Below are 56,223 nucleotides of genomic sequence, written 5' to 3' on the forward strand. Positions count from 1 at the left end.
GCCCGCACGTCGCGGCCGAATGTGAATCGTCGTCGGTGAAACCCCCGCGGGGCCGACGAGGACTCACACTCGCGCAGCGCATCGGCGGATCAGCCCAGGAAGGTGTTCCGGCGGTTGGCCAGCAGCTGATACAGGGTGTGCTGAATGGTCTCGCGGACCTGGTCGGTCAGTTCGAAGGTGACCATCGGATCGTCGGCGGCCGTCTCGTCGTAGCCCTCGGTGGAGATCGGTTCCCCGAACTTGATGTGCCATTTGGACGGCAGCGGCACCAGCCCGAGCGGCCCGGCCAGCGGGAACAGCGGGGTCACCGGGAAGTACGGCAGGCCCAGCACCCGCGCCAGCAGCTTGATGTCGCCGATCTTGGGATAGATCTCCTCGGATCCCACGATCGAGCACGGCACGATCGGCGCCCTGGCCCGCAGCGCGGCCGAGACGAACCCGCCGCGGCCGAACCGCTGCAGCTTGTAGCGGTCCTTGAACGGCTTGCCGAGGCCCTTGAAGCCCTCGGGGAACACCGCGGTGAGCTCACCCGCGGCGAGTAACCGGTGCGCGTCGGAGGTGCACGCGACGGTGTGCCCGGCCTTGCGGGCGGCCTGCCCGACGACGGGCATGTCGAACACCAGGTCGGCGGCCAGCATGCGCAGCACCCGCTGACGCGGATGGTGATCGTGCACGGCGACCGCGGCCATCAGCCCGTCGAACGGCAGCACGCCGGCGTGGTTGGCCACCACCAGCGCGGCTCCGTCGAGGGGGAGGTTCTCGATACCGCTGACCTCGACCCGGAACCAGGAGTTGAAGAGCCCGCGCAGCATGGGCAGCACGACGGCGTCGTTGAGGTGTGCGTCGAACCCGAACTCGTCGACGGTGTAGTCACCGGTCATCCGTTTGGTGACGAACTCGGCGATACCCGAGATGGCCCTGGCCAACTCGTTGGGCGTGTCCTCGGCAGCCGTCTCGGCGGCACCGTTGCGGTGTTGATCGATCTCGCGGACGACGGCGGCCATCTGCTCGGCGGAGGCGCGACCGTCGGGATCGGCGAGCAGAGACGGGTGCCTGCGCGCGCTGTCGGCCCGCTGCGAGGCCCGCCGCTGCGCCGAGGAACGGCCCGAATTGGAGTGCAGCGGAATCACTTTCGCTCTGGGTTCACCCGCCACGCGTCACCCTCTCCCCCGCCCGAATCACCTGGTCGACTAGCCTCCGACGCGTTGCGCCAGCGTCACGGCACGGCTCTCCACTGAGCGTACCCATTTCGGGTCGATGATCGGAGTCAGACCACGTCCCCGCACGTAATCGTCAAAAGCCTCCGCTGTCGTCCACTTAGGGTTATACCCTAGGACGTTACGCATGCGCGCGGTGTCCATCACCCGGCCGTAGCTCAGATAGTTCAGCTGCTCGCGATCGAGTTCGGTGTAACTCGTTGCGCGCCTCAAGGAATCGACGGCGGCCAGCGCCGAACGTGGCACCGGCAGCGCGACCCGTCCGGATCGGCGGATCGCCTGACTCATCATGATGATGCCCGCGGCTCCGACATTGAAGGTGCCCGCGCGACCGGCGACCGTGGCACGCTCCAGCGCACCGAGCGCATCCTGTTCGTGCAGCAGCTGCAGACGCGCATCGCGCCCCAGCACCGAGGGCACCACCGGACCGGCCAAGTACCGCGACAGCGCGGTGTCCATCGCGGGGCCGATCATGTTGGCCAGCCGCAGGATCGTCACCGCGATATCGGGACGACGGCGGGCCAAACCGCGGACGTAGCCCTCGATATCGATGCTGTCGCGGGCGAAACCGTCCGCGGGCGGCCGCCGAGCCCCGCCGTCCTCGGTGAACATCACCGGGTCGCGTGAGCTCGCCCCGTACACCTCGGAGGTGGACTTGAGAATGACCCTGCGCACCGACGGCGCCTTCTGGCATGCCGCGAAGAGCTGGATGGCCCCCATCACGTTGAGCTCTTTGAGGGTCGCCCGCCCGCCCGCCCGCGGCGCATACGACGCCGCCGCCGCGTGCACGACGGTGTCGACGTCACCGTTTCGGATGACCTTGGCGATGAACGGGTTGCGGATGTCGGCGCGCACGAATTCCGCGCGCCCCATCCTGCGTAGGAGATCCTTGCTCGGCGCGATGGCGTCGACCGCGATGACGTGGTCGATCGCCGGGTTCTGCACCAGCCGAGCGGTCAGGTAGCCGCCGAGGAACCGGCAGGCGCCGGTGACCAGCACCACTTTCGGATCGGTCGCCTGCTGCTCCATCGGGCCAGCCTATCGGCCGAAGCCGAAAAGCTACTTACCGAGTTTTCTGCGCTGAACCCGAGTGCGACGAAGCAGCTTCCGGTGCTTCTTCTTCGACATGCGCTTGCGCCGCTTCTTGATAACTGAACCCATGAACTCCGCTACCTACCAATGAGTGAACTGACCGCGTCACCTTACCTGGGTGGCCCGGCCAAGTGGAAAACGCGTGCTAGCCGGCGTCGAAGTACGAGGTCTCCAACAGATCGTGGACCGCCTTGGCATGCACCCGGAACGACCGCCCGACGCGTACCGCCGGCAGTTCGCCGTTGTGCACCAGCCGGTAGACGGTCATCTTGCTCACCCGCATCAGGCTTGCCACTTCCGCGACGGTGAGAAATTGAGCCTTCGGCTGGCCGTCGCCGGCGGAATCCCGCGCCGATGGCCCGTTCAATGACGTCATCGCAACCCAATCCATAAGGCACGGCCGTTCCAGCGGCTTCCCCACCGCTGGCACGTACGCGTGCATACACGAGGAGAATAGCGTGGCCACTGGGGTTATTGCGACGGGTGTTGGCTAATCAGTCCGAAATTGGTGAACTACTCGGATGTAATTCCGAGCTGCTCAGAGCGCCTTTTTGCCGCCGCGATGGCATCGGAGACGGCACTGCGGAGCCCGCCTCGCTCCAGTTCCCGCAGACCAGCCGCGGTGGTGCCGCCCGGAGACGTCACGATGGCCCGCAGCGCGGTCGCCGAGGTGTCCATGACACCGGCCTGCGCGCTGTCCCGGCGATCCAGCAGCATGGCCGCCGATCCGGCCATGGTGTGCACCACGAGTTCGGTGGCGACCTCCCGGCTCAGCCCGGCGTCCACGCCGGCGTCGACCAGGGCCTCGACCATCAGGAAGAAGTAGGCGGGTCCCGAACCCGACACCGCGGTCACCGCGTCCAGCTGCGATTCGGCCACCGTCAGCACATCGCCGACGGTGTCGAAGATCGCCGAGACCTCCTTGAGCTGATCGGGCGTCGCGAACCGGCCGGCGGCCACCGCGCTGACACCGCCACCGACCACCATCGGGGCGTTCGGCATCACCCGGATGACCGGGGTGCCCGCGGGCAGTTTGGCCTCGAAGAACGCCGTGTTCACACCCGCGGCGACGCTGACGAAGACCTGCTCCTCGCTCTCGCCCTCGGCGCGGGCGACCGTCTCGGCGATCTGACCGGTCACCGACTCCACATCGGCCGGTTTGACGGCGATGATGATGTAGGTGGCGCTGTCGGCGGCATCGGCCACCGAGGTCACCCGCACCGAGTAGGTGTCCGCCAGCTGCTTGGCCCGGTCCGGATGCTTCTCGGCGACAACGAGGTCCTTGACCTGACGGCCCGCCCTCAACAACCCCGAGAGCAGTGCTTCGCCGATACTTCCGCCGCCGATGATCGCAATTCTTGCCACGGGTGCAGTTTCCCACGGCGGGTGCCAGGGCGAGCGAAGCGACGGGGGGAAAACGTCAGGGCGAGCGCAGCGAGGGGGAAAGTTCGCGTCTACGTCGACGGCACCAGCGCGAGCTGACGGGTCTGCACCACGATGCGGCCAGCCGAGTCCACCACGACATGGTCTTCGTCGAACCACTCCTGACCGATCTGGGTGGTCGTGCACAGCACCCGCAGCCAGCCGTCGGCCGGGCGGGCCCGCAGGAAGGCCGTCAGCTGGACGGTGGGGGCCCAGCCGAACCGGTTGACGCCGAACGTCACCGGAGCCGACACATCGCCACACAGCAGGGCGAAAAGCACATCGGGAGCTTCCCCACGGGGCCGCACCCAGTACTCGATGACCGGTGGTCCGCCGTCCGAGCGCGGCGCCATGGTCGTCAACGACGGCCGGATATCGCAGCCGTGGGCCAGGTGCACGACGTCGGCCATCCGATGCCCGGGACCGATCGGCTCCAGCCCGGGCGGCGGTTCGGGCGTCATCAGCGGCACGACGGGGTTCGTCGACAGCAGCGGCGGCAGATCGTGCTCGGGGACACCGAGGGTGATCGCCGCGCGGACCGCCACCCGGTCGCCCTGCATCAGTTCGACGTCGACCAGGCTGATCCGGCGGCCACGCTTGCGCACGGTCGTGATGACCCGCAGTGCGCCGGGATCCGGTGCCCACAGAAAGTTCCCGGACACCGCAATGGGCTCGTCCCCGGTGCCGAGTTCGGTGCGCGCCGCGTTCGCACACAGCGCCAGCATCGCCCCGCCGTGCACCTTGGGCCCGATGGTCCAGTGCTCATTGAGCGCACCCTCGTACACGCCGTCACCGGCCGACCCCAGGCGCATGGCATCGCTGAACAACACGCTCATCGCAGCAGGTGCTCCCGGGCGAACTGCAGGGACTCGGTCAACAGGGCCTCCCGTTCGGCGGCGTTACGGGCTCCCGAGGTGGTGACCTCGAGAATGACGTGGCCGGTGAAATCACTGGCGGCCAACTGACGGCACACCTCGGCGGCGGGCTGGGTGCCCCGGCCCGGCACCAGATGCTCGTCGGTGGACGCCCCGCTCCCGTCGCACAGGTGCAGATGAACCAGGCCCTGCCCCATCCGTCGCGCCATCTCCAGTGCGTCGGTGCCCGCCGTGGCGCTGTGCGACAGGTCCAGGGTGTAGTGCGCATGCCCGCCGTCGAGCGGGTCGAAGGACGGCGCGAACGCCGAGATGCCCGGGCCGGGACTACCGCCGCGTTTGCGCATCCGCTCGATCGAGGGCTGTCCGGTGCCCCAGAACCTGTCTGCCCGGAACGGGAACATGTTCTCCACCGCGACCAGGACATCGCTACCGGCCTCCAGGTCGGCGACCTGCTCGCTGAACCCCTCTGCGTAGCGACGCTGCCAGCGGAACGGCGGATGTACCACCACGGTCTGGGCGCCCAGCTGCTCGGCGGCCCGCACGCTGCGTTCCAGCTTGGCGATCGGGTTCGCGCCCCAGACCCGTTGTGAGATCAGCAGGCAGGGCGCATGCACCGAGAGCACCGGGATGCCGTACGTCTGCGACAGGGCTTCGACGGCCTCGATGTCCTGGCTGACCGGTTCGGCCCAGACCATCAGCTCGACACCGTCGTAGCCCAGGCGGGCGGCGTAGTCGAAGGCGGCCTCGGTCCGCAGCGGGTACACCGAGGCCGTCGACAGACCGACCTTGATCGCGGGGCGCACTTAGGTGGACTGCAGCAGGGCCAGCGGCCCGAGCGTCACCATGGCACCCACCGCCACCGCGATCAGCGTGCTGGCGATGTCCTCGGTCTTGCGCACCACCCGCACACCCACCACCAGGCCCAGGATCACCAGCACCGAGAGCGCCAACGCCACGATGTTGTTCCACTTCCAGAGCTGGTCGAAGGCGATGAACAGGCCGGCACCGAGCGCGACCGCGAGCACACTCTGCACCACGATCCACACGCCCCGCATGAAGGGCGACGGGGCGTCGGGTTCGGTCAGGTCCAGCGCGGCCAGCGGCTCGTCGACATCGATGGACACCTTCTGGGTGTCCGCGAGGTCGTCGTCGTTGAGGAATTTGTCGTCGAGGTCGATGTCCTCGGGGCCGGGGGTGCGGCCACGCCGGGCCACATCGTCGGCGACGGAGTCCCCGCCGAACAGGGTGTCGGCCGGCGATCTCAGGTACGACGGGCGCCTCTTGACGCTGCCGTCGTCGTCGACCGGATCGCCGTCATGGGCATCGTCGTCGTGCAACGGGTCGAAGGACATCCCCTCGGCGCCACCGGCCGGGACATGCGGGGCGTGCTTCTTCAAGGTGTGCGCGTGGCGGCGCGGGGCGAAGACCAGTGGCTCGGGCTCCGCATCGCGCTGCTGCAGGTGCTCGACGTAATCGGTTTCGGCGGCGTCGGGCTCGGCCTCGGCGTCGGGCTCTGCCTCCGGTTCCGGTTCCGGTTCCGGTTCCGGTTCCGGTTCCGGTTCCGGTTCCGGTTCCGGTTCCGGTTCCGGTTCGACCTCGGCCTGCACCGGGGTGTCCTCGACAACGGGGGTGTCCTCGGCCGTGGGTGCGTCCTCGACGACCGGGGAATCCTCGGCCGTGGGTGCGTCCTCGAGGGCGATGATCGGGATCTCGCCGGTCAACTCGGCGACGGTGACCGCATCGGCATTGCCGCGGCGGCGCCGGCGGCGGCCGCCGGGCGCCGGGGATCCGATCGATCCGTTCTTGGCGAGCAGTTCCGCCACCGATATCGGGCGGGTGGACGTGGTATCGCTCGGTTCTGTCATCGTGTGTTGCCCTTGGGAGTGGCTGGGGTGGTCTCGACCAGGGCGGTTCCGTCCGCTTCACTGTCGAGTTTCCGCAGAATCAGTCCCTCCCGCAATGCCCAGGGACAGATCTGTACCGTTTCGACACCCAGCGCCCGCATGCTCGCCTCAGCTACCAATGCGCCCGCCACGATCTGTGGCGCCCGTTCGGCACTCACCCCTTCCAGCTCTGCTCTGTCGGCCGTAGTCATCCTAGAGATGAACGCGATGAGCTGCCGTAGGCCGGCTGCGGTGAGCGTCCGCTTGACCCTCGGGCCTGCGCCCGAGGGCGCCGCACCGGTGAGGCGGGCCAGCGAACGGAACGTCTTCGAGGTGGCGACCGCCAGGTCCGGTGTGCCCGCGGCCTGCATCACCGCGCCCGCCTCGGACAACTCGGTGGACAGCCAGTCCCGCAGCATCGCCACCCGGCGGCGACCCGGCGGATCCTCGGACAACCATTCCCTGGTCATCCGGCCGGCGCCCAGCGGCAGCGACATCGCGACCTCGGGCTCCTCGTCGACACCGCTGGAGAGCTCCAGTGAACCGCCGCCGATATCGATGTTGATGATGCGCCCGGCACTCCAGCCGTACCAGCGGCGCACCGCGAGGAAGGTGAGCCGGGATTCGTCGACACCGCTGAGGACCCGCAACGAAACCCCGGTCTCGGCCTTCACCCTGGCCAGCACCGCCTCGGAGTTCTTGGCATCGCGCACCGCAGAGGTCGCGAAGGCCATCATCTCCGCGCACCCCGAACTGGTCGCGATCTTGGCGAATTCGTCGACGGTGGCGACCAGCGCGTCCGAACCCTTGCGGGTCAGCTTTCCGCTCGAGTCGATGGCCTCGGCCAAGCGCAGCGCGGCCTTGGTGGAACTCATCGGGGTCGGATGGCCGCCCCGGCGCGCATCGACAACCAACAGATGCACCGTATTGCTGCCCACATCCAGCACGCCCAATCGCACGCGACCCACGTTAGTGGGTTTACCGTGGACAACTGTGGGGACATCACATGTCGGCGGTATCGGTGGCGAGGTCGAGTTGGACTTCGCCCGGGAGTGGGTGGAGTTCTACGACCCCGAGGATCCCAAGCATCTGATCAAGGCCGATATGACGTGGCTGCTGTCCAGATGGACCTGTGTGTTCGGCACGCCCGCATGCCAGGGCACCGTCGAAGGACGCCCCGATGACGGCTGCTGCTCGCACGGTGCGTTCCTGTCCGACGACGACGATCGGGCCCTACTCGACGACGCCGTCAAGACACTGACCGACGAGGACTGGCAGTTCCGGTCCAAGGGTCTGGGCCGCAAGGGCTATCTGGAAGAGGACGAGTACGACGGCAAGCCGAATCTGCGCACCCGCAAGTACAAGGGTGCCTGCATCTTCCAGAACCGGCCCGGATTCCCCGGCGGTATCGGATGCGCACTGCACTCCAAGGCGCTCAAGCTCGGGGTCGAACCGCTGACCATGAAACCCGAGGTCTGCTGGCAGCTGCCGATCCGCCGGACCCAGGACTGGGTGACCCGGCCGGACGGTTCCGATGTGCTCCAGACCGTGATCACCGAGTACGACCGGCGCGGCTGGGGCGAGGGCGGCCTCGACCTGCACTGGTACTGCACCGGTGACCCCGCCGCCCATGTGGGCGAACGGCCGGTCTGGGAGTCCTACCGGCCCGAGCTCACCGCGCTGCTCGGCGAGAAGGCCTACGCCGAGCTGGCGGCCATGTGTAAACGCCGCGGCCAACTCGGCCTGATCGCCGTGCACCCGGCCACCCGCGCCGCGGAGTAGCCGCCCACAACCGGGGGTGCGGGGCGAGACCGTACGAGTCGCGTCAACACCGCCTGCTACCGAAATCCAGATCACTCATGACGGCACAAATTGTTGTCCCACAACAGGATTCACTATCTGTCGGGACTCAGCCCTCGAGCTTGTAGCCCAGCCCGCGCACCGTCACCAGGTGCACCGGACTGGCCGGATCGGCTTCGATCTTCGAACGCAGCCGCTTGACGTGCACATCGAGGGTCTTGGTATCCCCCACATAATCCGCGCCCCACACCCGGTCGATCAGCTGACCGCGGGTCAGCACCCGGCCGCTGTTGCGCATCAGGTACTCCAGTAGGTCGAACTCCTTGAGCGGCAGGGTGATCGCCTCGCCGTTGACGCTCACCACATGCCGTTCGACATCCATCCGCACCGGGCCGGCCTCCAGCACACCGTCCGCGACACCGGCGTCTTCGCTGTCGGCGCCGCGCCGCAACACCGCGCGGATCCGGGCGATCAGCTCACGCGCCGAATACGGCTTGGTCACATAGTCGTCGGCGCCGAGCTCCAGCCCGACGACCTTGTCGATCTCGCTGTCGCGGGCGGTCACCATGATGACCGGCACACTCGACCGTGACCGCAGCTGCTTGCAGACATCGGTACCGCTCATCCCGGGCAACATCAGGTCCAGCAGCACGATATCGGCACCGGCCCGCTCGAATTCGGCCAGCGCGGACGGGCCGTCCCCGACAACCGTGGCCTCGAACCCCTCCTTACGCAGCAGGAACGCCAGCGGGTCGGCCAGGGACTCCTCGTCCTCAACGATCAGCACACTCGTCATGGGTGACACGGTCCTCTCTCAATCATCATCACCCGATCGGTCGTCGGGAATGGCCGGTATGGCGAGGGTGAACGTCGAGCCGGTACCCGGCTGACTCCACAACCGGATGGATCCGTTGTGATTGGCGGCCACGTGCTTGACGATGGCCAGGCCGAGCCCGGTACCGCCGGTGGCACGCGAACGGGCCTTGTCGACCCGGAAGAACCGCTCGAACACCCGCTCCTGATCCGCCCGGGCGATGCCGATACCGCGGTCGGTCACCGCGATCTCGATATCGTTGCCGCGCCGGCGCCTGCTGATCGACACCGCCGACCCGTCCGGCGAGTACGCGATGGCGTTGGACACCAGGTTCGCGATGGCGGTCACGAGCAGCCGCTCGTCGCCGAGCACCCGGTAGCCGGTCGGGGCATCGGTGGTGATGGCGATATCGGCGTTGTCGGCGGCCACCTTGTAACGCGACAACGCCTCGGCGACCACGGTGTCGACATCGACGCTGTCCAGTTGGGGCAGCGGTTCGGCGCCCTGGAGCCGGGACAACTCGATCAGCTCGCCGACCATGCTGGCCAGCCGGTTGGATTCGACCACCATCTTCTCGCCGAACCGGCGGACGTTGTCGGGGTCATCGGTGGAGGCCAGGAGCGCCTCGGCCAGCACACCCATGGCACCGACCGGCGTCTTCAGCTCATGGCTGACATTGGCGACGAAATCGCGGCGGGTCGCTTCCATCCGCGCCTGCTCGGACTGATCTCCGACGAACACCACCGCGAACTGGTGGTCCTCCTCGACCAGCAACCGCACATGGCCGCGCACCGAAAGACCCGAGCGGCCCGACTTCTGCTTCTTGCGCGGCGACAGATCGATGTCGACGTCGGCGCCGGTGGACAGGCACCGCTGCACCGCCTGCCAGGCGCGATCGTCGAGCAGCCGGTCACGCACCAGACCCAGTTCGGCGGCCTGGTCGTTCATGTAGACCACGTCGCGGAAGGCGTCGACCACCACGATTCCCATGGGTGACATCGCCGCGATGTGACTGAGCATCTGGGAGATGGTGATCCCGCGGCCCTGTTCGGCCAGCCGGCGGGCCCGGCGTTCGGCAAGTCGCGAGGACACGACCATCCCCGCTGCCACGCCGCCCCCCAGCGCAAGCAATGCCACCGCTGCCGCCAACAGCAACGCGGAACCGACACTCACGCGAAAAGCGTACGCATCGGGTGAACGTCATCCCAGCAGCGTGCGGCCAAATCGGGACAAGTCACACGAACAAAGACAGGAGTTCGGTCACCGTTTACTCGCGTTCACCCGCTGTTGGCTTACTTGGCGCCCTGGGCGGCCACGGCGGCGGCTCCCGCGGCGGCGGCCTCGGGGTCCAGGTACCGGCCGCCGGCCACCACCGGCTTGAGGGTGTCGTCCAGTTCGTAGAGCAGCGGGATACCGGTCGGGATGTTCAGGCTGACGATGTCGTCGTCCGACATGCCGTCCAGGTACTTCACCAGGGCACGCAGCGAGTTGCCGTGCGCGGCGATGAGCACCGTCTTACCGGCCTTGAGATCGGGAACGATGGTCTGCTCGAAGTAGGGCACGAACCGGGCCACCACATCGGCGAGGCATTCGGTCAGCGGGCCGCCGTCGATATCGGCGTAGCGCGGGTCGGTGTCCTGACTGAACTCGCTGCCCTTCTCGATGGGCGGCGGCGGGGTGTCGTAGCTGCGGCGCCAGGCCATGAACTGCTCGTCACCGTACTTCTCCTTGGTGGCGGCCTTGTCCAGGCCCTGCAGCGCGCCGTAGTGACGCTCGTTGAGGCGCCAGTCCCGGTGCACCGGGATCCACAGCCGGTCGGCGGCCTCCAGCGCCAGGTTGGCGGTGACGATCGCCCGGCGCAGCAGCGAGGTGTACAGCACATCGGGCAGCACGCCTTGCTCGGCGAGCAGTTCGCCCCCGCGGATCGCCTGGGCCCGGCCCTTGTCGGTCAGATCGACATCGACCCAACCGGTGAACAGGTTCTTCTCGTTCCACGTGCTCTCGCCGTGACGCAGCAGGATCAGATTCGCCATGGCTGGCATTCTGTCACGAAGGCTGGTCGTCGATGAGATGTGCAAAGGCCGCCAAGTTCTTCAGCGACTCACCGCGGGCCACCCGCCACTCCCACTCCTTCTGGATGGACGAACGAAAACCCAACTCCAGCAACGTGTTGAAGTCGCTATCGACGGCTTCGAGTACCTGTCCGAGGATCCGGTCGAGCTCATCGGCGTCGACCGAACTGTTCGACATCCAGCCGACCAGGTAGATATCGCCGAGATTGTCCAGCGTGTAGGCCACCCCGTAGAGCCTGCGGTTGCGCTTGAGCAGGAACTTGTAGACGGCCTCGAAGTTCTCATCGGGGCGGCGGCAGACGAAGGCCTCCACCCGCACCGAGTGCTCGCCGAGGCTCAGGATGGTGTTGGTCTTGAGCCTGCGCTCGCCCGGCAGCGCCACCACGATGCCGGGCAGCCCGCCGTGCGCGCCCTTGTGGTGCTCGTATTCGAGTTCGTTGGTCTGCAGCGTCTGCTCGATGATGGCCTGGACCGTGTTGCTCACGCCCGCACCCCCCTGCGCAGCGCGAAGCGCCTACCGTTGCGACGCCCGGCGGGTTCGCGGCGCGGATGCCGGGCGCGGTAGTCGGTGATGGCGTGCGCGTAGCTGTCCAGCAGCCCGTCGACGGTGTGCGCCCAGGAGAACGTCGCGGCGTGCTCGACGGCCGCCTTGCTGAGCGCAACCGGATCCTTCGCCAACACCTCGTCGAGTGTCTTCGCCCACGCTTCGGGATCATGGCCGTCGACCAGCGCACCACTGACGCCGTCCCGCACGGCGACGGGTAGTCCGCCGACGGCGGCCGCCACCACCGGGGTGCCGCAGGCCTGTGCTTCGACCGCGACGAGTCCGAAGGATTCGTTGTAGCTCGGGACGGCGACGATGTCGGCGGCCCGGTACACCCGAACCAGATCGTCGCGGGACTGGGGAGGAAGGAACGTCACGCGATCGGTGATACCCAATTCGGCGGCGAGGTGAACGAGGCCTTCGGGTGTCGCCAGTCCGCTGCCCGAGGGCCCGCCGGCGATCACCACCCTGATGTCGGGCAGTTTGGCCACCGCCCGCAGCAGCACGTCGGGGGCCTTCAGCGGCTGGATGCGCCCGATGAACGCCACCACCTTCTCGCGCGGGTCCAGGCCCAGCGCCGCCCGCGCGTCCCGCTTCGCACCCGGCGTGAAAACCCGCAGGTCGACCCCGGGATGCACCACGTCGATATGCTGCCGGTCCGCATTGTGCAGCGAAACCAGTTGCTGCGCTTCGATTTCGGTGTTCACGATCAGCCGGTCGGCCTCGTCGACCACCTGCTGCTCGCCGACCGCGCGCAGCGCGGGCTCCGGGGCGTCACCCTCGGCGAGCGCGGCGTTCTTCACCGCGGCAAGGGTGTGCGCGGTGTGCACCAGCGGCACCGCCCAGCGGTCGGCGGCCAGCCATCCGACCTGCCCGGACAGCCAGTAGTGCGAATGCACGATGTCGTAGTAGCCGGGCTCGTGGGTGGCCTCGGCGCGCAGGACGCCGGCGGTGAACGCGCACAGCTGGGTGGGCAGATCGTTCTTGTCGAGCCCTTCGAACGGGCCTGCCACCACATTGCGCACCAGCACTCCGGGCGCGACCTGGACCAGTGGCGCATCCGCCGACGAGGTGGCCCGGGTGAAGATCTCGACCTCGACACCACGACGGGCCAACTCCAACGCGGTCTGCAGCACGTAGACGTTCATGCCGCCGGCATCACCGGTTCCGGGTTGGGCCAGCGGCGAGGTGTGCACCGAGAGCACCGCAACGCGACGGGCAGTGTCCTTCAGTCCGGGCGTTTCTGGGACGGCGCGCACAATGACATGTCTACACCTGCGCCGAGCTGACCACATCCGAGGTATCAGGAAGCACCGAGCACACCGGCTTCGCCGCGGCGCAGCCGGGCGCGGCGCATGGCGGCGATCGGGTCGGCGTACAGACCGCCGAGCGACACCACACCGGCACCCGCTTCCTGCACCCGGTTCCCGAACGCGGTCACCCGGATATCGCGGGGTCCCAGCACGGTCCGCGCCGCGAACGCGCGCTCGAGCGGCTCCATCCCCTCCGGGTACTCGGTGAAGGCCTGACCGCCGACCACCAGATCGTCGGGGTTGAGCATGTCGCGCAGCAGCGCCACCGCCTCACCGAGCACCCTGGCCCGTTCGGCCAGCAGCGCGCGGGCGCCCTCGTGGCCGCCGCGGGCGGCGCGCAGCACCGCAGGCAGCGTCGACGCGGGGCCCTCGGACGGCACGATGCGCTGGGCGCGGGCCGCGTTGCGCACCGCTTCGTCGCTGACTGTCGACTCCAATTGACCTGTGCCACCCAGTAACTCGGAACTCACCGGTAGCGCGGCGATGGTGCCCGGGCCGCTCGCCGGCGAGTGCACGCGGCCGCCGATGGACAGCGCGTAGCCAACGGTCTCGCGGGCGTAGACATAGAGGCTGGTACCGGCCTGCGCGCTCGGAGGACGCCCCCCGAGCAACAACTCGGCACCGGCCATGGCGTCGACGTGCGAGGCCACCGACACCGGCAGTCCCAGCGTCTCGGCCAGCACCGGGCCGACGGGCGCTTGCGTCCAGCCCAACCGGGGGTGGTCCAGATATCCGGAGGTGCTGTCCACGACGCCACCGGCGGCAACACCCACCCACAACGGGCGGCGGCGGTGCCACCGACTCAGGTAGCGCCGCGCGCTGCCGGCCAGTGCTGTCAGCGCGGCGCTCTGGGCACCGCGCGGGGTCGGGGTCTCCACGACGTCGAGGGTCCGGCCGAACAGATCGGTGGCCACGATGCTGGTGGTCTTGGCGCCGATGTGCAGGCCCAGAGTCAGGAACGGCTCATGGTTGACCTCGACCGGGATGCGCGGGCGACCGATGGCCCCGGACACCGCGAGATCCGCGCGTTCGCGCAGCACCCCGGCCTCAAGCAGGGCGGTGACCTGGCGGTTCACCGTGGCGATGCTCAGCCCGGTGACCCGCGCGATGGCGTCACGGGCGATCGGGCCGCGCCCGCGGGCGGCACCGAACACCGATGCGGCGGCTGCATCGGCGACCTTCAGCGACGGCGCGACGATGTGGTGCCGGGCCAATAGGGCGCGCTTGGCGTGCGCGGCGGGGGTCTGACGGGCGGCGGCAGGAGAGGCAGCGATGGTGGCCATGGGGAGTCCTCGGGTCTGAGTCGTGGATGGGTGGGCGTCTGCCACACCGGCGACTCAGCGGGACGAAATGGTCCTCGGGGTCAGCAGGGCGCGGCGGGTGCGCAACAACAACACGCACACCGCGCGGCGAGAACGCTCGCCCGACTCATCGAGAACACGCCGCCAACGTAGCACGCCCGCCGACGCTCACGCGAAGGTCAGATGCGCGGGATTAGGGTTGTCACCATGACGACCTCAACAGATCGGCGCCGCGTCGCGGTAGTCACCGGAGCCAGTGCCGGAATCGGCGAAGCAACCGCGAAAACGCTTGCCGCACAGGGATTTCACGTGATCTGCGTGGCACGACGGCCCGGGCCCATCGAGGCGCTGGCCGCCGAAATCGACGGCACCGCAATTGTGGCGGACGTCACCGATCCGGCCGCGGTGGCGGCCCTGGCCGAACGCCTGGACCGGGTGGATGTGCTCGTCAACAACGCCGGTGGCGCCCGCGGGCTGGAGTCGGTGGCCGATGCCGACATCGAAAACTGGCGCTGGATGTGGGAGTCCAACGTGCTGGGCACCCTGCACGTCACGAAAGCGCTGCTGCCCAAGCTGATCGACTCCGGTGACGGACTCATCGTCACCGTCACCTCGATCGCCGCACTGGAGACCTACGACAACGGTTCTGGCTACACCACGGCCAAGCACGCTCAGGGCGTCCTGCACCGCACACTGCGCAGCGAGCTGTTCGGCAAGCCGGTCCGGCTCACCGAGGTGGCGCCGGGAATGGTCAAGACCGACTTCTCGCTGAACCGGTTCGACGGGGACGCCGAGCGCGCCGAGAAGGTGTACGCCGGGGTGGAACCACTGGTGGCCGAGGACATCGCCGAGGTCATCGGGTTCGTCGCGAGCCGGCCTGCGCACGTCGACCTGGATCTCATCGTGGTCCGCCCACGTGATCAGGTCACCGGCGCGACCGGTTCCCGCGTCAACCGCCGGGGGTAGGAACCGGCGTCGTGGTGGGCGTCCCCGACAGCGTCGGGGCATCGCTGGGGGTGACCGGCGCGGTGACGGGGATGTTCGACGGCGGGTCGTCGCTGCTGAGCGCCGACATGGACGTCCATTCGCTCCACGGCACGGCCCAGTCCCAGATGTCGCCGTCCGCGTAGGACAGGTCGATGCGGGTGCCGGTCACCTCGACAGGGTCGCCGTACATCGCGGTGTTGAAGTACTGCTCGGCGTCGGTGAGCGAGAGGTTGATGCAGCCGTTGGTGACGTTGGTGTTGCCCTGCGCACCGGAACTGGCCGGGTTGGCGTGAATGAACTCGCCGTTGTTGGAGATGCGCACCGCGAATCGCTCCCGCACGTTGGCGTACCCGGCGGCCGGGTTGGTCATGTAGAAGTCCTCATACTTCTCGGTGACCACGTGGATGCCGCTGCGGGTGACGTTGCGATCCAGGTCGCCTTCGCCGTAGCTGCACGGGAAATCCATGACGACCGCGCCTGCGCCGTCGAGCACCTGGATGCGGTGGCTGGATGCCTCGGCCCTGACCACCTGACGCCTGCCGATGGTGAAGTCCAGCGTCGAGTCCGCGGCGCCGTAGGCATCCGGGCCGAAGGACACCCCGTAGAGATTCGCGTCGACGTGCACGGTGGCACCGGCCGGGTAGTAGTCCTTGGTGCGCCAGTGCACCCGGGAGCCGCCGACTTCGTCGGGCAGCCAGGCCCAGCTGCCCTCGACCTCGGGCGTGGTGGTGACCGTGAGCGCCTTCTCGACGGTGGCCTTGTCCGCATCGGCGATGGCGGCGTCGAATTGCAGGATGATCGGCGCGGCCACCCCGACGGTCTGATGATCGGCGAGCTGGAACACACCGCTCACCGTGGTCTGCGGGTTGACGGTGCTGAACCCGCCGGTGACGGGAACCGCCTTACCGTCACGGCCCACCACCGAACCGGCCCAGGTGTAGTCGCCGCCGTAGCCCAGTGGCTCGGTGACGGTGAACTCGGTCCGGTCGCGGTTGAGCTTTCCGTCGACCGGATCACCGGCGGCATTGGTCAGCGAGATGCGCTGGAACCAGCCGTCGCTGACCTTGGCCCCGGCTGCGGCGGTCGGCACCACATCGGCCGACGCGTCATCGGGGGTCAGGGTGATGCTCGGTGCCGACGCTTCTTCGGTGGGCTCGGGTGCGCCGGCGCCCGTCCCGGAGGTGCTCGCACAGGCCGCCAGGAAGCCGGCGCCGCCGAGACCCAGGATGGTGAGCGCACGACGCCGACTCAGCTGGGCGCCTTCACATTCACCGGTAGGTCTCACGTGGACCCAGCGTACCTAGAGATCGCACCCGATCAGTACCGGCTCGGGTGTGAGTTCGATCCCGAAGCGGCTCAGTACCCCGTCGCGCACCGCCCTGGCCAGCGCAATCAGCTCCGCGGTGGTCGCGGAGCCCCGATTGGTCAGCGCCAGCGCATGTTTGGTGGACAACCGGGCAGGTTCGTCGGGTCCGGGATACCCCTTGCCGAAACCGGACCGTTCGACCAGCCAACCGGCCGCCAGTTTCACGCCGTCGGGCGCGGGATAGTGCGGCACCGGCACGCCGGCGTCGGCGCTCAGTCGTTCGAAGGCCTCGGGCGTCACCACCGGGTTGGTGAAGAAAGACCCCACGCTCCAGGTGTCGTGGTCGGCGGTGTCGAGCACCATCCCCTTGGCGCCGCGTAAGGCCAGTACCGCCTCGCGCACCCGCCCAGGGTCGGCCGTCTGGCCGGCCGGAACGCCCAGCGTCGAGGCGAGTTCTCCGTACCGCAGCGGTGCGCTGCGCCCGGCCGGGTCGAGGGTGAACTCGACCTCCAACACGATGATCGAGGACTGGTACTTGAGCACACTGTGCCGGTACCCGAACCCGAGCCGGTCGGGCCCGACCCATTCGTCGAGCCCGGTGCTGCGGTCCAGCAGCCTGACCCGCGAGATGGTGTCGGCGACCTCGGCCCCGTAGGCACCGACGTTCTGGATCGGGGTGGCACCCGCCGATCCCGGGATACCGGACAGGCATTCCAGCCCGCCGAGACCGTGGGCCAGCGCGGCCACCACGACATCGTCCCAGGGCGCACCCGCCTCGGCGCGCAGCACGGAACCATCGACGGTGATCGCGGTGTTGGCGACCGCCACCACCGTCAATCCCGACAGGTCGTCGGCCAGCACCACGTTGGAGCCGCCGGCCAGCACCAGCACGTCGTCACCCACGGGCAGCGCCGACAGCGCGGCGACAAGTTTGTCGGTGGTGTCGCAGGTGATCAGTCGCCGCGCGACGGGGCCGACGCGCACAGTCGTCCGCGCAGCGAGCGGCACGTTCTCGGCAACCGCCGCGCCCGCGAAATTCGTTCCGGCCACGGCCGCTAACGGTAGCGTGACCGGCATGCCGCGTTCCTATGACATGGCAGCGGAGTACCGGTGCAGCGTGACGCAGGTGCACGGCGCGTTCGCCGATGAGGCGTACTGGCTGGAGCGGCTGGAGAAGTCCGGCTGCGATGACGCCACCCTGGACGCGCTGACCATCGACGACGACGGCGGCCTGCTGATCGCCACCACCCAGACGGTCCGCTTCCACCGGCTGCCCGGATTCGTCAGCCAACTGCACGCCGGGGACCTCACCCTGGTTCGCGAGGAAATCTGGAGTCCGGTCTCCGACGGCCAGGCCACCGGCACCATCAAGGGCACCGTGCCGGGTGCACCGGTGCGGGTCGGCGGCACCGCCGCGATGAGCAGCCTCGGTGACGGCGCCCGGGTGGACGTGCGGGCCACCGTCGAGGTGCGGATACCGCTGCTGGGCGGCAAGGTCGAGGGCTTCATCGGCGGCCAACTTGCGGAGATGGTCCGGCTGGAAGAACAGTTCACCTCGCGATGGATCAACGAGCACGTCTGAAGAAGCCGCTCGGCGTGGCGACACGCGGCACCACCGGTTACAACCGGCTGCGCCGCAGCGACCGCTGGCTGGTGCACTCGCCGCGGGTGCGTACGGCGCTGCTGACCGCCACCGACCCGCTGGTCGTCGATCTCGGTTACGGCGCGCTGCCCGTCACGACCCTGGAACTGGCATCGCGGTTGCAGACGGTGCGCCCGGACGTGCGGGTGGTCGGCCTGGAGATCCACCCGGAGCGGGTCCGCACCGCGGCGCTCTCGGCCACCGACGGTGTCGAGTTCGCCCTCGGCGGTTTCGAACTGGCCGGGCTGCGACCGGTGCTGGTGCGGGCGTTCAACGTGCTGCGGCAGTACCCGGTCACCGAGGTGGACGCCGCCTGGGCGCAGTTGCGGGCGGGGCTGGCCCCCGGCGGGCTGCTCGTCGATGGCACCTGCGACGAGTTGGGCCGGCTCTGCTGCTGGGTGCTGCTGGACGCCGACGGGCCGGTGAGCCTGACGCTGGCCTGCGATCCGTTCGCCATCGAACGGCCCGCGGAACTGGCCGAGCGGCTGCCGAAGGCGCTGATCCACCACAACGTCGAGGGCCAGCCGATCCACACCTTGCTGCACGCCGCGGACCGGGCCTGGGCGGCCGCGGCCGGGCAGGGGGTGTTCGGCCCGCGGGTGCGCTGGCGGGCGATGCTGGAGCTGCTACGCGCCGACGGCTTTCCGGTCGACCCGCCGCGCCGTCGGCTGCGTGACGGCGTGCTGACCGTGCCGTGGGCGGCCGTCGCACCCGCGACCTAATCTGGACTGCATGCGGATTGCCCTGGCTCAGATCCGGTCCGGCGCCGACCCCACGACCAATCTGGACCGCGTCGACAGGTACAGCCGTGAGGCCGCCGACGCCGGCGCCACGCTGGTGTTGTTCCCCGAGGCCACCATGTGCCGGTTCGGCGTCCCACTGGCCCCGGTCGCCGAACCTCTCGACGGCCCCTGGGCCGACGGTGTCCGCGCCGTCGCGCAGCGCACCGGGATCACGGTCGTGGCGGGCATGTTCTGCCCGTCGGGTGACGGCCGGGTGACCAACACGCTGATCGCGTCCGGCCCCACCACCGACGCGCACTACGACAAGATTCACCTCTACGACGCGTTCGGTTTCGCCGAGTCCAAGACCGTGGCGCCCGGAGACCAGCCGACGGTGATCGATGTCGGCGGTGTGCGGGTGGGGTTGACTCTCTGCTACGACGTCCGCTTTCCGGAGCTGTACACCGATCTGGCCGATCGCGGCGCCCAACTCATCACCGTGCACGCGTCGTGGGGCACCGGCCCCGGCAAGCTGGACCAGTGGACGTTGCTGGCCCGGGCCCGCGCCGTCGACACCACTGCTGTCGTGGCCGCCGTCGATCAGGCCTACCCCGGTGACGAGATCGCCGCGCTCGGTCCGACCGGGGTCGGGGGCAGCCTCGTCGCCTCGGCAACCGGGGAGGTCATCGCCGCCGCGGACGCCGGCGAACGGCTTCTGGTGACCGATATCGACCTGGACGCCGCGGCCAAGGCCCGCGAGACGATCGCGGTGCTGCGTAACCGCACTCATTTCGCTAGGGCACAATCGACGGCGTGACCGATCCCTGGGCCCGACCTGCCGACGAGGTACCGCCGCCCCCGCCCGTGCCGCAGCCACCGCCGCCGCACCAGCCGGAGCCGACGCCGGAGGCCGAGCCGCAGAGCAGGCTCAAGCGGCTGTTCCGTGACCCGCTGTCCATCGTCTTGGTGGTGGTCATCGTGTTGGCGTTGGCCGTGGCCGGCATCGTCGGCACCGAACTGGTGGCCCGCCGGATCGCCGACTCGACGGTCACCCGCATCACCTCCTGCGTGGTGCAGGACAGCGTCGACGTGTCGTTCGGCCCGCGCCCGATCGTGATGCAGTACCTCAGCGACAACTACAACAACATCACCGTGACCACCGGCGGGGAACGCATCCGTGAGGCCGAGGGGATGAAGGCCGAGATCGTCATCAACGACGTCCAGGTCACCAACAACCCGGCCGCACCCGGCACCGTCGGCGCGCTGGACGTCAAGATCACCTGGTCGGCCGACGGCATCAAGCGGACCATCCAGAACGCGATCCCGCTGATCGGCAGCTTCGTCAACGGTGTGACGACCAATCCCAGCGACGGCACCATCGAACTGCAGGGCATGCTCGGCAGCATCGTCACCAAGCCCGAGGTGCGGAACAACGAGTTGACGCTGACGGTGGAGGCGCTGACGGGCCTGGGCTTCGTGCTGCCCCGGGAGACCGTGCAGCCCGCGCTGGACGCGTTCCTCAAGCAGATGACCGAGAACTACCCGCTGGACATCAAGGCCGACAGCGTGGAGGTCACCGATTCCGGTGTGGTCGCGAAGTTCTTCAGCCGCAATGCCGCCATGCCGCCCAGCACCGGGCAGAGCTCGGATCCCTGCTTCGCGGGACTTTAGCCGGACAACCCGGGTTGAGGAATCCGGCGATCAGGTTCAGAACGGCTCTTCAGTGCCGCCGGGGTTACAGCCAGCGGCCACCAGTTCGGCATCGCTGACCTCGGGCCGCCACGGCTCGAGATTCCAGCTGGTCTTGCCGGGCTCGACGAACTCGGCGAACTGCCAGTGGCAGTTGAATTGCGCCTGCATTCCCGGGATATCGGCCTCCGGCGAGATGGCCAGCACCTCGGCCCAGGCCTGATTCTGCTGCGGCTGGGTGCCCGGAATTGCGGCCTGCGCGCGGCCGACCGGGGTCGGATACACCCGCAGGCTCTTCAGGTCGCCCCACTGCACCCATGAGGTGTGGTCGATGTAGGTGCCCGCAGGCTCGGCCGCAGCGGTCGGTGCGCTCAGCAGCAGACCGGCCGCGCACAGTGCGGCGCTGAGGACACGCATCGCCTCAGCGTGACTTTCCCTGGATTTCCAGGATCTTCGGCCGCACGTCGACCAGGTAGACACCCGTCGCGCAGGCACAGATCGCGGCGCCGAACGCGTCGCGCAGCAGCAGCGCCAGGAGCACGCCCCCGCCGAGGATCAGCAACCAGACCGGCTTGGTGAGCTTTCCGGCGGCGGTGTACGCGTCGGGCCGTTGCATCGCGGCGTGGACGAACGCGTACACACCGACCAGGACCACGACCCCGACCAGGACAAGCAGAATGGCACCCGCCAGGTTTGCAAGCATCACGCCTGCAGCCTATGCGGGTGCCATCCGGTTCGCGAACCTACTTCTGGGTGACCTTCTTGGCCGGGGTCGCCTTCTTGGCCGGGGCGGCCTTCTTGGCGGCCGGGGTGGCGGCGGCCTTCTTGGCCGGAGCCTTCTTGGCCGGGGTGGCCGGGGTGGCCGGGGTGGCCGGGGTGGCCTTCTCGACCTTCTTGGGCAGCTCGACGCCGACCAGCTTGGCGGCGCGCTCGCCGACCGCGCGGGTCTGGCTGGCGACGGTGCCCAGCGCATCCTGGGTCAGCTCGACGGCCTGATCGGTGACCTCTTCGACGCGCGAGGCGGCCTCTTCGAGGGCCGGCTGGTTGCGCAGGCGCTCCAGGGCGGCCTCGCCGCGCTCGACGAGCTTGTTGTACTGACTGGTCGCCTCATCGGCGTACTTCTCGGCGACCTTGCGCAGCTCCTCGGGGGTCAGCTTGTCACGCAGCTCGTCGAACTGGGTGGGCAGATCCTCCTGCAGCTTGGTCAGCCGTGCTCGGCTCTCTTCGACGCGGGTCTTGCTGTCGGTGCGCGCCTCATCGGCGCGGTCACGCAGGGTCTCGACGATCTCGTTGACCTTGGCCAGGGCCAGATCGGCAGCGCCGACAGCCGCCAGCAGCGGAGCCTTGAGGTCTTCGACAGTGGGCTGGGTCTTCTCGCTCATGGTTCTTCCTCTCAGATGGTGGTCGGTTGTGCAGCGGGTGGTTCGGGTTCAGGCTCGGATTCGGCTGCTGCAGCCTCTATTTCGGCCTCAGCCTCGTTCTGCTGACAGAACGAGTTGTAGATGTCGAGCAGCACCTGCTTCTGCCGCTCGGTGATCGCGGTATCGGTGACTATCGCGTCACGCACCTTGCTGCCCTCGCTGGGTTCGAGCATTCCGGCTTGGACGTAGAGCACCTCGGCGGAGACACGCAATGCCTTGGCGATCTGGCTGAGCACATCAGCCGACGGTTTACGGAGCCCACGCTCGATCTGGCTGAGGTAGGGATTGCTGACCCCGGCCTTCTCGGCGAGTTGGCGCACCGATACCTGCGCCGCCTCGCGTTGTGCCCGGATATAGCCGCCGATGTCGTGCGCGGCGTTGCTCACCACAACGGCAAGATTTTCGTCCTGCGTCATGATGAACCTCCGATCCGTCGGTTATTGGCTGACGGATCCCACGGTAGGCACGAGTGCTAACTATTGCAAGCACTCTGCTAGCACTTTAGAAGAGCAGCTGCGCCACCGTGTAGATCACCAGCCCGGCCAGTGACCCCACCACCGTGCCGTTGATCCGGATGAACTGCAGGTCACGGCCCACGTGGAGCTCGATCCGGCGGCTCGCCTCATCGGCGTCCCAGCGCTCGATCGTCTCGGTGATGATCGCTGTGATCTCCGTCCCATACTGCGCGACGAGGTGCTGAGCGGCCCGCACGATCCAGTTGTCGACCTTGTCGCGCATCTCCGGGTCATCGCACAGCGACTCGCCGATCCGCACCACCGAGTCCGACACCCGGGTCCGCAATGTCGAGGACGGATCATCGACGGATTCCAGCACGATCCGTTTGGCCGCGGCCCACGCCGTCTCCGCCGCACGCGCGACCTCATCGCGCGCCATGATCTGCTCCTTGACGTTCTCCGCACGCTGAATCGTGGCACCGTCGTTCTGCAGGTCATCGGCGAACTCGAACAGGAACTTGGTGGCCGAGCGACGCAGCTCGTGGTTCGGGTCGCGGCGCACCTTGTCGGTGAAGTCCATCAGCTCGCGGTGGATCCGGTCACCGACCAGGTGATCCACCCAGCGCGGCGACCAGGTCGGGGAATCGCGCTCGATCACCCGCTCGATCACCTCGCCGGAATTCAGCGACCATTGGAAGGCACGGTCGGCCAGCAGTTGCAGCAGTGCCTCCTGGCGGCCCTCCTCCAGCAGGCTGGACAGCACCCGCCCGATCGGCGGGCCCCACTGCGGCTCGGCGATGCGCTTGATGATCATCCGGTCCAGCACCTGCTGTACGTCTTCGTCGCGCAGCATCTCGATGAGCACGCGCAGCACCGTGGACACCTCGGCGGCCACGCGCTCGGCATTGCGCCGATCCGCGAGCCACTTGCCGGTCCGGCCCGCCACCTCGGCGTCGCGCAGCTTCGTCGCGACCACATCGGGTGACATGAAGTTCTCCCGCACGAAGGTGCCCAGACCTTCACCGAGCTGATCCTTCTTGCGTTTGATGATCGCGGTGTGCGGAATGGGGATGCCGAGCGGATGCTTGAACAGCGCGGTCACCGCGAACCAGTCGGCGAGCGCGCCGATCATGCCCGCCTCGGCGGCGGCGCGAACATAACCCACCCACGGTGCGGCGCCACGGGATTGGAGCCAGGTGCTCAGCAAGAAGATCACCGTCGCGCCGAGCAGGAAGCTCAGCGCGACGACCTTCATCCGCCGCAACCCGCGCTGCCGTTCCCGGTCTGCCTCCGAGTCGGCACCGGCCAGTGACTCCGCGAAACTCGTGTGTACCACTCCCCCATCATCCGCTACGGCACCAGTGGCCCGGCCACCGTAGTATCGAGTCGACCTAGTGATTGGATTATCACGACTGTGGCACAGCAGAGCGCGGCAGCGGTGAAGACCGATGGCCGGAAACGACGCTGGCACCAGCACAAAGTCGAACGACGAAACGAGCTGGTAGACGGCACGCTGGAGGCTATCCGCCAGCGGGGCGCCAATGTCAGCATGGATGAGATCGCCGCCGAGATCGGTGTCTCCAAGACGGTGCTCTACCGCTACTTCGTGGACAAGAACGATCTCACCACCGCCGTCATGATGCGGTTCGCTCAAGTCACGCTGATTCCCAACATGGCGGCGGCGCTGTCGTCGAATCTGGACGGCTACACCCTGGTGCGGGAAGTCATCAGGGTCTATGTGGACACGGTCGCCTCCGAACCCGAGCCCTACCGATTCGTCATGTCCAACAGCAGCTCGAGCCGCACCAAGGCGATCAACGACTCCGAGCAGATCATCGCCCGTATGCTCGCCGTCATGCTGCGCCGGCGCATGCAGGCCGAGAAGATGGACACCTCCGGCGTCGAGCCGTGGGCGTTCATGATCGTCGGCGGCGTGCAGCTGGCCACCCACTCCTGGATGTCCAATCCGCGGATGTCCACCGATGACCTCATCGACTATCTGACGATGCTGTCGTGGAGTTCGCTGTGCGGCATCGTCGAGGTCGGCGGCTCGCTGGAGAAGTTCAACTCGCAGCCCCATCCGTCCCCCGATCTGCCGCAGCACCTGCTTGACTAGCCAGTTGTGAGCCCAGACAACACCTCGGAACTGTCCAAGCTGTGGAGCCACGAGCCGCACGCCCATCTGCGGTTCAAGCCGGGCGACTTGGTGTCCGAGATCGACGCGAACGCCACCCCGGGATTCACCGGTGCCAAATCGGACGCGCCGGCGCTGCACGCCGAGCGCAATGAACGCTTCGCCGGCCTGCAGGAGATGCTCTACGCCAACAGCCGCAGTGGTGACAGGCGTTCGGTGTTGCTCGTGTTACAGGGAATGGACACCGCGGGCAAGGGCGGCATCGTCAAACATGTTGTCGGAGCGAGTAATCCACAAGGCATCCAGTATCACAGCTTCGGCAAGCCGACGCCCGAGGAGTTGTCGCACCATTACCTGTGGCGCATCAACAAGGCGCTGCCGGCCGCCGGCCACATCGGCGTCTTCGACCGATCGCATTACGAGGACGTGCTGATCGTGCGGGTGCACAATCTGGTGCCACCGGACGTGTGGGGCCCGCGGTATGACGAGATCAACACCTTCGAGCGCGAGCTCGTCGACGCCGGCACCACCATCGTCAAGGTGGCGATGTTCGTGTCGCTGGAAGAGCAGAAGAAGCGCCTCGCCGAGCGGCTGGACCGGCCCGACAAGTACTGGAAGTACAACCCGGCCGATATCGACGAGCGGCTGAAATGGCCGCTCTACCAAGAGGCCTATCAGGCCATGCTGGACAAGACCTCGACGGAATACGCGCCGTGGCACATCGTGCCGTGCAACCGGAAGTGGTACAGCCGGCTCGCGGTGCTGGAGCTGATGATCGAGGCCCTCAAGAGCCTCGATCTGCAGTGGCCCCCAGCAGATTTCGATGTCGAGGCAGAAAAGCAGCGCCTCAAGAACGCCTGAGTCCGCCGAGACTACGGATTCTGGCCCGGAATGACAGATTCCTGGCCATAAAGCGTAGTCCCGGCCGATGTGGAACCGAATCACGCAGGGCTGCGTCCAATTCTGTGTGAGTCCAATCGTCCTCGGTAGCGAAGCACTGGCATCCGGGCTCGCCACCCGGCACGCGCTCCAGACCCGGTACCGCAAGCTCCACCAAAATGTCTATGTACCAATCGATGTCACGCTGACGGCGCGTGACCGGGCGGAAGCGGCGTGGCTGTGGTCCGGTCGCAAGGCGACCTTGGCCGGGTACTCCGCGGCGGCCGCGCTGGGGAGCAAATGGCTACCCGATGATGCTCCGGCCGAGCTGGCCCGCATCCGGTACCCGTCGCCACCCGGTATCCGCATCCACAGCGGCGCCATTGCCGCCGACGAAGTGGTCGCGATCGGTGACATGGACTGCACCAGCGTGGCGCGGACCTGCTATGACATCGGACGCAGGCAACCCCTGGACACCGCGATCGTCCGGATCGACGCGCTGCTGAACAAAACTCGCGGCGACGTCCGCGACGTTGCCGCGATCGCCGCACGCTATCCCGGTGCGCGCCGCATCCGTCGATTACGGGAAGCGCTGAGTTTCGTGGACCCGGGCGCCGAGTCTCCACAGGAGACCAGACTGCGCCTGCTACTGGTCCGCGCGGGTCTACCGCGGCCGGCCACCCAGATTCCGGTCACCGATGAATCGGGTTTCGTACGGCGCCGCATCGACATGGGCTGGGAGGACGCGCTGGTCGGCGTCGAATACGACGGCGAACAGCACTGGCGGGATCCGCTCGCGTATGCCGCCGATATCGAACGGCTGGAATTCCTCGCCGCCTGTGGCTGGACGATCGTGCGCGTGAGCAGTACTCAGCTGAGGAATCGACCGGAACAGGTGATCAGCCGTGCTCGAAACGCACTCCGCGTTGCCGAGCGCCGCTGAGACTACGGTTATTGGTGCCATTCAGGCTATTCGGCGCGACAAACCGTAGTGTCGGCGGAACTATGCGGGCTTGACCAGCGTGAACTGCCCGATGTTCGTGATGCCCCGGCGGAAGAAGTCCGCACACCCGGTCAGGTACTTCATGTACCGGTCATAGACGACCTGGCCCTGCATGGCGATGGCCTCGTCCTTGGCTGCTTCCAGGTTCGCCGCCCACATGTCCAGCGTGCGCGCGTAGTGCGGCTGCAGCAGGTGGATGCGCTGCAGGTCGAAACCGGTGTCCGCGGCCAGTTTCTGGATGTCCTCGACGGCGGGCAGCTGCCCACCGGGGAAGATCTCCTCACCGATGAACTTCATGAACTTCAGATCGCTGAGGGTGACCTTGATGCCGTTCGTGCGGAAGAACTCCTGGGTGTGGGCCAGGATCGTGTGCAGCAGCATGGTGCCGCCCTCGGGCAGAATGCTGTAGGCGCGCTCGAAGAACACCGGGTAGCGCTCGGCCTTGAACGCCTCGAAGGCACCGATCGAGACGATGCGGTCGACGGGCTCGTTGAACTCCTCCCAGCCCTGCAACCGGATCTCGATGGACCGTTTCGTGTCGAGCTTCGCCAACCGCGCGCGGGCCCATTCGGACTGGGCCTTGCTCAGCGTGATGCCGATGACGTTCACATCGAACTTCTGGATGGCCCGCTCCAGCGCCCCACCCCACCCACAACCGATGTCGAGCAGCGTCATCCCCGGCTCAAGACCGAGCTTGCCGAGTGCCAGATCGAACTTCGCGTTCTGGGACTCCTCGAGGTTCATGTCCTCGCGCTCGTAGTACCCGCAGGTGTAGCCCATGGTGGGTCCGAGGAACAGCGCGAAGAAGTCGTTGGAGATGTCGTAGATCGACTGCGACTCTTCGTAGTACGGCTCGAGCTCGGACTCAACTTTTGACATTCGGAAACAACCCTCTGTGATCGTCTTGAACAACTGTGGACGAGTACCCAGATTCGGGTGCCCCCACACCGCATCGCCTGACTCTACCTGTCAGGCTCAGTACGAATAGAAGCCCTGACCCGATTTCTTGCCCAGCTGACCGGCCTCGACCATGCGCAGCAACAGCGGCGGCGGGCCGTACAACGGCTCCTTGAACTCCTCATACATCTTGTCGGCGATCAGCTTCAGCGTGTCGAGCCCGACCAGATCCGACAGCCGCAGCGGCCCCATCGGATGCGACAGTCCGCCCACCACGGCCTTGTCGACATCCTCGACGGTGGCGAAGCCGGCCTCGACCATCCGGACCGCCGAGAGCAGGTAGGGCACCAGCAGGGCGTTGACGACGAAGCCGGACCGGTCCGAGCAGCGCACGACCTGCTTGCCCAGGGCGTTGGCCGCGAAATCCTCGGTCCGTGCGATGGCCCCCTCGGAGGTGACCAGGGTGGAGATGAGCTCCACCAGCGGCAGCACCGGAACCGGGTTGAAGAAATGCAGACCCAGTACCCGCTGCGGGTTCTGGGTGGCCGACGCGATCCGCATGATCGGAATGCTCGACGTATTCGACGCCAGCACGGCGTCCGGATCCTCGATGACGCGGTCGAGTTCGGCGAAGACCTTCGCCTTGACGGTGTCGTCCTCCACGATCGCCTCGATGGTGAGCTGGCGGTCGGCCATGTCGGCGAGGCTGGTGGTGAACGTCAGCCGAGCCAGCGCCGCATCCCGATCGGCCTCGCTGAGCTTGCCCTTGGCCGCCGCGCGGTCCAGGGAGGCGGTGATACGTGTGTTGCCTGCGGCGATGAGATCGTCGGTCGGCTCGAACACCAGAACGTGCGCCCCGGCCTTCGCGCACACCTCGGCGATACCGCCACCCATCTGTCCGGCCCCGATGACGCCGACCCGCTCAATACTCACTGCAACTCCCTTGGACTCCGGACAGCCGTCAGGCCCCGCCCGCATGCACGGACGAGGCCTGACGCTATCAACTCACGAACACGACGACTCAGTGGCTCAAACCGTCGGTTTCACTTCGCTTCGCTCAGTGAAACTGACCCTCTTCGGTCGAACCCGCCAGCGCGGTGGTCGAGCTGGTCGGATCCACGGTGGTGGCGATCCGGTCGAAGTAGCCGGCGCCGACCTCACGCTGGTGCTTGGTCGCGGTGTAGCCGCGCTCCTCGGCGGCGAACTCGCGCTCCTGCAGCTCGACGTAGGCGCTCATCTGGTTGCGGGCGTAGCCGTGGGCCAGATCGAACATCGAGTAGTTCAGGGCGTGGAAGCCGGCCAGGGTGATGAACTGGAACTTGAAGCCCATGGCGCCGAGCTCGTTCTGGAACTTGGCGATGGTCGAATCGTCCAGGTGCTGCTTCCAGTTGAACGACGGGCTGCAGTTGTAGGCGAGCATCTGGTCGGGGAAGTCCGCCTTGACGGCCTCGGCGAACTTCTTGGCCAGCTCCAGGTCCGGGGTGCCGGTCTCCATCCAGATGAGGTCGGAGTACGGGGCGTAGGCCTTGGCGCGGGCGATGCAGGGCTCCACACCGTTCTTGACGTGGTAGAAGCCTTCCTTGGTCCGGTCGCCGGTGATGAACGGCTGATCGCGCTCGTCGACGTCGGAGGTGATCAGGGTGGCGGCCTCGGCGTCGGTGCGGGCGATGACCAGGGTCGGCACGTCGGCGACGTCGGCGGCCAGACGCGCCGAGGTCAGGGTGCGGATGTGCTGCTGGGTGGGGATCAGCACCTTGCCACCGAGGTGGCCACACTTCTTCTCCGAGGCCAGCTGGTCCTCCCAGTGCGACCCGGCGACACCGGCGGCGATCATGGCCTTCTGCAGCTCATAGACGTTGAGCGCGCCGCCGAAGCCGGCCTCACCGTCGGCGACGATCGGGGCCAGCCAGTTCTCCACCGAGGTGTCACCCTCGACCTTGGCGATCTGGTCGGCGCGCAGCAGCGCGTTGTTGATCCGGCGGATGACCTGCGGCACCGAGTTGGCCGGGTACAGGCTCTGGTCGGGGTAGGTGTGGCCGGACAGGTTGGCGTCACCGGCGACCTGCCAACCGGACAGGTAGATGGCCTTCAGCCCCGCGCGCACCTGCTGCACGGCCTGGTTGCCGGTCAGCGCGCCGAGGGAGTTGACGTAGTCCATGGTGTGCAGCTGATCCCACAGCACCTCGGCGCCGCGGCGGGCCAGCGTGCTCTCCTCGACGACGTGTCCCTGCAGGGCGACGACGTCTTCTGCGGTGTAGGTGCGCTCGATGCCCTTCCAGCGGGGGTTGGTGTTCCAGTCGTGCTGGATCTGCTCCGGGCTCTTCGGCGTGCCAACGGTCGACATGAGGGCTCCCATCAATAAGGCCAATTCGGTTTCTTGTTAACGCTGCAGTGACTTCGCTGCGTTGCTATACCGAGCATGCCCTACCGCATTACCGCAGGTCCACCCGTTTCGATTGCCAATTTTGTCCAACTGACGGAGGAATGTTGCAAAGGTTGCGAAGACCACTCCGTGCTTTACCGGTTCAGAAGCTACCGGCCGGTAGGTGGTTTCTGCTGGTCAGTACGCCCGTACTGTTAAAACGTGCCGGGTCACAGCGCGAACAGTGACGCGACCGCTTTGGTCTCGTCCCCGACGGCATATGTGAGCGTTGTAACAGTGCGATCTTCGAGCTCCGGCCCGAACTTGTCGGTCGAGCCGGCCGGATACACGTGCGAGATGATCTCCAGGTCGTCACCGAGCGCCACCGCGGAGTCGTGTTCGATCGTCACCCGCAGCGGCGCCTTCAGCAGTTCCGGCGCCTCGTGCAGGTACTCCTCGATCACGCTCCAGTACACCGAGTTGTTCATGTGGTCGAAGAGGTCGATATCGCTCACCCGGACCGGGTACCTGCGCACCGCCGCCGCGGCCTCGCGGGGGCCGGCCTTGAGGTAGGACTTCCAGCGCAGCCGGTCCACATCGGTGGTGCGCCGCAATCCGGCAAGGAAGTCGTCGGAGATCCGGGAGGGGGCCTGGGTCTCCTGGCTGAAGTTGATCCAGAACGCCTCGGACTCCATCAAGCCTGCCCGACGGCCCTCGATGCGCACCCGCATCTCACACCACCGGTTCGACGTCCCGGAGCACCAGCGGCGCAGCCGCAGGGTGTCCTTGAACGTGATCGGCTCGATCAGATCGATCATCGTGCGGCGGACGATCCACGCCGGATGTGTGTCCTCATAGCCCATTTCGCGCAGCTGGTCGGAGCCGATGTCCTGGATGTGCCGGGTGGCGGCGTCGAACTTCAGGCGGCCCTCGCGGTCGATATCGGCCACCCGCAGCGGCCACTGCACATCGAACACATCCGGGTGCGGGTCGGGGACGGGCATCAGGATCTTCGCCAGGGTCATGGTTCCCAATATGGCCTGCGAAGAATGCAAAGCCAACCTTTGCAGCCTTGACTAGGCTGTTCGGGGTGTCCAAGACCTACGTCGGATCGCGGGTACGCCAGCTCCGCCGGGAGCGTGGCTTCAGCCAGGCTGCGCTGGCGCAGATGCTGGACATCTCCCCGAGCTACCTCAACCAGATCGAACACGATGTCCGTCCGCTGACCGTCGCCGTGCTGCTGCGCATCACCGAGGTCTTCGGGGTGGACGCGACGTTCTTCGCCTCCCAGGACGACACCCGGCTGGTGGCCGAGTTGCGCGAGGTGACATTGGACCGCGACCTCGACATCGCCATCGACCCGGCCGAGCTCGCCGATATCGTCAGCACCCACCCGGCGATCGCACGGGCGATGGTCAGCCTGCACCAGCGCTACCGGCTGACCAGCACCCAACTGGCCGCCCTCTCCGAGGGTCGCTTCACCTCCGGGTCCGGCGCGGGTTCCGGAACCATCACCATGCCGCACGAAGAGGTGCGCGACTACTTCTACCAGCGGCAGAACTATCTGCACGAGCTCGACACCGCCGCCGAAGATCTCACCATCGCGATGCGGATGCACCGCGCCGAACTGACCCGCGAACTGTCCGATCGGCTGACCCGGGTGCACGGCGTACGTATCGTGCGGCGCACCGACCTCGGCGACCCGGTGCTGCACCGCTTCGACCCCGCGACCCGCACGCTGGAGATCGGCGGGCACCTGGCCAGCGGTCAATACGTCTTCAAGCTGGCCGCCGAACTGGGTTATCTGGAATTCGGGGATCTGATCGACACACTGGTCGACGAGGGCAAATTCACCAGCGACGAGTCACGCACGCTGGCCCGGATGGGACTGGCCAACTATGTCGCCGCGGCCACCGTGCTGCCCTACCGGCAGTTCCACGATGTCGCCGAGAACTTCCGCTACGACGTCGAGCGACTCTCCGCGTTCTACGCGGTATCCTACGAGACCATCGCGCATCGGCTGTCCACCCTGCAGCGCCCGTCCATGCGGGGGGTGCCGCTGTCCTTCGTCCGGGTGGACCGGGCCGGCAACATGTCCAAACGCCAGTCCGCCACCGGATTTCACTTTTCCTCTTCCGGCGGTACCTGCCCGCTGTGGAACGTTTACGAGACGTTCGCCAACCCAGGCAAGATCCTGGTCCAGATTGCCCAGATGCCCGACGGCCGCGACTACATGTGGGTGGCGCGCACCGTCGAGCGCCGCGCGTCGCGCTATGGTCAGCCGGGTAAGACGTTCGCGATCGGCCTGGGCTGTGAGCTCCGACATGCGCACCGGCTGGTCTACTCGGAAGGGCTGGATCTGTCCGGTGGCCCAAACGCTACGACGGCAACACCGATCGGTGCCGGCTGCCGGGTGTGCGAACGGGACAACTGCCCGCAGCGCGCCTTCCCGGCCCTCGGCAAGGCCCTCGACCTCGACGAACACCGCAGCACGGTGTCCCCATACCTGACGAAGCAGACGACATGACCGATTCCGAAGTGGCCCCCGCCGGGGACTCCCCCGCCCGCATCCCGCCCGGCGGGCTGCGCGAACTCGGCCCGCTGAACTGGGCCATCGCCAAGGCCGGCGCCCGCCGGATCCGGGCCCCGAAATTCCACCTGATGAACGTGCTCGGTCAGCACCGGCTCATGTTCCTGGCCTGGCTGCCGCTGTCCGGTTACCTGCTCTACGCAGGCAAGCTGGACCGCAAGGACGCCGAACTGGTGATCCTGCGGGTCGGTCACCTGCGCAACAGCGAGTACGAACTGCAGCAGCACCGCCGACTGGCCCGCAGCCGCGGACTGAACGCCGAGGTCCAGGCCGCCATCTTCGAGGGCCCGGACGCGCCGGGTCTGGCACCGCATCAGCGGGTGCTCATCACCGCGACCGACGAGTTCGTCATCACCCGGTCCATGTCGGCCGAGACGTGGACGGCGCTGTCCAAGCTCTACAACCGCGCCCAGATCATCGAATTCTGCACCCTCGCTGGACAATACGACGCGCTGGCCGCCACCATGGCGACGCTGCGGATACCCCTGGACTTCCCGGACTAGCTATAGGTACGGCGGGCAGGAGCGCAGCGACCCGGGGCTACAAGTACGTCACGCCGAGCACCACGAGCGTGAACAACATCGGGGCCACCGGCACCGACCACAGGAACGCCGTCCACACCTGATCCTTGCGCTGGTATGCGCGCCAGCCCAGCCAGGCGACGATCGCGGACAGCACCGTGATCACCGCCGAGGCGATGAGCACCCAGAAGCTCACCTCGCCGGTGTTGATCGCCAGCGTGATGGCGAGCAACCACAGCATGTGCCCGATCACCAGGCCACCGATGGCGGCGACGATCACTGCCCTGCTCGGCACGGCGGACCCCGTCAGAAGTTGATCATGTGGCCGGCCAGGCCGTGAATGGCTTCCTGCAGCGCCTCGGACAGGGTCGGGTGAGTGTGCACATTGCGGGTGAGCTCGTTGACGGTCAGATCCCACTTCTGGGCCAGCGTCAGCTCGGGCAGCAGCTCGGAGACGTCGGGCCCGATCAGGTGCCCGCCCAGCAGCTCGCCGTACTTGGTGTCGGCGATCAGCTTGACGAAGCCGACGGGGTCGGCCAATCCGTGTGCCTTGCCGTTGGCCGTGAACGGGAATTTGGCGACCTTGACGTCATAGCCCTCTTCCTTGGCCTGCTCCTCGGTCAGCCCGAAGCTGGCGACCTGCGGCTGGCAGAACGTGGCGCGCGGCATCATCCGGTAGTCACCCAGGGTCAGCGTCTCGGCGCCGGCGATCGTCTCGGCGGCCACCACGCCCTGCGCCTCGGCCACGTGGGCGAGCTGCAGCTTGCTGGTCACATCGCCGATGGCGTAGATGTGCGGCACGTTGGTGCGCATGTGGTCATCGATGTCGATGGCCTTGCGCTCGGTGAGCGCCACCCCGGTGTTCTCCAACCCGAAGCCCTCGATATTGGGCGCAAAGCCGATGGCCTGCATGACCTTGTCGGCCTTGAGCTCCTCGGACTTGCCGTCCTTGGACACCGTGACCGTGACCGTGGACCCGTCGTCCTCGATCGTCTCGACCTTGGTGCCGGTGAGGATCTTCACGCCCAGCTTCTTGTACTGCTTCTCGATCTCCTTGGAGACCTCGGCATCCTCGTTGGGCAGCGCGCGCGGCAGGAACTCGACGATGGTGACGTCGACGCCGTAGTTCTTCAGCACGTAGGCGAACTCCATGCCGATGGCGCCGGCACCGGCGATGATGATCGACCCGGGCAGGTCCCGCGACATGATCTGCTTCTCGTAGGTGACGACGTTCTCGGACAACGACGTGCCGGGCACCAGGCGGGTGGACGAGCCGGTCGCGATGATCGCGTTGTCGAAGGTCACCGACTCGGTGCCGCCCTCGTTGAGGTCGACCTCGATGGTGTTGGCATCGGTGAACTTGCCGTAGCCGTGGATCTCGGTGATCTTGTTCTTCTTCATCAGGAAGTGCACACCGGCGACGCGGCCGTCGGCGACCTTGCGGCTGCGGTCGAAGGCGGCACCGAAATCGAAGGTGGCCTCCCCGCTGATGCCGAAGGTCTTGGCTTCCTTGTGGAAAATGTGGGCGAGTTCCGCGTTGCGCAGCAGCGCCTTGGACGGAATACACCCGACGTTCAGGCAGACGCCGCCCCAGTATTTGGGTTCGACGATCGCGGTGTTCAGACCGAGTTGGGCAGCGCGGATGGCCGCCACATATCCGCCGGGGCCGGCTCCGAGTACGACGACGTCATAATGGGTCACGGGTACCACCCTATCGGGGCACTCGTTTGGTCGCGGACCCGTCTGGGTAACCCGACACGGGCCTTCTCACCAATCCGAAACATTGATGGTGTCGAATGCCTTGAGATGTGTCGCACTGCGACCAAGAGGGGGAACCGCAATGCCGAACAAATTGACGCCGCACTTCGAGGACGTCCAGGCCCACTACGACCTGTCCGACGAATTCTTCCAGCTGTTCCTCGACCCGACGCAGACCTACAGCTGCGCCTACTTCGAGCGTGACGACATGACGCTGGAAGAGGCTCAGCTGGCCAAGATCGACCTCGCGCTGGGCAAGCTGGGGCTGCAACCGGGCATGACGCTGCTCGACATCGGCTGCGGCTGGGGTGCCACGATGCGGCGCGCGGTGGAGAAGTATGACGTCAACGTCGTCGGGCTGACGCTGTCGAAGAACCAGGCCGCCCACGTGCAGCGCAGCTTCGACGCCATGGACAGCTCCCGGGACCGGCGGGTGCTGCTGCAGGGCTGGGAGCAGTTCAGCGATCCGGTCGACCGGATCGTCTCCATCGGTGCCTTCGAGCATTTCGGTTTCGACCGCTACCCGGATTTCTTCCGGATGGCCCATGACGCGCTGCCCGACGACGGGGTGATGCTGCTGCACACCATCTGCGCGTTCAATCCCGCGAAGGCCAAGGAAGCGGGCATCCCGGTGACCTTCGAGCTGGCCCGGTTCGTGAAGTTCATCATCACCGAGATCTTCCCGGGCGGCCGCTTGCCGTCGGTCGAGATGGTCAAGGAGAAGGCCGCGGAGGGCAATTTCACCCTGACCCGTGAACAGTCCTTGCAGCTGCATTACGCCAAGACCCTCGACATCTGGGCCGAGAAGCTGCAGGAGCACAAGGACGAGGCGATCGCGATCCAGTCCGAAGAGGTCTACGAGCGCTACATGAAGTACCTCACCGGGTGCGCGAAGCTGTTCCGCGCGCGCCAGACCGATGTCGTGCAGTTCACCCTGGCGAAAGGCTGAGCTGCCGGTCGGCGAGCGCCGCGATCAGCTCGGGGTCGTGACTGACCACGACGACGACGGCGCCCGCGGCCGAGATCTCCCGCAGTAATCCGCGCACCGAGGCCGATGCGATGGGGTCCAGCATTGCGGTGGGTTCGTCGCAGAGCACCGTGCCCGCGGATTGACCGAGCACCCGGCCCAGGCAAGCCCGCTGCAACTGCCCGTCACTGACCTGCCCCGGATACCGTTGCAGCAGGCCGGAATCCAGGCCGACCCGCGCGGCGAGCGCATCCACGGTGTCGGGTTCACCGCGGATCGCGGCGGGTTCGCCGATGATCCGCCGCAGCGTCCAGCGCGGGTTGCAGACCGCGCGGGGATGCTGGGCCAGCAGCGCGATCGACCCCGGGGGTGCCACGGCCGCTCCGCCGTAGTGCACCGTGCCGCGGTCCGGGGTCTGCAGGCCGGCCAGCACCCGCAGCAGGGTGGTCTTGCCGCTGCCCGAAGGCCCGGTGATCCCGGTGATCGCCGCGGCGGGCGCCTCCAGGTCGATCGCGTCGAGCACCGTCGTGCTGCCGAAGGACACGGTCACCCCCGCTGCCCGCAGACTCACGCCGGCACCGCCCGTAGCAGGGCCCGCGTGTGGGGATCATCGACGGCCAGCGCCGCATCGAGCGGCAGTTGACGGCGCACAGCACCGTCGGCCATCACCGCGATATCGGAGCAGACGCCGGCGCGCAGCAGGGACGGCACGTCATGGGTGATCGCCAGCACCGCTGCGCCCGCGGCGGCGGCCGCACCGAGTAGTGCCCAGACGACCGCCGCGTTCTCCGGGTCCAGCGCCGAGGTCGGTTCATCGGCCAGTAGCAGGCCAGGGCGTCCCGCGATCGCGGCGGCGATGGCCGCACGCTGGGCCATGCCGCCGGACAGTTCGTGCGGATAGCGGCCTAGCGCGTCGACGGGAAGCGCGACGGCCGCGCACAGCTGCGCGGGTGTCCGGTCCGCATCCAGCCGGGCGCAGACCTCGTCGAGCTGGGCGCCGAGGGTGCGCACCGGGGTGAACGAGGTGGCCGCCGACTGCGGCACCACCCCCACGTGAGCACCCCGGAGCAGCCGCCATGCCGGCTCATCGTCATGACGGATTTCTCTGTCGCCGAGCACTATTCGCCCCGACACCCGCGATCCGGGCGGCATCAGCCCGCTCAGCGCGGAGGCCACCAGCGACTTGCCGCAGCCCGATTCGCCGACCAGCGCGGTGACCCGGCCGGCGGGCACATCCAGATCCACCCCGTCGAGCACCCGCACGGTTTCCGTGCCGCGGCGCCGGATCGCGATGTCCACGGTCAAGCCGTCGAGCCCGGTCACCAGACCTGCCCCACCGGTGGGCGGTGCCGCTCACGTACCAGGGTGCCGACGGCCGCGAAGGCGAGTGCGGTCACGACGAGTGCCGCGGCGGGGACGACCAGCGTCCACCACGCGCCGGTCAGCACGTCGCCGCGGGCGTCGCTGAGCAGCGTGCCGAGGCTGGCCCGGTCCGGGGAGAGCCCGACCCCGAGGAAGGACAGGGTGGATTCGTGCCACACCGCGTGCGGCAGCACCATGACCATGGCGACCAGCGCCTGGCCGGTGACCGCGGGCAGCAGATGGCCGCGCGCGATGAACCAGCGGGATGCACCGGCCAGCCGGGAGGTCTGGATCCAGCCCGAGTCGGTGATCGCCAGCAGTTCGGCACGGACCACCCGGGCCACCGCGGGCCAGTGCGTCAGCGCGATCGAGGCGATGATGGCCAGCGGCGCACCCCGCCACATGGCCGCGATCACGATGCCGACCACCAGGTGCGGCAGCGCGTTGAACCCGTCGACCAGCCGCATCACCACGGCGTCGACCCAGCCGCCGGCCAGCGCGGCGGCCACCCCGACGGCCAGGCCCAGCACGGTGGCCGCCACGGCGCACACCACCGCGATCAGCAGCGACACCCGCAGCCCCGCGGCGGTGCGGACCAGCAGGTCATAGCCGGAATGGTCGGTGCCCGCCAGATGCCCGGCGCCCGGTGGCCGCAGCGCCGCCGCGAAATCGGCGACCTGCTCCCCGGCCACCAGCGGGATGCCGACGGCGGCCGCGGCGATCACCGCAAGCACGATCCATGGCCACCTCGTGCACGCTTCGCTCATGCCGCGACCCTGACCCTCGGGTCGATCGCCACCGCCGCGGCGTCCGACAGCGCCGAACCGGCGAGCACCGCCAGTGCAGCCCCGACGGTCAGCGCGGCAAGCAGCGGAAAGTCCAGGGCTGCAGCAGATTCCACCAGCACGGCGGCCATACCCGGCCAGCCGAAGACGGTCTCGACGATAGCGGCGCCGGCGATCAGCTCGGGCAGCCGGGTGCCCAGCAGCGCGAGCGTGGGCAGCACCGACACCGGCGCGACATGGCCGCGCAGCAGCGCGCCACCGTGCACACCGCGGGCCCGCGCCCCGCGCACGGCGTCGGACTGGGTGCTCGCCACCACCGCGGCGCGGGTGGTGAGCAGCAGCCACGGAATCTGGGAGATCGTCAGCGCGATCCACGGCAGGACGGCGTGCCAAAGCACGCCGGCGACCGTGTAGTCCGCTCCCGGCGCCACCGCCCCGGATGCCGGCAACCAACGCAGGCCGACCGCGACCACCAGCACCAGTCCCAGGGACACCACGAAGGGCGGCACCGCGGCGAACACCACCGCGCCGCCGGTGCAGAGCCGGTCGACGACCCCGCCGGTGCGCATCCCGGCGACGGCGCCCACCAAGATCGCCACCACCGCGGCGGTCAGCAGCGCGGCACCCGAGAGCAGCAGTGTGAACGGCATCCGTTCGGCCAGCACGGTGGCCACCGGCTGGGATTGGGTGGACGACCAGCCGAGGTCACCGTGCGCCAGCCCGCCCATCCACTGCCACCACGCCCGCCACCACGGCATATCGGTCTCGTAGGCGGCCCGCATCGCCGTACGCTGGGACTCGGTGGCGAACTGGTAGTTGGAGCCGAGGTAGGCGGCCAGCGGATCGAACGGTGACAGCGAGGCGACCCAGAACATGGCCGCCGAGATCGCCACGGTCAGCGGGACCGCGACGGCGACGCGGATCCCGAGCAGTCTCAGCGGCGGGCTGGAGCGCATCGACACGGGGAATTTCAACGCTTCCATGCAGCGAGATCCCACCACGGGCCCCAGCCGACCCCGTGCGAATGCGGTTCCAGGATGGGTGCGCTCTGCTGCCAGCCCAGCTCCCGGTAGCCGTACGCGTGGTCGAGGAACACCAGGAAGACCTGGGACGGAACGGCTGCGTAGGTGGCCTGAATCCGGCGGTACAGCTCGTCTTTGGCCGGCCCGGACGCCGATGCACGCGCCTGCTCCAGCAGCGCGTCGAGCCCGGGCGCGGTGAAGTCGCCGGGATTCGCATACGGCGAGGAATCCGGCACCCGGGTGTGCAGGGTGTCATAGACCTGCGAGTCGATGCTGTACGGCGTCGCGCCGCCACCGAGCAGCACCGCAGCATCGCCGAAGCGGGTGTCGATCTCATCCCAGCTGCTGCCACGCGGCCGGACATCGATGCCCAGCGGTTTCATCGCCGCGGCGAAGGCCACCGAGATATCGCGCCGCAGGGTGTCATGGGCGTTGTACAACAGTTCGAATGACGCTGCGACGCCGTCTTTTTCACGGATCTGATCGCCCGCGGCGCGCCAGCCGGCCTCCTCGAGCAGCGCCGTGGCCCGCTCCCGGTCGAATCGGTACTCGGCATCCGGGTTGTGGGCGTCGCCGTAGACCGCGGCCACCGGCGTGCTGGCCGGCCGGCCGTAGCCGACGAGGACGTCGCGGACCAGCGCGTCGCGGTCCACCCCGATGTTCATCGCCAGCCGCGCCTTCGGGTCCGCGGTGAACGGGTTGCCTGCGGGCAGCGACACCCCGCGCCAGTCCGCCGATGCGACGCCGACGGTCTGGATGCCGTCGCGCGTGATGGAGCCGATGAGCCGCGGCGGCAGGCTGGTGCCGTCCGCCGACCCCGCGACCATGGCCTGCGCCCGGGCATTGTCGTCGGGCGTGTAGGTGTACACGACGCGCTTGATCCGGGCGGGCTCACCCCAGTAGTCGTCGCGGGCGACCATGACGGCCTGATCCGGACGCAGGCTTTCCAGCCGGTACGGGCCGGTGCCGACCGGCTCGGTGTTCACCGCCCAGTCGGCCGCCGGGGCGGCCTCAACCCTCTCCGACGCCACGATGCCCAGCAGTAGGTAGGGCCGCGGGTCGGCGGCGGTGTCCAATTCGACGGTGACGACATCGGGACCGTCGGCGCTGACCCGCACGATCGGCGCGACGGAGGTGGCGATCTCGGAGGCGACCGCCGGGTCGCGCACCGCGTCGTAGGTGGCGACGACATCGGCCGAGTCGAGTGTGCTGCCGTCGGAGAACTTGACCCCGGCACGCAGCGGCAGCCGCCACGTGTTGGGGCCGGCCGGTTGCGGGGGTTGGGCTGCCAGTGCCGGAACGAGCTCGGGCAGCAACGTGTCGGTGGTTGCGGCCGGCCGGTACAGCCCGTCGTAGAGCGGGGACACACCGGTCTCCGCGTAGCCGTTGACCGGGTTGTAGCCCCCGAGCTCGTATCCGTCGGAGAGCACGATCTGGTCGGGGTCGGCGCCATCGGACGGCGCGGCGCAGCCCGCGAGCAGCACGACGGCCAACGCGGCGGCCGGAGTCTTCATGTGTCTATCTGAACACATGAAGCGAATATGTTCAGCCCAAGCGTTGCGGCACCGGGCAGGCCTCCTGCGCCTCGGCCACGATGCGGGTGCCCTCATGCTCAGGCCGGGCCCCCGCCTCGTACTGCGCCCCGGTGATCGGGGCGGCCAATCCGGCGGTCTCCTCGTCGGTGAACACCCGGCCACGACTCAGGAATCGCATGCCCTCCGGGGACTCCAGGCTGAAACCACCGCCGCGGCCCGGCACGACGTCGATCACCAACTGGGTGTGTTTCCAGGCGTCGAACTGCGGGCCGGAGATCCAGACCGGGACGCCGTCGCCGACGTCGAGCACGGCCAGCAGGATGTCGCGGTCGCCGACGATGAAGTCCCCGTCCGGGTAACACATCGGCGAGGACCCGTCGCAGCATCCACCGGACTGATGAAACATCAAGGCCCCGTGACGGTTTTGCAGCGTGCGCAGCAGGTCCGCGGCGGCCGCGGTGATCAGGGCTCGGCTGGTCATGTGCCCAGGCTACGCGCACGGTAAGAATTGAGGCATGAGTTCCATTGACCCCCCTGTCGCTTCGCTCGCCCCTGAAGACCCCACCGACGCGTATCTCTGGCTCGAAGACGTCACCGGCGACGACGCCCTGGACTGGGTGCGCCGACACAATGAACCGACCCTGACCGACCTCGGGGACGACGAGTTCGAGGCCATGCGCACCGAGGCGCTGCAGGTGCTCGACACCGACGCCCGCATCCCGTACGTGCGCCGGCGCGGGGACTACCTGTACAACTTCTGGCGCGACGAGACCAACCCGCGCGGTCTGTGGCAGCGCACCACTCTGGAGAGCTATCGGAGCGACACCCCAGACTGGGATGTGGTCATCGATGTCGACGCGCTGGCGGCCGCCGACGGCGAGAACTGGGTGTGGGCCGGCGCCGATGTCATCGAACCCGACCACGCGCTGGCACTGATCAGCCTGTCCCGCGGCGGGGCCGACGCCGTGGTGGTACGGGAATTCGACATGCGCACACGCGAATTCGTGACCGGCGGATTCGAACTACCCGAAGCCAAGACCCAGATCACCTGGGAGGACGCGAACACCGTACTGGTCGGCACCGACTTCGGCCCGGATTCGCTGACCGATTCCGGCTACGCCCGGCTGGTCAAGCGCTGGCGCCGCGGGGACGCGCTGGCCGACGCGGTGACGGTCTACTCCGGGGAGCAGGCCGACGTCATCGTCGCGGCCTCGGTGGACCGCACCCCCGGTTTCGAGCGGACCATGATCAGCCGTGCAGTCGACTTCTTCAACGACGAGATCTACGAACTGCGCGACGAGGAACTGCTGCGCATCGACGCCCCCACCGACGCCAGCGTCTCGGTGCATCACGACTGGCTGCTCATCGAGCTGCGCACCGACTGGGACGGGTATGCCGCCGGCTCACTGCTGTCGGCCAGCTATGCCGAGTTCATATCCGGCACAAAGAATCTGATCGTGGTTTTCGAGCCGGATGCCCGCACCAGCCTGCACCAGTACTCGTGGACGCGGGACAGGCTCGTCGTGGTCACGCTGGCCGATGTCGCCAGCCGCGTGCAGATCTTCACCCCCGGCGAGTGGACGGCGGCCGAGCTGCCCGGAGTGCCGCCGAACACCAACACGGTGATCGCCGCCGCCGACTCACATGGTGACGAGATCTTCTTGGATTCAAGCGGTTTCGTCACGCCGTCACAGCTTCTGCACGGTACCCCGGAGGGCCCGGTCACCCGGATCAAGCAGGCGCCCGGTTTCTTCGATGCGGCCGGTATCGAGGTCGCACAGCATTTCGCGACGTCAGCCGACGGCACCCGGATTCCGTACTTCGTGGTCGGTAGGCCGGGCGCGGTGGGGCCGACGCTGCTGGGCGGCTATGGCGGGTTCGAGGTATCGCGCACACCGGGCTATGACGGAGTGCTGGGCCGGCTGTGGCTGGCCCGCGGCGGCACCTACGTGCTGGCCAACATCCGCGGCGGCGGGGAGTACGGGCCGGGCTGGCACACCCAGGCGATGCGCGCGGGCCGCCACCTCGTGGACGAGGACTTCGCCGCGGTGGCACGGGATCTGGTGGCGCGCGGCGTGACCACGGTGGACCGGCTGGGCGCGCAGGGCGGCAGCAACGGCGGTCTGCTGATGGGCATCATGCTGACGCGCTACCCGGATCTGTTCGGCGCGCTGGTGTGCAGTGTGCCGTTGCTGGACATGAAGCGGTTCCACCTGCTGCTGGCCGGGGCCTCCTGGGTGGCCGAGTACGGCAACCCCGATGATCCGGCCGACTGGGAGTTCATCTCGAAATACTCGCCGTATCAGAATATTTCGGCTGACCGTAACTATCCGCCGATCCTGATCACCACCTCGACCCGTGACGACCGGGTGCACCCCGGGCATGCCCGCAAGATGACCGCGGCCCTCGAGGAGGCCGGGCATCCGGTGAGTTACTACGAGAACATCGAGGGCGGGCACGGTGGCGCGGCGGACAACTCGCAGGCCGCGTTCCGGGCTGCGCTGATCTACCGCTACCTGTGGCGGACCCTCGGCGGTTAATCCGCCTGGTCCGCGCGCGCCATGGCGTCGCTGTACTCGGCGAGGTCGAGTTCCTCGGCGGTCACCGACTTGGTGCCGTTGTAGACGTCGCGGTCGATCTCGTCGTCGGCGTTGGCGACCAGCATCGCCACGAAGGTGTCCCCGTTGACGTTGAGGAAGGTGCGGAAGATTCCGGCGAACCAGTCGACGGCGATCAGCAGGCCGACGGCTTCGAACGGCAGCCCCAGTGAGGTCGCCAGGAACATCGCGACGACCGGAAAGCCGCCGGGGACGGTGATGGTGCCCATGTTGAGCAGGATCGCCAGCGCCATCCCGAGCGCGATCTGACCGAAACTGAGGTTGATGTCGCCGGCCTGGGCCAGGAACATCACCACGATCATGTAGTTCAGGACGGCGCCGTAGGAGCCCATCGTCAGTCCGATGGACAGGGTGAAGTTGGCGACCTTCTGGCTGACGCCCACCTTCTCGACGGCGTTGCGCAGCACCGTCGGGAAGGTGACCGCAGAGCTCGTCGTGGTGATGGCGATGGCGGTCTGTTCGGCGAGCTTCTCCGGCAGCTTCAACGGGCTGAGCCGGGTGCGCACCGTGACGACGAGGACGAACAGCGCGAAGAGGATGAGCACCCCGAGCAGCGTGGTGCCGAGGTATTTCAGCGCCGTGGTGACCACCGAGAAACCCACGTCTCCGGCGAGCGCAGCGAGCAGGCAGAAGACGCCGAGCGGCGCCACGTACATCACCAACCGGATCATGGTCAGCACGATCTGCTGGATCTGATCGATGAAGCCGAGCACCGAATCGTCGCCGCGGGCGTTGATGTGGATGCGCAGCGCGATACCGAACAACAACGAGAAGACGATGATGGGGACCATCGTGGCGGTCGACATCGCGTTGAAGATGTTGGTCGAGACGAAGTTGAGCAGCGTCTCCTGCCAGCCCAGCGCCTCCCCCGCGGACTCCTGCAGGGCGGGATCGAGTTCCTGGGTGAAGACCATGCCCGCCCCGGGCTGGATCCAGGTGCTGAGCAACCACGCCAGCACCGCGGCGACGAAGGAGAAGCCGAGCATCCATTTGAAGGTGCGGAAAGCGATCCGGCCGGTGCCGGCACCCGTCATCGACGCGGTGGCCACGATGACCGAGGCCACCACCAGCGGCACGATCGACATCTGGATGAGCCGGATGAACATGTCCCCGACGAACTTCAGATTTGCCGCCCACTCGCCGACGAGCAGACCGAAAGCGATACCGCCGACAGCCGCGATGCCGATCTGCACTGCGGGGCTGGAAAGAGTCTTCATCGCCAGGAAAGTAGTTCGGGCGCACTACCCCCAGGTGTCGGCGCTATTTCACGCGCGTTACCCGGCCAGCACGCCCCGGCCGGCGATGATCGGCAGGTCCAGGAACGTGCGGATACCCGGCGGGGCCGCACACACCGGGGCGATGGCGTGAACCGCGTGCATGGCGGTGCCCAGGCAGCCCTGCTCGGTCTCGTCCTCGCCGCGCACGGCGATGGCCGACCGCAGTTCCATCGACGGGTTGCCCTCGACGGTGACGTGCCAGCCCCGTCCGGTCGGCCAGTCCGGTGCCTGATCGGCACCGAGGCGGGTGATGTGCTCGACTGTCATGGCTCGGCGGCCGTTGACCACCGCGGTGTAGGAGAAGCGTTGCGCGGAAACGGTTCCCGCCTCGATACGGCCGGCCTTGACGTCGAAGGGGTCGGCCGTGACGGCGACCTGCCGGTCGAACAGGAAATCGTCGATGGTGGCGCCCAGACCGTCGGCGAGCAGCATCAGCGGTGCCCGGAAGGTCATCCCGGCCAGCAGCGGGTCGGCCATCGGGACCGGTTCGTCGGGACGTCGGCCGAAGCCCATGACATCGAACATCATCTCGGCGCTGTCATAGGTGCTGTAGTCGAGTAGTTCCTGCACCAGCAGCGTGTCGATGCGCTGGAAGAGCCCGGACATGGTCAGCGGCAGAACCTCTGCGGCCCAGCCTGGTTCGATCCCGGTGCCGTGGAATGAGGACCTGCCCGCGGTGCAGGCTTCGGTGAGCCGGGCCAGCACGCGCCGGCCCATTGCAGCGGGGTAGATCAGTGCGGTGACGGCGGTGGAGATCACGTTCTTGCCCGAGGCCAACAACCGGCAGATGTCGCCGACGGCGCCGAGCGGGTTCATCTCGCCCTGCGGCATGTAGAGCACACAGTCGGCATCGGCCGCCACGATCTCGTCGGGGTCATCGGTGGCCATGACCCCGATGTCGCCGATACCGCAGATCTCACCGACATCACGGCCGGCCTTGCCCGCGGAGTAGACGTATGCGCCGACAAGTTCCAGTTCAGGATGGCTGTGCACGGCGGCGGCAGACTGCTTGCCGACCGATCCGGTGGCCCATTGAATGACGCGCAGCATGTTGGCCGACGCTACTGTAACCACGACGGTAATTTGCGGAATCGCGGGAACGGTGGCGCGGTTATGCTGACGCCGATGTCCGGATTCTCGGTGTTCAAACGCTATCTCACCATCCAGGCCATGACGCTGGTCTGCGGGATCGTCGGGCCGATCTTCCTGTTCGTCTACTTCGCCGCCCAACCGGACCCCACCATCAGATGGATGTACTGGGCCGGCCTGTTCATCACGGCCGCCGATGTGCTGATCGCGCTGGCGATCACGTCCGCAGTCACCACCCGTGCCGACTCGGTGGAGAAACTTGGCCACCGCATGCGCAACCACGGCCGATAGCCACCACCCCCCGCGTACGCTCCCCCATGAGCCGGCTATCGAGCGTGGACGCAGCATTCTGGTTCGCCGAAACCGATGGCTGGCACATGCACATCGGGGCGTGCGCCATCTGCGACCCGACCGATGCACCCGACTTCAGCTTCGAACGCGTACGCGAACTCGTCGCCAGCCGGCTGCCCGAACTCCCCCAGTTGCGTTGGCGGGTGACGGGTGCCCCGATGGGGATGGACCGGCCGTGGTTCGTCGAGGACGACGACCTCGACATCGACTTCCACATCCGGCGGATTGCCGTGCCTGCGCCGGGCGGCCGCAAGGAGTTCGACGAACTGGCCGGCCGGCTGATGTCCTACAAACTCGACCGGTCCAAACCGCTGTGGGAACTGTGGTGGATCGAGGGCCTCAAAAACGGCCGCGTCGCGATCATCACGAAGATGCACCACGCCGTCGTCGACGGCGTCTCCGGCGCCGGACTGACCGAGATCCTCTTCGACGTGACCCGCGAGCCACGCCCACCCGCCGTCGACGTCGACCGCTCCCTCGTCGGCGTCGGTCTGCCGCGGCCCGAGGTTCGGTTCGTCAACGGACTGATCAACCTCGGCGTCAAGACGCCCTACCGGATCGCCCGGCTCATCGAGCAGACGGTGCGCCAGCAGATCGCGGTCCGCGGGATCGACAACAAGCCGCCGCGCTATTTCGATGGGCCGACAGTGCGATTCAACGCCCCGATCTCGCCGCACCGCAGGGTGGCGGGGGCGCGGGTCCCGCTGGAACGGGTCAAGGCGGTGAAGGAGGCGTTCGGGGTCAAGCTCAACGATGTCGTGCTCGCACTGGTGTCCGGCGCCATGCGCGAATACCTCAAGGAGCGCAACGAGTTACCGGAGAAGTCACTGGTTTCCCAGGTGCCGGTGTCCACCCGGTCGGAGTCCGATAACGGTGTGGGCAACCAGGTGTCGGCCATGACGGTCGTGCTCGCCAGCGATATCGCCGACCCCGCCCGCCGCATCAAGGCCATCTACGCCTATACCCAGGGCGCCAAGGAGATGGCCAAGGCGCTGACCGCGAACCAGATCATGGGGTACACCGAGACAACGCCGCCAGGCCTGCTCGCCCTGGCGTCGCGGGCCTATGCGGCCAGCGGGATCGGCAGCTCGATCGCCCCGATGAACGTGGTCATCAGCAATGTGCCCGGCCCGGACTTCCCGCTGTATCTCGGTGGCGCGAAGGTCGAGAGCCTGATGCCGCTCGGCCCGCTGCTGTTCGATGTGGCACTCAACGTCACGTGCTTCAGCTACTGCGGTTCGGTCGACTTCGGCTTCATCACCACACCCGAGGTGGCAGCGGACATCCACAAGATGGCCGATCTGATCGAACCCGCGCTCTTCGACCTGGAGGTGGCCGCGGGCCTGGCCGTCAGCGATGTGAAACGGGTGCCGCCGCGCGGGCGGCGCTGAGAACTACTCAGCGCTTGCGGGTGACGGGGACTTCTTCCTGACGTGACCCGCCCAGCCCGCTGAGCAGCGACACGATCACCCCGATGATCACCATGCCGCCGCCGACGGTCAGGGTGAGGTTCAGCCACATGTGCATGCTGTTGACCGCGTGGGCGACCATCACATCGGCGATGGCGTGGATGTTGCCGGTGGTCCGGTTCAGCGCATCGTCGACATGGCCGCGGCCGATCTCGATACCGGCCCAGCCGGCCGCACCGACCAGCAGTGCCGAAACCCCCAGCGCGGCAAACATTCTGCCGCGCTTGCGGGACGCCGTGAGGGTCAGCAGGGCGAACACGACGGCAAGTACGGCCACCCCGACACTGACCCACGGGCCCCACAGCGCGACGGGGCGCAACTGGCCCGGCCGCAGACCGCCGGATTCGTTCTCGGTCACCGGAACCTGCAGGCTCGTCGGCACCTGGACGCCGAACCCGTCCAGCGTCTGCCGGATGGAACTGTCGGCCAGCATCGGCGACAGGTCCACCACCCACTGGCCCTGCGCGTCATTGGTGAACAGCCAGCGATGCGCCACCCGGTTGACGGCGGCGAACTGCCCCGGGAAGACCGGGCTGGCGGTGTAGGAGTTGGCGGCCGCGCCCAGCAGGGTGGCCTGCACACCCGAGGCTCCGGTGGCACTGGACACCTGGGCGGTCAGCTCGGCGGCCATCGGCTGCTGCAGGGCCGGACTCCTGGCCGCGCCGGCCGCCAGGTCCGAGTACCCGTCCACGCTGACGATATTGTGCTGCGTCCACAGCGCGGGCACGCTGACGGCCAGCAGCGCCGTGGTCACCACCCAGAGCAGGAGCGCCAGCAGCGAACGCATGGCACCCCTCTCTGTGTCAGTCCATCGCCTCGTGGTCCGTGTGTCGTAGTCGAACTTACTCAGCACGGGGCGCATCGTGTTGTCGGCCGCGCCGACGCCACAAAATTGGTGCTCGGATCGCAGAACTCGTCGCAGGAGACCGAAGGTCGCACCATAGTGCTCCAACAGTTCGCCACTCAGCTTCAGGAAGCAGGCGTATCCCCGCAGGGAGCAGCTTCGGCGGTCAACCAGGTTCAGAACGGCGCGTCGCCCAGCCAGGTGATCAGAGACGCCACGTCGGGTCTTGCCACACAGGCCAGCGCGCTCGGTGAAGGCGCCAAGGCCCACGCCGGTGCGATGCCGAGCGGCACGCATTGGGGCAATGCCCCGGTGTGGTCACACGCCGATGTCGAGGCGCTGAAGGGCTTCGGATCGAAGCTGGGAGCAGCGGGCACCGCGGTGGATTTCGCGCTCACCAGTGTCGATATGGTCAACGGCAGTCCGGCCGGAGAGGAACTGGCCCAGTTCGGCGGCCGCACGCTTGGCACAATCGGTGGCGGCTGGGCAGCAGGAGCGGCCTGGGGCACATTCGTTGGACCTCAAGGAACCCTTGTCGTAGGTTTCCTCGGAGCAATCGCGGGCGGAGTTGGGGGAGAGAAAGTAGTGAACTGGATGATGGGCAAATAAGGCTATGTCGGATGTATTCATGGTCATGTTCGTCGCCGTAGTCGCAGCAGCCGTGATCCAGCAGTTTTTCGAGCATTCTCGAAGTTCCCAGCGACGCGTGTACTGGAGTTGCACCTGCGCAGCTGCCGTCTTTGGGTCGCTCGCTGTGTATCCCGATTGGCAAAAAGGCCTTGTAATGGTTCTGTTTGCGTTCGGCGCGATGACCGTGATCGCCTACGCCTACACGCCCTACATCAAGATCGGCGGCAAGATTCGCTCCTTGGCGGTGCAGACACCCGATCCAGAAGACGATTCCCCGGGATCTGCTACCACCCAACATGATCCGGCACCTGACGCATACAGCGGCATGCTGACCGCCGCAAAGATGTGGTGGATACTCGTGCCGCTCATGCTCATATCCGCGATAAACACCTACGCCTTTGTGACCGGCGAGGGCGAATGGTGGGTCGCAGTAATCGGAGTTACGTTCCTGGTATTCCTTGCCGTCGCAGCCGGTGTGGGCGATGCCAGCTGGGGATATCCGATCGCGCGCGGCCAACGGATCCAATTCATGATTCTGGCGGTCGTTACGCTCGGAGCATTCACCGTCGTGTACCTCGCCGCCTACGGGTTGGCCAAGCGCCGGCCGTTCCGATCGAAACACTCATTGGATTACCGCGCGCATCCCGACCTTCGCGACAAGGATCCAGGGCTATGACCCGCCGACTCGTTGCACTTTCCGTCGCCTTGGTGGTGGTGACGTGCGGTTGTGCACCCACCATCGAGGGCAATCCACGGGCGGCGGAGGACGCACCGGCGACCACGTCGGCACAGCCGGGCGCCACCTGGATCGCATCGGTGTTGCCGGACATCACCGAACTCTCGCAGGTCTTCAACACTTCTGCCGACGACATCGATCCCCTTGTCGGCGATGCGTCAGACCTGCGCGACACGCTGATCGGAAGTGCGGTGACCGATGACCAGTGCATCAGTGCAATAGCACCGTTGGAACGGCGCACCTTCGATCGTGCGCCGGTGAACGACGTCGCTTACGCGACACTGCCGGATGCCACATTCGGCGCCGTGGCGCTGCCCTCTGCACCAAGAGCCCGGTACCTGTTCGACTCCCTCGTCGAGCAGTGGCGGGCATGTGACGGCCATGCTGTCGTCCGCGAGAGCGGGAAACACTCCCACGTCGAGGCAATTGGTTCCGTCGATGCGAAGCCTGACTTCGTCTCCGCGGTCGTCGTCATGACCACGGAATCGACAGGAATGCGGACGCAGACCGCCCGCGGTCTCGGGGTGGCCGAGAACTGCATCATCGACGTCGAACTGCGAACGCCCATCTCAGCTCTCGCTGTCGCACTCACGCAACTGATGATGGCCAAAGTACCTGCACTGCAATAAGGGTCCTCAGTCCGAAAGCGCGCGTCCCACGATCATCGGATCGGGCTGGCCGATCACCTCGTAGTCCTTGTTGTCGTAGTCGAACTTGCTCAGCACATGGCGCATCGCGTTGATCCGGGCGCGTTTCTTGTCGTTGCTTTTCACGACGGTCCACGGCGCGGTCTCGGTATCGGTCCAGGCGAACATGTCTTCCTTGGCCGCCGTGTAGTCGTCCCACTTGTCCAGCGATGCCAGGTCGGTGGGCGAAAGTTTCCACTGCCGGACCGGGTCGACCTGACGGATGGTGAAACGGGTGCGCTGTTCGTTCTGGGTCACCGAGAACCACAGCTTGGTGAGGCTGATGCCGTCGTTGACCAGCATCTGCTCGAACAGCGGCGCCTGCCGGATGAACTCGGCGTGCTGCTTGGGTGTGCAGTAGCCCATCACCCGTTCGACGCCGGCCCGGTTGTACCAGGACCGGTCGAACAACACGATCTCCCCGGCGGCGGGCAGGTGCTCCACATACCGCTGGAAGTACCACTGGGTGCGTTCCTTCTCGGTCGGCTTCTCCAGGGCGACCACCCGCGCCCCGCGCGGGTTGAGATGCTCCATGAACCGCTTGATGGTGCCGCCCTTGCCCGCGGCGTCACGTCCCTCGAACACGATGACGTGCCGTAGGCCGTTGGCCTGGCTCCACTTCTGCAACTTGAGCAGTTCGATCTGCAGCAGGCGCTTCTGCTCCTCGTACTCGATGCGCTTCATGCGCTCGCCGTACGGGTAGTTCTCCCGCCAGGTGTCGACGACGTCGCCGCCGGGCATCAACAGCAGTTCGGGATCGTCGTCGTCATCGTCACGGACGGCGTAGCCGGAGAGGTCCAGGGTCACCGGGCGAAGCTATCCACCCGGACGTACGAGACGGTGACGTCCGGGTGAACAGCAGGTGGTCTACTTCGCTTCGCGCCTGGGTCGCGACAGCGCCATCTTGGTCATCATCTTGTTCATCCGGGCCAGCGCCTTGAGCGAGTTGTTGTAGTAGTTGCCACCGGCGCCGACGCTCAGCCGCGGCACCACCACGGTCTCCTGCCGGCAATACTTGCGCACGCCGTCGACGCCGCCGAAGCGCGCACCGATCCCGGAGGTCTTCCAGCCGCCCATCGGGGCGGTGGTGCACATCAGGTTGGAGATCACGTCGTTGACGTTGACGGCACCGCAATCCAGCTGCAGCGCAATGTCCTTGGCGCGCTCGATGTCCTTGGAGAACACCGCCGCACTCAGCCCGTACGGGCTGTCGTTGGCCAGCCGCACGGCCTCACCGACGGAGGACACCTTCATGATCGGCAGCGTGGGACCGAAGGTCTCCTCGGTCATACACGCCATCGAGTGGTCGACGTCGACGAGGACCGTGGGCGGGTAGAAGCTGCCCGCTCCCTCGGAACGCTTGCCGCCGGTCAGCGCCTTGGCGCCCTTGGCCAGGGCATCGTCGACGTGCCTGGCGGTGATGGCCACCTGGGACTCGTCGATCAGGGCGCCGAAGTCGTAGCCCTCCCCCGAACCCACCTTCAGGTTCTGCACGGCGTTGACCACCGCGGCGACGAACTGGTCGTAGACCTGTTCCATCACGTAGACCCGCTCGACGGACACACAGGTCTGGCCCGCGTTGAACATCGCACCCCACACCGCGGCATTCGCGGCAAGCTCCACATCGGCGTCGTCGAGCACGATCATCGGGTCCTTGCCGCCCAACTCGAGACTGACCGGGGTGAGCCGGCGCGCGGCACGCTCCATCACCTTCACGCCGGTCGCCGACGATCCGGTGAACTGGATGTAATCGGAGTTGTCGATGACGGCCTCGGACACCTCACGCGCGCCCTGGGCCAGCGCCAGTACCTCGGGGGCGCCGGAATCCAGCCAGCCGCGGAGCAGCACCTCGGCGGTCAGCGGGGTGCGCTCGGACGGTTTGAGCAGCACCGCGGCGCCGGCGGCCAGCGCGCCGATGGCGTCCATCATCGCGTTGGCGACGGGATAGTTCCACGGCGCGATGATCCCGACGACCGCACGCGGCCGGTAGTGCACGGCGATCTTCTTGATGGACAGGAACGGCAGCGGGGCGGGGCGGCTGTCCGGTGCCATCGCCTTCTCGACCGTCTTGATGTAGTACGACAGGATCATGATCAGCAGCGGCACCTCTTGGGCCGCGTCGGTGGCCGACTTGCCGGTTTCGGCGATCAGCAACCGCTCGATCTCGTCACGGTGGTCGCCCAGCCAGACGGCGTAGCGGGCGAGCACCTTGGCGCGGCCCTTGGCGCCGCGGGCTTCCCATCCGCGCTGCGCCTCGCGCAGCCCGGCGGCGATCTGTGGAACATCGGCGGGGTTGGTCCAGCGCACCTCGCCGGCCACCGCGCCGGTGGCGGGGTTGAGGATGGTCGACACGTCGGAACGGTCTGCTGTGGCAGTCATGGAGCCATGTTAAACCGGGGCTGTGACGTAGCTCGCACCGGGGTTGACACCTGTCAAGTCGGGGCCAGCGTGCCCTTGAGGTATGCGGCCTGCCCGAGGTGCTGTGCGCTGTCGTCGACGATGCTGACCAGCCGCACGCTCGCCGTCACCGGCGGATCCCAGTTGTCGTCGACGATGCGGTTCAACTCGGCGTCGTCGATCGACGCGATGTACTCCAACGTCACCTTGTGCACCGCGCGGTAGTAGCCGGCAAGCAGGTCCGCCGGGGCACGCACCTTGGCCACCTCATCCGGGGTGTGCCCGTACCCCATGTCATTGCCCGGCAGGTCCAGCCCGAAGCGTTCCCGCCACCCGTCCCGGATCCACACCTGCTCGGTGCCCGCGATATCGGCCAGCTGGATATCGTGCTGCCGGGCGCTGTGCCAGATCAGCCAGGCAACACTGTTCGCACCGGCCACCGGCTGCCACCACGACACCTCGTCGGACAGCCCATCGGTCAGCTCGTCGACATGCTCGACGAGTCTGGTGAAGGAGTCCCGAAGCAGTTCTCTGGCTGCATCACTCATATTCGCCAACGTACTCACTGCGCGGCGAGCAGGTACTCGACATCGTCGGTGACGGTGCCGCGACAGCCGGCGCTGAAGGTCGCCACTCTCTCGCCAGACACCGTGCGCACCGGCGCCGCGGTCCCGCCGGGCTTGAGCGTCTCGACGATCTCGGCGACACCGACACCCCCGGAGACGCACGGCTCGCTCACCCCCGCCGAGCGGCGGCCGAACCCGTTGCCGTCGAACTGCAGCACCGAGAAGTCTTCGGGCGCTTCGCTGTTCACCGATACGGTGACACATCTGGGCTCGGCCCGCAGGCAATGCGTGGCGACTTCGTGGTTGGCTACCTGCTCGGCACCCGGGCGGCCCCGCGGCGTGCGCGTCAACGTGTACGCGCCGGTGAAGCCCGCCGCCGCGGAGGCGACCCGAGCCGGCTGGTCCGCCGGATCCGGCACCGGAACGCCACCGAGGGAGTCGTCGGCCTTGGTCATGATCGGCCGGTGCACCTCGATGAACGGGCAATCACCGGCGCCCACCAGCGTCACGGTCGGCGTCAGCGCGCCCTTGGCATCCACCGCGATATCCCAGATCGACCACGCCGGCGCACTGTAGGTCACCCCGTCGGCACCGGTGCAGGACGGCCCGGTGTCCACGGTCCAGACCATCGACCAGTGCCCTTGGGCGTAGTCGGCAACGCGCACCGCGGCCAGCGGGGTTTCGGGTTTCGCCGGATCGGGGATGCCGCCACCGGTGGCGACGCACCCGTCGTCCCCACACGCGGTGCGAAACGCCCAACCGTTCTTCTCGCGCCGCAGATCGTCGACGGCCACACCGTTGCGGGTGCCGGAGCCGGTCCACTCGATCACATAGAGGCCGTCCAGCGGGACCGGCGGCGCGGCCACCGGCACCGGACTGCTCGTCGTCTCCGCGGCAGGTGGCGCAGTCGGCGCGGCCGCGTCGTCGTCCTGGGCGGGTGCGCACCCCGCGAACACCATCACCGTGGACATGGCCGCCATCAACGCCGATCGCTTCACGCAGCCCATCCAATCACGATTAGGACGATCGTTCTAGTGTGCCGGCGCCGCCCCGTGGAACACCGCCTCCACGTTGTTGCCGTCCGGGTCCCGGACGAACGCCCCGAAGTAGCCCGGGTGATACTCGGGCCACAGCCGCGGGGCGTGCAGCGACTCCGCACCCAGTTCCAGGGCCGCGTCGTAGAACGCCTGTACCGCGTCGGTGTCCGCGGCGTGGAACGCGAAATGCGTCTCACGGTTCGGGCCGGCCGCCTCGCCGGCGCTCATATCTGCGATCCAGAAGTCCGGTTTGCCGTCGACGCCGTAGCCGATGGCGACCGGGAAATCCATCTGCCGGGTGAACCCCAGTACGCCGAGGACCTTGTCGTAGAAGGCCTTCGACTTCTCCCAATCCGCACAGTTGATTCCGAAGTGATCTATCACACCGTGACCGTACATTCGGGGTATGACATATGAGCTCGTTATCCGGGGCGGCACCATCGTCGACGGACTCGGTGGCGATCCGTACATCGGGGACGTCGCGATCTCCGACGGGCTGATCGCCGCCGTGGGCACCGTCGACGGCACGGCCGACCGGGAGATCGACGCGACCGGACTGCTCGTCACGCCCGGCTTCGTGGACCTGCACACCCATTACGACGGTCAGGCCATCTGGAGCGACCGCATGACACCGTCATCGGCGCACGGGGTGACCACCGCCGTGATGGGCAACTGCGGCGTCGGCTTCGCGCCGTGCCGACCCGAGGACCACGACACCCTGGTCGACGTGATGGCCGGTGTCGAGGACATCCCCGGTGTTGTGATGGTCGACGGCCTGCCGTGGACGTGGGAGACCTTCCCGGAGTTCCTCGACGCCCTCGACAGCCGCCGCCGCGATATCGATGTCGCCGCTTTCCTCCCGCATTCCCCGCTGCGGGTGTACGTCATGGGCCGGCGCGGCGTCGACCGTGAACTGCCCACCGCCGAAGACCTCGCACTGATGCGCAAACTCGCCGAGGAGGCCATCCGGGCCGGCGCCGTCGGGTTCGCGTCGTCGAGGCTCACGTTGCACAAAACCGCGGGCGGACAACCGATCCCGAGCTACGAGGCCGAGTACGCCGAGATCGAGGCCATCGCCCGCGGGGTCGACGACGCCGGCGGTGGACTGCTGCAGTTCGTACCCGATCTGATGGCCGGTGATTACGAAGGGGCGCTGAAGGCGGTGTTCGACGTCGCCTCCGAGGTGGGCCTGCCGGTGACGTGCACCCTCGCGATCGGCAACGCCGGTCCGCCGATCCATCTCGATGCGTTGCGGATGGTGGAGAAGGCCAATGCGAAGGTAGGCGCCGACGGACCAATCGTGACGGGCCAGATCTTCCCGCGACCGATCGGGCTGGTGCTCGGACTCGATCTGTCCGGCAACCCGTTCGTCATGTACCCCTCCTACCGCGAGATCGCCGATCTGCCACTCGCCGAACGCGTCGCCGAGATGCGTAAGCCCGACGTGCGGGAACGCATTCTGACCGACACGCCGGCCGCTGACGGGCACCCCCTGATGTTCGCCGCCCAGGCCTGGGACTACATGTACCCGCTCGGCGATCCGCCGAACTACGAACCGGCGGAAGAGCATTCGATCGGTGCACGCGCCCGGTCCCGCAATGTCAGCCCACTCGAGGAGGCCTACGATCGCCTGCTCGACGATGACGGTCACGCCATGCTGTTGGTGACGCTGGCCAATTTCCGCGACCACTCGCTGGACACGGTGGCCGAGCTGATCCAGCGCGATGACGTCGTCCTGGGCCTCGGCGATGGCGGCGCCCATTACGGAATGATCTGTGACGCAAGCTTCCCCACGTACATGCTGACGCACTGGGTGCGCGACCGCCCGGCGGGGCGGCTGCCGCTGCCGCGAGTGATCAAGGAGTTGACCTCGGTGCCGGCCCGGATCGTCGGGATGGCCGACCGCGGACAGCTGACCGTGGGATACAAGGCCGACGTCAACATCATCGATGCCGCCGCGATGCGCCTGCACCAGCCGACGGTGCAGGCCGACCTGCCCGCCGGGGGCCGCCGGCTCGATCAGCGGGCCGACGGCTATGTCGCCACCATCGTGTCCGGCGAGATCATCGCCGAGAACGGGGTGCCCACCGACGCACGGCCGGGCCGGCTGGTACGCGGGCGCCAGGCCGCGCCCACCTCGTGAGCCGCGTCGC

The 56,223-nt window shown here is 67.5% G+C and carries 62 protein-coding genes (1 of these 62 running past the window's edge); 20 read left to right on the plus strand and 42 right to left on the minus strand.

What is annotated here, in order from left to right:
* Positions 1-89: 89 nt before the first annotated feature.
* The 9 genes from EXE63_RS10710 to EXE63_RS10750 form a co-directional block, all read right to left on the minus strand.
* Positions 90-1,154 (minus strand): lysophospholipid acyltransferase family protein, encoded by a 1,065-nt coding sequence (locus tag EXE63_RS10710; RefSeq protein ID WP_168141932.1) that lies wholly within the window; start codon positions 1,152-1,154, stop codon positions 90-92.
* 36 nt (positions 1,155-1,190) lie between these two features.
* Positions 1,191-2,246, minus strand: coding sequence for an SDR family oxidoreductase (locus tag EXE63_RS10715; RefSeq protein ID WP_168141933.1), 1,056 nt, complete (start codon positions 2,244-2,246; stop codon positions 1,191-1,193).
* Positions 2,247-2,276: 30 nt separating this feature from the next.
* Complete coding sequence (locus tag EXE63_RS10720; RefSeq protein WP_003402602.1) at positions 2,277-2,378, minus strand: 30S ribosomal protein bS22; 102 nt, start codon at positions 2,376-2,378, stop codon at positions 2,277-2,279.
* A 76-nt stretch (positions 2,379-2,454) separates the two neighbouring features.
* Entirely contained in the window at positions 2,455-2,685 is a 231-nt protein-coding gene (locus tag EXE63_RS10725) for a cell division/environmental response transcriptional regulator (RefSeq protein WP_057170115.1), read from the minus strand.
* A 137-nt stretch (positions 2,686-2,822) separates the two neighbouring features.
* Positions 2,823-3,674: a pyrroline-5-carboxylate reductase gene (gene proC, locus EXE63_RS10730; protein WP_168141934.1), complete on the minus strand. Its 852-nt coding sequence runs from the start codon at positions 3,672-3,674 to the stop codon at positions 2,823-2,825.
* Positions 3,675-3,763: 89 nt separating this feature from the next.
* A complete protein-coding gene (locus EXE63_RS10735; RefSeq protein WP_168141935.1) occupies positions 3,764-4,567 on the minus strand; it encodes a thioesterase family protein in 804 nt (267 codons plus the stop codon).
* Positions 4,564-5,409, minus strand: coding sequence for a sugar phosphate isomerase/epimerase family protein (locus EXE63_RS10740; protein WP_168141936.1), 846 nt, complete (start codon positions 5,407-5,409; stop codon positions 4,564-4,566). Before EXE63_RS10740 ends, EXE63_RS10735 begins: the two co-directional genes overlap by 4 nt.
* Positions 5,410-6,471, minus strand: coding sequence for an Rv0497 family membrane protein (locus EXE63_RS32880; protein WP_234904438.1), 1,062 nt, complete (start codon positions 6,469-6,471; stop codon positions 5,410-5,412). It abuts the gene before it with no gap.
* Complete coding sequence (locus EXE63_RS10750) at positions 6,468-7,448, minus strand: Ppx/GppA family phosphatase (RefSeq protein WP_168141937.1); 981 nt, start codon at positions 7,446-7,448, stop codon at positions 6,468-6,470. The genes EXE63_RS32880 and EXE63_RS10750 overlap by 4 nt, the downstream gene beginning before the upstream one ends.
* 34 nt (positions 7,449-7,482) lie before the next feature.
* Here EXE63_RS10750 and EXE63_RS10755 point away from each other — a divergent pair, with 34 nt between their 5' ends.
* Positions 7,483-8,271: a DUF3109 family protein gene (locus EXE63_RS10755; RefSeq protein WP_234904439.1), complete on the plus strand. Its 789-nt coding sequence runs from the start codon at positions 7,483-7,485 to the stop codon at positions 8,269-8,271.
* Between the two features lie 127 nt (positions 8,272-8,398).
* Here the strand turns inward: EXE63_RS10755 and regX are convergent, their stop codons facing one another.
* From regX to EXE63_RS10785, 6 genes are all read right to left on the minus strand, one after another.
* Positions 8,399-9,085: a two-component sensory transduction protein RegX gene (gene regX / locus EXE63_RS10760; protein WP_168141938.1), complete on the minus strand. Its 687-nt coding sequence runs from the start codon at positions 9,083-9,085 to the stop codon at positions 8,399-8,401.
* 18 nt (positions 9,086-9,103) lie between these two features.
* On the minus strand, positions 9,104-10,276 hold the full coding sequence (locus EXE63_RS10765; RefSeq protein ID WP_168141939.1) for a sensor histidine kinase: 1,173 nt from the start codon (positions 10,274-10,276) through the stop codon (positions 9,104-9,106).
* Between the two features lie 119 nt (positions 10,277-10,395).
* Positions 10,396-11,145 (minus strand): phosphoglyceromutase, encoded by a 750-nt coding sequence (locus EXE63_RS10770; protein ID WP_168141940.1) that lies wholly within the window; start codon positions 11,143-11,145, stop codon positions 10,396-10,398.
* Positions 11,146-11,149: 4 nt separating this feature from the next.
* On the minus strand, positions 11,150-11,659 hold the full coding sequence (locus EXE63_RS10775) for a type III secretion system chaperone family protein (protein WP_168141941.1): 510 nt from the start codon (positions 11,657-11,659) through the stop codon (positions 11,150-11,152).
* Complete coding sequence (gene mshA / locus EXE63_RS10780) at positions 11,656-12,978, minus strand: D-inositol-3-phosphate glycosyltransferase (RefSeq protein ID WP_234904440.1); 1,323 nt, start codon at positions 12,976-12,978, stop codon at positions 11,656-11,658. Before mshA ends, EXE63_RS10775 begins: the two co-directional genes overlap by 4 nt.
* A gap of 44 nt (positions 12,979-13,022) precedes the next feature.
* Entirely contained in the window at positions 13,023-14,315 is a 1,293-nt protein-coding gene (locus EXE63_RS10785) for an ROK family protein (protein WP_168141943.1), read from the minus strand.
* Between the two features lie 225 nt (positions 14,316-14,540).
* Between EXE63_RS10785 and EXE63_RS10790 the strand changes: the two genes are divergently transcribed.
* The gene (locus tag EXE63_RS10790; protein ID WP_168141944.1) at positions 14,541-15,299 is read left to right on the plus strand and encodes an SDR family oxidoreductase; all 759 of its coding nucleotides are present in this window, start codon (positions 14,541-14,543) and stop codon (positions 15,297-15,299) included.
* Here the strand turns inward: EXE63_RS10790 and EXE63_RS10795 are convergent.
* Together EXE63_RS10795 and EXE63_RS10800 are read right to left on the minus strand one after the other, a co-directional pair.
* The gene (locus EXE63_RS10795) at positions 15,283-16,605 is read right to left on the minus strand and encodes a L,D-transpeptidase (RefSeq protein ID WP_168141945.1); all 1,323 of its coding nucleotides are present in this window, start codon (positions 16,603-16,605) and stop codon (positions 15,283-15,285) included. The genes EXE63_RS10790 and EXE63_RS10795 overlap by 17 nt on opposite strands.
* A gap of 15 nt (positions 16,606-16,620) precedes the next feature.
* Positions 16,621-17,676, minus strand: coding sequence for a UDP-N-acetylmuramate dehydrogenase (locus tag EXE63_RS10800; RefSeq protein WP_234904441.1), 1,056 nt, complete (start codon positions 17,674-17,676; stop codon positions 16,621-16,623).
* Between the two features lie 25 nt (positions 17,677-17,701).
* Here EXE63_RS10800 and EXE63_RS10805 point away from each other — a divergent pair, with 25 nt between their 5' ends.
* From EXE63_RS10805 to EXE63_RS10820, 4 genes are read left to right on the plus strand one after another with little or no spacing between them, the layout of a single operon-like run.
* On the plus strand, positions 17,702-18,208 hold the full coding sequence (locus tag EXE63_RS10805) for a DUF2505 domain-containing protein (protein WP_168141947.1): 507 nt from the start codon (positions 17,702-17,704) through the stop codon (positions 18,206-18,208).
* Positions 18,187-18,990 (plus strand): class I SAM-dependent methyltransferase, encoded by an 804-nt coding sequence (locus EXE63_RS10810; RefSeq protein ID WP_168141948.1) that lies wholly within the window; start codon positions 18,187-18,189, stop codon positions 18,988-18,990. The genes EXE63_RS10805 and EXE63_RS10810 overlap by 22 nt, the downstream gene beginning before the upstream one ends.
* Before the next feature lie 10 nt (positions 18,991-19,000).
* Complete coding sequence (locus EXE63_RS10815) at positions 19,001-19,807, plus strand: carbon-nitrogen hydrolase family protein (RefSeq protein ID WP_168141949.1); 807 nt, start codon at positions 19,001-19,003, stop codon at positions 19,805-19,807.
* A complete protein-coding gene (locus EXE63_RS10820) occupies positions 19,804-20,661 on the plus strand; it encodes an LmeA family phospholipid-binding protein (RefSeq protein ID WP_168141950.1) in 858 nt (285 codons plus the stop codon). The genes EXE63_RS10815 and EXE63_RS10820 overlap by 4 nt, the downstream gene beginning before the upstream one ends.
* A 36-nt stretch (positions 20,662-20,697) precedes the next feature.
* On the opposite strand, the gene EXE63_RS10825 is transcribed toward EXE63_RS10820, so the two are convergent.
* The 5 genes from EXE63_RS10825 to EXE63_RS10845 form a co-directional block, all read right to left on the minus strand.
* Entirely contained in the window at positions 20,698-21,096 is a 399-nt protein-coding gene (locus EXE63_RS10825; protein WP_168141951.1) for a DUF2599 domain-containing protein, read from the minus strand.
* A gap of 4 nt (positions 21,097-21,100) precedes the next feature.
* On the minus strand, positions 21,101-21,382 hold the full coding sequence (locus EXE63_RS10830; RefSeq protein WP_210000689.1) for a DUF2516 family protein: 282 nt from the start codon (positions 21,380-21,382) through the stop codon (positions 21,101-21,103).
* Between the two features lie 40 nt (positions 21,383-21,422).
* Positions 21,423-22,061: a heparin-binding hemagglutinin gene (locus EXE63_RS10835; protein ID WP_168141953.1), complete on the minus strand. Its 639-nt coding sequence runs from the start codon at positions 22,059-22,061 to the stop codon at positions 21,423-21,425.
* 11 nt (positions 22,062-22,072) lie between these two features.
* Positions 22,073-22,516, minus strand: coding sequence for a helix-turn-helix domain-containing protein (locus EXE63_RS10840; RefSeq protein ID WP_105362117.1), 444 nt, complete (start codon positions 22,514-22,516; stop codon positions 22,073-22,075).
* 85 nt (positions 22,517-22,601) lie between these two features.
* The gene (locus EXE63_RS10845) at positions 22,602-23,891 is read right to left on the minus strand and encodes a DUF445 domain-containing protein (protein ID WP_168141954.1); all 1,290 of its coding nucleotides are present in this window, start codon (positions 23,889-23,891) and stop codon (positions 22,602-22,604) included.
* A gap of 78 nt (positions 23,892-23,969) precedes the next feature.
* Between EXE63_RS10845 and EXE63_RS10850 the strand changes: the two genes are divergently transcribed.
* From EXE63_RS10850 to EXE63_RS10860, 3 genes are all read left to right on the plus strand, one after another.
* Entirely contained in the window at positions 23,970-24,671 is a 702-nt protein-coding gene (locus EXE63_RS10850) for a TetR/AcrR family transcriptional regulator (RefSeq protein WP_168141955.1), read from the plus strand.
* Positions 24,672-24,677: 6 nt separating this feature from the next.
* On the plus strand, positions 24,678-25,550 hold the full coding sequence (locus EXE63_RS10855) for a polyphosphate kinase 2 family protein (protein WP_168141956.1): 873 nt from the start codon (positions 24,678-24,680) through the stop codon (positions 25,548-25,550).
* A gap of 106 nt (positions 25,551-25,656) precedes the next feature.
* Positions 25,657-26,511, plus strand: coding sequence for an endonuclease domain-containing protein (locus EXE63_RS10860; RefSeq protein ID WP_168141957.1), 855 nt, complete (start codon positions 25,657-25,659; stop codon positions 26,509-26,511).
* A gap of 60 nt (positions 26,512-26,571) precedes the next feature.
* Here EXE63_RS10860 and EXE63_RS10865 read toward each other — a convergent pair whose 3' ends face one another.
* The 4 genes from EXE63_RS10865 to EXE63_RS10880 all read right to left on the minus strand — a co-directional run bounded on the left by EXE63_RS10865 (position 26,572) and on the right by EXE63_RS10880 (position 30,855).
* Positions 26,572-27,450 (minus strand): cyclopropane mycolic acid synthase family methyltransferase, encoded by an 879-nt coding sequence (locus EXE63_RS10865; RefSeq protein ID WP_168141958.1) that lies wholly within the window; start codon positions 27,448-27,450, stop codon positions 26,572-26,574.
* A 96-nt stretch (positions 27,451-27,546) separates the two neighbouring features.
* Positions 27,547-28,362, minus strand: a complete 816-nt coding sequence (locus EXE63_RS10870) for a 3-hydroxybutyryl-CoA dehydrogenase (protein WP_436277754.1) — start codon at positions 28,360-28,362, stop codon at positions 27,547-27,549.
* A 163-nt stretch (positions 28,363-28,525) separates the two neighbouring features.
* Positions 28,526-29,812, minus strand: a complete 1,287-nt coding sequence (gene aceA / locus EXE63_RS10875) for an isocitrate lyase (RefSeq protein WP_168141960.1) — start codon at positions 29,810-29,812, stop codon at positions 28,526-28,528.
* A 248-nt stretch (positions 29,813-30,060) separates the two neighbouring features.
* Positions 30,061-30,855, minus strand: a complete 795-nt coding sequence (locus tag EXE63_RS10880; protein ID WP_168141961.1) for an acyl-[acyl-carrier-protein] thioesterase — start codon at positions 30,853-30,855, stop codon at positions 30,061-30,063.
* Positions 30,856-30,920: 65 nt separating this feature from the next.
* On the opposite strand from EXE63_RS10880, the gene ramB reads away from it, so the two are divergent.
* Positions 30,921-32,357, plus strand: coding sequence for an acetate metabolism transcriptional regulator RamB (gene ramB, locus EXE63_RS10885; protein WP_168141962.1), 1,437 nt, complete (start codon positions 30,921-30,923; stop codon positions 32,355-32,357).
* Positions 32,354-32,923, plus strand: coding sequence for a carboxymuconolactone decarboxylase family protein (locus EXE63_RS10890; protein ID WP_168141963.1), 570 nt, complete (start codon positions 32,354-32,356; stop codon positions 32,921-32,923). The genes ramB and EXE63_RS10890 overlap by 4 nt, the downstream gene beginning before the upstream one ends.
* Before the next feature lie 37 nt (positions 32,924-32,960).
* On the opposite strand, the gene EXE63_RS10895 is transcribed toward EXE63_RS10890, so the two are convergent.
* Together EXE63_RS10895 and lpdA are read right to left on the minus strand one after the other, a co-directional pair.
* A complete protein-coding gene (locus tag EXE63_RS10895) occupies positions 32,961-33,236 on the minus strand; it encodes a hypothetical protein (RefSeq protein WP_372513073.1) in 276 nt (91 codons plus the stop codon).
* A gap of 11 nt (positions 33,237-33,247) precedes the next feature.
* Positions 33,248-34,642, minus strand: a complete 1,395-nt coding sequence (gene lpdA, locus EXE63_RS10900) for a dihydrolipoyl dehydrogenase (RefSeq protein WP_168141964.1) — start codon at positions 34,640-34,642, stop codon at positions 33,248-33,250.
* 139 nt (positions 34,643-34,781) lie between these two features.
* Between lpdA and EXE63_RS10905 the strand changes: the two genes are divergently transcribed.
* Entirely contained in the window at positions 34,782-35,648 is an 867-nt protein-coding gene (locus EXE63_RS10905) for a cyclopropane mycolic acid synthase family methyltransferase (protein WP_168141965.1), read from the plus strand.
* Here the strand turns inward: EXE63_RS10905 and EXE63_RS10910 are convergent.
* From EXE63_RS10910 to EXE63_RS10935, 6 genes are read right to left on the minus strand one after another with little or no spacing between them, the layout of a single operon-like run.
* Positions 35,629-36,237 (minus strand): ABC transporter ATP-binding protein, encoded by a 609-nt coding sequence (locus EXE63_RS10910; protein WP_168141966.1) that lies wholly within the window; start codon positions 36,235-36,237, stop codon positions 35,629-35,631. The genes EXE63_RS10905 and EXE63_RS10910 overlap by 20 nt on opposite strands.
* Positions 36,234-36,992, minus strand: coding sequence for an ATP-binding cassette domain-containing protein (locus EXE63_RS10915; protein ID WP_168145515.1), 759 nt, complete (start codon positions 36,990-36,992; stop codon positions 36,234-36,236). The genes EXE63_RS10910 and EXE63_RS10915 overlap by 4 nt, the downstream gene beginning before the upstream one ends.
* Positions 36,986-37,795, minus strand: a complete 810-nt coding sequence (locus tag EXE63_RS10920) for an ABC transporter permease (RefSeq protein ID WP_168141967.1) — start codon at positions 37,793-37,795, stop codon at positions 36,986-36,988. Before EXE63_RS10920 ends, EXE63_RS10915 begins: the two co-directional genes overlap by 7 nt.
* A complete protein-coding gene (locus EXE63_RS10925) occupies positions 37,792-38,796 on the minus strand; it encodes an ABC transporter permease (RefSeq protein WP_234904442.1) in 1,005 nt (334 codons plus the stop codon). Before EXE63_RS10925 ends, EXE63_RS10920 begins: the two co-directional genes overlap by 4 nt.
* The gene (locus EXE63_RS10930; RefSeq protein ID WP_234904443.1) at positions 38,784-40,349 is read right to left on the minus strand and encodes an ABC transporter substrate-binding protein; all 1,566 of its coding nucleotides are present in this window, start codon (positions 40,347-40,349) and stop codon (positions 38,784-38,786) included. The genes EXE63_RS10925 and EXE63_RS10930 overlap by 13 nt, the downstream gene beginning before the upstream one ends.
* A gap of 31 nt (positions 40,350-40,380) precedes the next feature.
* Entirely contained in the window at positions 40,381-40,851 is a 471-nt protein-coding gene (locus EXE63_RS10935) for a DUF779 domain-containing protein (protein ID WP_168141969.1), read from the minus strand.
* A gap of 34 nt (positions 40,852-40,885) precedes the next feature.
* Between EXE63_RS10935 and EXE63_RS10940 the strand changes: the two genes are divergently transcribed.
* A complete protein-coding gene (locus EXE63_RS10940) occupies positions 40,886-42,910 on the plus strand; it encodes a prolyl oligopeptidase family serine peptidase (RefSeq protein WP_168141970.1) in 2,025 nt (674 codons plus the stop codon).
* Here EXE63_RS10940 and EXE63_RS10945 read toward each other — a convergent pair.
* Entirely contained in the window at positions 42,907-44,205 is a 1,299-nt protein-coding gene (locus tag EXE63_RS10945; protein WP_168141971.1) for a dicarboxylate/amino acid:cation symporter, read from the minus strand. The two genes, EXE63_RS10940 and EXE63_RS10945, sit on opposite strands and share 4 nt — an antisense overlap.
* Positions 44,206-44,262: 57 nt before the next feature.
* Entirely contained in the window at positions 44,263-45,339 is a 1,077-nt protein-coding gene (locus EXE63_RS10950) for an NAD(P)H-dependent amine dehydrogenase family protein (protein WP_234904444.1), read from the minus strand.
* 51 nt (positions 45,340-45,390) lie between these two features.
* Here EXE63_RS10950 and EXE63_RS10955 point away from each other — a divergent pair, with 51 nt between their 5' ends.
* Both EXE63_RS10955 and EXE63_RS10960 read left to right on the plus strand, forming a co-directional pair.
* Complete coding sequence (locus EXE63_RS10955; RefSeq protein WP_168141972.1) at positions 45,391-45,645, plus strand: hypothetical protein; 255 nt, start codon at positions 45,391-45,393, stop codon at positions 45,643-45,645.
* A 26-nt stretch (positions 45,646-45,671) separates the two neighbouring features.
* Positions 45,672-47,096 (plus strand): WS/DGAT/MGAT family O-acyltransferase, encoded by a 1,425-nt coding sequence (locus tag EXE63_RS10960; protein ID WP_168141973.1) that lies wholly within the window; start codon positions 45,672-45,674, stop codon positions 47,094-47,096.
* Positions 47,097-47,103: 7 nt separating this feature from the next.
* On the opposite strand, the gene EXE63_RS10965 is transcribed toward EXE63_RS10960, so the two are convergent.
* Entirely contained in the window at positions 47,104-47,961 is an 858-nt protein-coding gene (locus EXE63_RS10965; RefSeq protein ID WP_168141974.1) for a hypothetical protein, read from the minus strand.
* Positions 47,962-48,069: 108 nt separating this feature from the next.
* On the opposite strand from EXE63_RS10965, the gene EXE63_RS10970 reads away from it, so the two are divergent.
* Genes EXE63_RS10970 through EXE63_RS10980 form a run of 3 tightly spaced genes read left to right on the plus strand, consistent with a single transcriptional unit; the run spans position 48,070 to position 50,013 of the window.
* Positions 48,070-48,627 (plus strand): hypothetical protein, encoded by a 558-nt coding sequence (locus EXE63_RS10970; RefSeq protein ID WP_168141975.1) that lies wholly within the window; start codon positions 48,070-48,072, stop codon positions 48,625-48,627.
* Between the two features lie 19 nt (positions 48,628-48,646).
* Positions 48,647-49,324, plus strand: coding sequence for a hypothetical protein (locus EXE63_RS10975; protein ID WP_168141976.1), 678 nt, complete (start codon positions 48,647-48,649; stop codon positions 49,322-49,324).
* On the plus strand, positions 49,321-50,013 hold the full coding sequence (locus tag EXE63_RS10980; protein ID WP_210000439.1) for a sensor domain-containing protein: 693 nt from the start codon (positions 49,321-49,323) through the stop codon (positions 50,011-50,013). The genes EXE63_RS10975 and EXE63_RS10980 overlap by 4 nt, the downstream gene beginning before the upstream one ends.
* Before the next feature lie 6 nt (positions 50,014-50,019).
* Here EXE63_RS10980 and ppk2 read toward each other — a convergent pair whose 3' ends face one another.
* The 5 genes from ppk2 to EXE63_RS11005 are packed head-to-tail and all read right to left on the minus strand — an operon-like array spanning position 50,020 to position 54,454.
* Positions 50,020-50,877, minus strand: a complete 858-nt coding sequence (gene ppk2, locus EXE63_RS10985) for a polyphosphate kinase 2 (protein ID WP_168141978.1) — start codon at positions 50,875-50,877, stop codon at positions 50,020-50,022.
* 60 nt (positions 50,878-50,937) lie between these two features.
* Positions 50,938-52,449, minus strand: coding sequence for an aldehyde dehydrogenase family protein (locus EXE63_RS10990; RefSeq protein WP_168141979.1), 1,512 nt, complete (start codon positions 52,447-52,449; stop codon positions 50,938-50,940).
* A 53-nt stretch (positions 52,450-52,502) separates the two neighbouring features.
* Positions 52,503-53,015, minus strand: a complete 513-nt coding sequence (locus EXE63_RS10995; RefSeq protein ID WP_168141980.1) for a mycothiol transferase — start codon at positions 53,013-53,015, stop codon at positions 52,503-52,505.
* A 14-nt stretch (positions 53,016-53,029) separates the two neighbouring features.
* Positions 53,030-54,031, minus strand: a complete 1,002-nt coding sequence (locus EXE63_RS11000) for a hypothetical protein (RefSeq protein WP_168141981.1) — start codon at positions 54,029-54,031, stop codon at positions 53,030-53,032.
* Between the two features lie 33 nt (positions 54,032-54,064).
* Positions 54,065-54,454: a VOC family protein gene (locus tag EXE63_RS11005; protein WP_168141982.1), complete on the minus strand. Its 390-nt coding sequence runs from the start codon at positions 54,452-54,454 to the stop codon at positions 54,065-54,067.
* Between the two features lie 22 nt (positions 54,455-54,476).
* Between EXE63_RS11005 and EXE63_RS11010 the strand changes: the two genes are divergently transcribed.
* Positions 54,477-56,213: an N-acyl-D-amino-acid deacylase family protein gene (locus tag EXE63_RS11010; RefSeq protein ID WP_168141983.1), complete on the plus strand. Its 1,737-nt coding sequence runs from the start codon at positions 54,477-54,479 to the stop codon at positions 56,211-56,213.
* Positions 56,210-56,223 carry the start of a carboxymuconolactone decarboxylase family protein gene (locus EXE63_RS11015; protein WP_168141984.1) on the plus strand. Its footprint extends 541 nt past the window's final position, so only the first 14 of its 555 coding nucleotides appear in the window; its start codon is at positions 56,210-56,212; the stop codon falls past the right edge of the window. Before EXE63_RS11010 ends, EXE63_RS11015 begins: the two co-directional genes overlap by 4 nt.

It is taken from the genome of Mycolicibacterium frederiksbergense (assembly GCF_012223425.1).
Lineage (GTDB): Bacteria > Actinomycetota > Actinomycetes > Mycobacteriales > Mycobacteriaceae > Mycobacterium > Mycobacterium frederiksbergense.

Excerpts from the sequence above, each read along its gene's own strand:
- EXE63_RS10715 (WP_168141933.1), bottom strand. The coding sequence starts at position 2,246 with ATGGAGCAGCAGGCGACCGATCCGAAAGTGGTGCTGGTCACCGGCGCC.
- EXE63_RS10720 (WP_003402602.1), bottom strand. The coding sequence starts at position 2,378 with ATGGGTTCAGTTATCAAGAAGCGGCGCAAGCGCATGTCGAAGAAGAAG.
- EXE63_RS10725 (WP_057170115.1), bottom strand. The coding sequence starts at position 2,685 with ATGACGTCATTGAACGGGCCATCGGCGCGGGATTCCGCCGGCGACGGC.
- EXE63_RS10735 (WP_168141935.1), bottom strand. The coding sequence starts at position 4,567 with ATGAGCGTGTTGTTCAGCGATGCCATGCGCCTGGGGTCGGCCGGTGAC.
- EXE63_RS32880 (WP_234904438.1), bottom strand. The coding sequence starts at position 6,471 with ATGACAGAACCGAGCGATACCACGTCCACCCGCCCGATATCGGTGGCG.
- regX (WP_168141938.1), bottom strand. The coding sequence starts at position 9,085 with ATGACGAGTGTGCTGATCGTTGAGGACGAGGAGTCCCTGGCCGACCCG.
- EXE63_RS10770 (WP_168141940.1), bottom strand. The coding sequence starts at position 11,145 with ATGCCAGCCATGGCGAATCTGATCCTGCTGCGTCACGGCGAGAGCACG.
- EXE63_RS10785 (WP_168141943.1), bottom strand. The coding sequence starts at position 14,315 with ATGGCCACCATCGCTGCCTCTCCTGCCGCCGCCCGTCAGACCCCCGCC.
- EXE63_RS10790 (WP_168141944.1), top strand. The coding sequence starts at position 14,541 with ATGACGACCTCAACAGATCGGCGCCGCGTCGCGGTAGTCACCGGAGCC.
- EXE63_RS10805 (WP_168141947.1), top strand. The coding sequence starts at position 17,702 with ATGCCGCGTTCCTATGACATGGCAGCGGAGTACCGGTGCAGCGTGACG.
- EXE63_RS10810 (WP_168141948.1), top strand. The coding sequence starts at position 18,187 with ATGGATCAACGAGCACGTCTGAAGAAGCCGCTCGGCGTGGCGACACGC.
- EXE63_RS10815 (WP_168141949.1), top strand. The coding sequence starts at position 19,001 with ATGCGGATTGCCCTGGCTCAGATCCGGTCCGGCGCCGACCCCACGACC.
- EXE63_RS10825 (WP_168141951.1), bottom strand. The coding sequence starts at position 21,096 with ATGCGTGTCCTCAGCGCCGCACTGTGCGCGGCCGGTCTGCTGCTGAGC.
- EXE63_RS10830 (WP_210000689.1), bottom strand. The coding sequence starts at position 21,382 with ATGCTTGCAAACCTGGCGGGTGCCATTCTGCTTGTCCTGGTCGGGGTC.
- EXE63_RS10835 (WP_168141953.1), bottom strand. The coding sequence starts at position 22,061 with ATGAGCGAGAAGACCCAGCCCACTGTCGAAGACCTCAAGGCTCCGCTG.
- EXE63_RS10840 (WP_105362117.1), bottom strand. The coding sequence starts at position 22,516 with ATGACGCAGGACGAAAATCTTGCCGTTGTGGTGAGCAACGCCGCGCAC.
- EXE63_RS10865 (WP_168141958.1), bottom strand. The coding sequence starts at position 27,450 with ATGTCAAAAGTTGAGTCCGAGCTCGAGCCGTACTACGAAGAGTCGCAG.
- EXE63_RS10870 (WP_436277754.1), bottom strand. The coding sequence starts at position 28,362 with ATGGGTGGCGGTATCGCCGAGGTGTGCGCGAAGGCCGGGGCGCACGTT.
- aceA (WP_168141960.1), bottom strand. The coding sequence starts at position 29,812 with ATGTCGACCGTTGGCACGCCGAAGAGCCCGGAGCAGATCCAGCACGAC.
- EXE63_RS10880 (WP_168141961.1), bottom strand. The coding sequence starts at position 30,855 with ATGACCCTGGCGAAGATCCTGATGCCCGTCCCCGACCCGCACCCGGAT.
- EXE63_RS10890 (WP_168141963.1), top strand. The coding sequence starts at position 32,354 with ATGACCGATTCCGAAGTGGCCCCCGCCGGGGACTCCCCCGCCCGCATC.
- EXE63_RS10905 (WP_168141965.1), top strand. The coding sequence starts at position 34,782 with ATGCCGAACAAATTGACGCCGCACTTCGAGGACGTCCAGGCCCACTAC.
- EXE63_RS10920 (WP_168141967.1), bottom strand. The coding sequence starts at position 37,795 with ATGAGCGAAGCGTGCACGAGGTGGCCATGGATCGTGCTTGCGGTGATC.
- EXE63_RS10925 (WP_234904442.1), bottom strand. The coding sequence starts at position 38,796 with ATGGAAGCGTTGAAATTCCCCGTGTCGATGCGCTCCAGCCCGCCGCTG.
- EXE63_RS10930 (WP_234904443.1), bottom strand. The coding sequence starts at position 40,349 with ATGAAGACTCCGGCCGCCGCGTTGGCCGTCGTGCTGCTCGCGGGCTGC.
- EXE63_RS10935 (WP_168141969.1), bottom strand. The coding sequence starts at position 40,851 with ATGACCAGCCGAGCCCTGATCACCGCGGCCGCCGCGGACCTGCTGCGC.
- EXE63_RS10940 (WP_168141970.1), top strand. The coding sequence starts at position 40,886 with ATGAGTTCCATTGACCCCCCTGTCGCTTCGCTCGCCCCTGAAGACCCC.
- EXE63_RS10945 (WP_168141971.1), bottom strand. The coding sequence starts at position 44,205 with ATGAAGACTCTTTCCAGCCCCGCAGTGCAGATCGGCATCGCGGCTGTC.
- EXE63_RS10955 (WP_168141972.1), top strand. The coding sequence starts at position 45,391 with ATGTCCGGATTCTCGGTGTTCAAACGCTATCTCACCATCCAGGCCATG.
- EXE63_RS10960 (WP_168141973.1), top strand. The coding sequence starts at position 45,672 with ATGAGCCGGCTATCGAGCGTGGACGCAGCATTCTGGTTCGCCGAAACC.
- EXE63_RS10965 (WP_168141974.1), bottom strand. The coding sequence starts at position 47,961 with ATGCGTTCGCTGCTGGCGCTCCTGCTCTGGGTGGTGACCACGGCGCTG.
- EXE63_RS10975 (WP_168141976.1), top strand. The coding sequence starts at position 48,647 with ATGGTCATGTTCGTCGCCGTAGTCGCAGCAGCCGTGATCCAGCAGTTT.
- EXE63_RS10980 (WP_210000439.1), top strand. The coding sequence starts at position 49,321 with ATGACCCGCCGACTCGTTGCACTTTCCGTCGCCTTGGTGGTGGTGACG.
- EXE63_RS10990 (WP_168141979.1), bottom strand. The coding sequence starts at position 52,449 with ATGACTGCCACAGCAGACCGTTCCGACGTGTCGACCATCCTCAACCCC.
- EXE63_RS10995 (WP_168141980.1), bottom strand. The coding sequence starts at position 53,015 with ATGAGTGATGCAGCCAGAGAACTGCTTCGGGACTCCTTCACCAGACTC.
- EXE63_RS11010 (WP_168141983.1), top strand. The coding sequence starts at position 54,477 with ATGACATATGAGCTCGTTATCCGGGGCGGCACCATCGTCGACGGACTC.